55 protein-coding genes, 1 pseudogene and 1 riboswitch (1 of these 57 running past the window's edge) are annotated in these 57,671 nt (G+C 30.5%); of the genes and pseudogenes, 43 read left to right on the top strand and 13 right to left on the bottom strand.

Annotated features, from left to right (window positions below):
* The 7 genes and pseudogenes from I6U48_RS00415 to I6U48_RS00385 form a co-directional block, all read left to right on the top strand.
* A protein-coding gene (locus I6U48_RS00415; protein ID WP_218318421.1) for a cell wall-binding repeat-containing protein crosses the window boundary here: on the top strand, positions 1-1,085 show its 3' portion. The gene continues 334 nt to the left of window position 1, outside the view; 1,085 of the gene's 1,419 nt are visible here — the last part of the coding sequence; its start codon lies beyond the left edge, outside the window; the stop codon is at positions 1,083-1,085.
* Between the two features lie 467 nt (positions 1,086-1,552).
* Entirely contained in the window at positions 1,553-1,879 is a 327-nt protein-coding gene (locus I6U48_RS00410; protein ID WP_218318420.1) for an ArsR/SmtB family transcription factor, read from the top strand.
* 68 nt (positions 1,880-1,947) lie between these two features.
* Positions 1,948-2,601: pseudogene (locus I6U48_RS00405) on the top strand (ArsA-related P-loop ATPase); the annotation flags it as partial.
* A gap of 183 nt (positions 2,602-2,784) precedes the next feature.
* Positions 2,785-3,840 (top strand): ACR3 family arsenite efflux transporter, encoded by a 1,056-nt coding sequence (gene arsB / locus I6U48_RS00400; RefSeq protein ID WP_218318419.1) that lies wholly within the window; start codon positions 2,785-2,787, stop codon positions 3,838-3,840.
* 194 nt (positions 3,841-4,034) lie between these two features.
* Positions 4,035-5,684 (top strand): FAD-dependent oxidoreductase, encoded by a 1,650-nt coding sequence (locus tag I6U48_RS00395; protein ID WP_218318418.1) that lies wholly within the window; start codon positions 4,035-4,037, stop codon positions 5,682-5,684.
* 115 nt (positions 5,685-5,799) lie between these two features.
* A complete protein-coding gene (locus I6U48_RS00390) occupies positions 5,800-6,039 on the top strand; it encodes a thioredoxin family protein (RefSeq protein WP_218318417.1) in 240 nt (79 codons plus the stop codon).
* A 120-nt stretch (positions 6,040-6,159) separates the two neighbouring features.
* The gene (locus I6U48_RS00385) at positions 6,160-7,128 is read left to right on the top strand and encodes a permease (RefSeq protein WP_218318416.1); all 969 of its coding nucleotides are present in this window, start codon (positions 6,160-6,162) and stop codon (positions 7,126-7,128) included.
* 252 nt (positions 7,129-7,380) lie between these two features.
* Here I6U48_RS00385 and I6U48_RS00380 read toward each other — a convergent pair whose 3' ends face one another.
* The 6 genes from I6U48_RS00380 to I6U48_RS00355 are packed head-to-tail and all read right to left on the bottom strand — an operon-like array spanning position 7,381 to position 9,915.
* Entirely contained in the window at positions 7,381-7,569 is a 189-nt protein-coding gene (locus I6U48_RS00380) for a hypothetical protein (protein WP_218318415.1), read from the bottom strand.
* Positions 7,570-7,582: 13 nt separating this feature from the next.
* Positions 7,583-8,002: a putative zinc-binding protein gene (locus I6U48_RS00375; RefSeq protein ID WP_218318414.1), complete on the bottom strand. Its 420-nt coding sequence runs from the start codon at positions 8,000-8,002 to the stop codon at positions 7,583-7,585.
* 1 nt (position 8,003) lies between these two features.
* Positions 8,004-8,405: a putative zinc-binding protein gene (locus I6U48_RS00370; protein WP_218318413.1), complete on the bottom strand. Its 402-nt coding sequence runs from the start codon at positions 8,403-8,405 to the stop codon at positions 8,004-8,006.
* Positions 8,398-9,249: a putative zinc-binding protein gene (locus tag I6U48_RS00365; protein WP_218318412.1), complete on the bottom strand. Its 852-nt coding sequence runs from the start codon at positions 9,247-9,249 to the stop codon at positions 8,398-8,400. Before I6U48_RS00365 ends, I6U48_RS00370 begins: the two co-directional genes overlap by 8 nt.
* The gene (locus I6U48_RS00360; RefSeq protein WP_218318411.1) at positions 9,242-9,535 is read right to left on the bottom strand and encodes a 4Fe-4S dicluster domain-containing protein; all 294 of its coding nucleotides are present in this window, start codon (positions 9,533-9,535) and stop codon (positions 9,242-9,244) included. The genes I6U48_RS00365 and I6U48_RS00360 overlap by 8 nt, the downstream gene beginning before the upstream one ends.
* Before the next feature lie 2 nt (positions 9,536-9,537).
* Positions 9,538-9,915 (bottom strand): hypothetical protein, encoded by a 378-nt coding sequence (locus I6U48_RS00355; RefSeq protein WP_218318410.1) that lies wholly within the window; start codon positions 9,913-9,915, stop codon positions 9,538-9,540.
* A gap of 870 nt (positions 9,916-10,785) precedes the next feature.
* Between I6U48_RS00355 and I6U48_RS00350 the strand changes: the two genes are divergently transcribed.
* The 21 genes from I6U48_RS00350 to I6U48_RS00250 all read left to right on the top strand — a co-directional run bounded on the left by I6U48_RS00350 (position 10,786) and on the right by I6U48_RS00250 (position 28,700).
* The gene (locus I6U48_RS00350) at positions 10,786-11,994 is read left to right on the top strand and encodes an aspartate aminotransferase family protein (RefSeq protein WP_218318409.1); all 1,209 of its coding nucleotides are present in this window, start codon (positions 10,786-10,788) and stop codon (positions 11,992-11,994) included.
* A 315-nt stretch (positions 11,995-12,309) separates the two neighbouring features.
* Positions 12,310-12,618, top strand: a complete 309-nt coding sequence (locus I6U48_RS00345) for an ArsR/SmtB family transcription factor (RefSeq protein ID WP_218318408.1) — start codon at positions 12,310-12,312, stop codon at positions 12,616-12,618.
* Between the two features lie 368 nt (positions 12,619-12,986).
* Positions 12,987-13,859: a hydrogenase small subunit gene (locus tag I6U48_RS00340; protein WP_218318407.1), complete on the top strand. Its 873-nt coding sequence runs from the start codon at positions 12,987-12,989 to the stop codon at positions 13,857-13,859.
* A 9-nt stretch (positions 13,860-13,868) separates the two neighbouring features.
* Positions 13,869-15,284: a nickel-dependent hydrogenase large subunit gene (locus tag I6U48_RS00335; protein WP_218318406.1), complete on the top strand. Its 1,416-nt coding sequence runs from the start codon at positions 13,869-13,871 to the stop codon at positions 15,282-15,284.
* On the top strand, positions 15,281-15,733 hold the full coding sequence (locus tag I6U48_RS00330; RefSeq protein ID WP_218318405.1) for a hydrogenase maturation protease: 453 nt from the start codon (positions 15,281-15,283) through the stop codon (positions 15,731-15,733). The genes I6U48_RS00335 and I6U48_RS00330 overlap by 4 nt, the downstream gene beginning before the upstream one ends.
* Before the next feature lie 4 nt (positions 15,734-15,737).
* On the top strand, positions 15,738-16,163 hold the full coding sequence (locus I6U48_RS00325; RefSeq protein ID WP_218318404.1) for a cytochrome b5 domain-containing protein: 426 nt from the start codon (positions 15,738-15,740) through the stop codon (positions 16,161-16,163).
* A 101-nt stretch (positions 16,164-16,264) separates the two neighbouring features.
* Positions 16,265-16,486 carry a HypC/HybG/HupF family hydrogenase formation chaperone gene (locus I6U48_RS00320; RefSeq protein WP_218318403.1) on the top strand — a complete coding sequence of 74 codons (222 nt, stop codon included), beginning with the start codon at positions 16,265-16,267 and terminating at the stop codon, positions 16,484-16,486.
* A gap of 2 nt (positions 16,487-16,488) precedes the next feature.
* Positions 16,489-17,574 (top strand): hydrogenase formation protein HypD, encoded by a 1,086-nt coding sequence (gene hypD / locus I6U48_RS00315; protein ID WP_218318402.1) that lies wholly within the window; start codon positions 16,489-16,491, stop codon positions 17,572-17,574.
* A 98-nt stretch (positions 17,575-17,672) separates the two neighbouring features.
* Positions 17,673-18,173, top strand: a complete 501-nt coding sequence (locus tag I6U48_RS00310; protein ID WP_218318401.1) for a GNAT family N-acetyltransferase — start codon at positions 17,673-17,675, stop codon at positions 18,171-18,173.
* 279 nt (positions 18,174-18,452) lie between these two features.
* Positions 18,453-19,574, top strand: a complete 1,122-nt coding sequence (locus I6U48_RS00305) for a YibE/F family protein (RefSeq protein WP_246615139.1) — start codon at positions 18,453-18,455, stop codon at positions 19,572-19,574.
* 4 nt (positions 19,575-19,578) lie between these two features.
* Positions 19,579-20,346, top strand: coding sequence for a YibE/F family protein (locus I6U48_RS00300; RefSeq protein WP_218318399.1), 768 nt, complete (start codon positions 19,579-19,581; stop codon positions 20,344-20,346).
* A 383-nt stretch (positions 20,347-20,729) separates the two neighbouring features.
* Positions 20,730-21,413 carry a response regulator transcription factor gene (locus I6U48_RS00295; protein ID WP_218318398.1) on the top strand — a complete coding sequence of 228 codons (684 nt, stop codon included), beginning with the start codon at positions 20,730-20,732 and terminating at the stop codon, positions 21,411-21,413.
* On the top strand, positions 21,413-22,780 hold the full coding sequence (locus tag I6U48_RS00290) for a sensor histidine kinase (RefSeq protein ID WP_218318397.1): 1,368 nt from the start codon (positions 21,413-21,415) through the stop codon (positions 22,778-22,780). Before I6U48_RS00295 ends, I6U48_RS00290 begins: the two co-directional genes overlap by 1 nt.
* 120 nt (positions 22,781-22,900) lie before the next feature.
* The gene (locus I6U48_RS00285) at positions 22,901-23,053 is read left to right on the top strand and encodes a hypothetical protein (RefSeq protein WP_218318396.1); all 153 of its coding nucleotides are present in this window, start codon (positions 22,901-22,903) and stop codon (positions 23,051-23,053) included.
* 344 nt (positions 23,054-23,397) lie between these two features.
* Positions 23,398-24,444 (top strand): C40 family peptidase, encoded by a 1,047-nt coding sequence (locus I6U48_RS00280; protein ID WP_218318395.1) that lies wholly within the window; start codon positions 23,398-23,400, stop codon positions 24,442-24,444.
* Between the two features lie 112 nt (positions 24,445-24,556).
* Positions 24,557-24,790 carry an SHOCT domain-containing protein gene (locus I6U48_RS00275; RefSeq protein WP_218318394.1) on the top strand — a complete coding sequence of 78 codons (234 nt, stop codon included), beginning with the start codon at positions 24,557-24,559 and terminating at the stop codon, positions 24,788-24,790.
* Positions 24,791-24,926: 136 nt separating this feature from the next.
* Positions 24,927-25,622: a response regulator transcription factor gene (locus I6U48_RS00270; RefSeq protein ID WP_218318393.1), complete on the top strand. Its 696-nt coding sequence runs from the start codon at positions 24,927-24,929 to the stop codon at positions 25,620-25,622.
* Between the two features lie 56 nt (positions 25,623-25,678).
* Complete coding sequence (locus I6U48_RS00265; protein ID WP_218318392.1) at positions 25,679-27,103, top strand: sensor histidine kinase; 1,425 nt, start codon at positions 25,679-25,681, stop codon at positions 27,101-27,103.
* A gap of 357 nt (positions 27,104-27,460) precedes the next feature.
* A complete protein-coding gene (locus I6U48_RS00260; RefSeq protein WP_218318426.1) occupies positions 27,461-27,772 on the top strand; it encodes an MGMT family protein in 312 nt (103 codons plus the stop codon).
* Between the two features lie 32 nt (positions 27,773-27,804).
* The gene (locus I6U48_RS00255) at positions 27,805-28,167 is read left to right on the top strand and encodes a VOC family protein (RefSeq protein WP_218318391.1); all 363 of its coding nucleotides are present in this window, start codon (positions 27,805-27,807) and stop codon (positions 28,165-28,167) included.
* A gap of 308 nt (positions 28,168-28,475) precedes the next feature.
* Positions 28,476-28,700 (top strand): hypothetical protein, encoded by a 225-nt coding sequence (locus I6U48_RS00250; RefSeq protein WP_218318390.1) that lies wholly within the window; start codon positions 28,476-28,478, stop codon positions 28,698-28,700.
* 69 nt (positions 28,701-28,769) lie between these two features.
* Here the strand turns inward: I6U48_RS00250 and I6U48_RS00245 are convergent, their stop codons facing one another.
* Entirely contained in the window at positions 28,770-29,309 is a 540-nt protein-coding gene (locus I6U48_RS00245; RefSeq protein WP_218318389.1) for a TetR/AcrR family transcriptional regulator, read from the bottom strand.
* 201 nt (positions 29,310-29,510) lie between these two features.
* On the opposite strand from I6U48_RS00245, the gene ftsH reads away from it, so the two are divergent.
* The 3 genes from ftsH to I6U48_RS00230 all read left to right on the top strand — a co-directional run bounded on the left by ftsH (position 29,511) and on the right by I6U48_RS00230 (position 33,689).
* The gene (gene ftsH, locus I6U48_RS00240) at positions 29,511-31,331 is read left to right on the top strand and encodes an ATP-dependent zinc metalloprotease FtsH (protein WP_218318388.1); all 1,821 of its coding nucleotides are present in this window, start codon (positions 29,511-29,513) and stop codon (positions 31,329-31,331) included.
* 188 nt (positions 31,332-31,519) lie between these two features.
* Entirely contained in the window at positions 31,520-33,133 is a 1,614-nt protein-coding gene (locus tag I6U48_RS00235; RefSeq protein WP_218318387.1) for an L-lactate permease, read from the top strand.
* Between the two features lie 163 nt (positions 33,134-33,296).
* On the top strand, positions 33,297-33,689 hold the full coding sequence (locus I6U48_RS00230) for a hypothetical protein (RefSeq protein WP_218318386.1): 393 nt from the start codon (positions 33,297-33,299) through the stop codon (positions 33,687-33,689).
* A gap of 181 nt (positions 33,690-33,870) precedes the next feature.
* On the opposite strand, the gene I6U48_RS00225 is transcribed toward I6U48_RS00230, so the two are convergent.
* Complete coding sequence (locus I6U48_RS00225) at positions 33,871-34,788, bottom strand: cation diffusion facilitator family transporter (RefSeq protein ID WP_218318385.1); 918 nt, start codon at positions 34,786-34,788, stop codon at positions 33,871-33,873.
* 276 nt (positions 34,789-35,064) lie between these two features.
* On the opposite strand from I6U48_RS00225, the gene I6U48_RS00220 reads away from it, so the two are divergent.
* The 9 genes from I6U48_RS00220 to I6U48_RS00180 all read left to right on the top strand — a co-directional run bounded on the left by I6U48_RS00220 (position 35,065) and on the right by I6U48_RS00180 (position 46,160).
* Positions 35,065-35,343, top strand: coding sequence for a hypothetical protein (locus tag I6U48_RS00220; protein WP_218318384.1), 279 nt, complete (start codon positions 35,065-35,067; stop codon positions 35,341-35,343).
* A gap of 23 nt (positions 35,344-35,366) precedes the next feature.
* The gene (locus I6U48_RS00215; RefSeq protein ID WP_218318383.1) at positions 35,367-36,167 is read left to right on the top strand and encodes a hypothetical protein; all 801 of its coding nucleotides are present in this window, start codon (positions 35,367-35,369) and stop codon (positions 36,165-36,167) included.
* 120 nt (positions 36,168-36,287) lie between these two features.
* Positions 36,288-36,950, top strand: a complete 663-nt coding sequence (locus I6U48_RS00210) for a response regulator transcription factor (protein ID WP_218318382.1) — start codon at positions 36,288-36,290, stop codon at positions 36,948-36,950.
* A 16-nt stretch (positions 36,951-36,966) separates the two neighbouring features.
* On the top strand, positions 36,967-38,340 hold the full coding sequence (locus tag I6U48_RS00205; protein ID WP_218318381.1) for a HAMP domain-containing sensor histidine kinase: 1,374 nt from the start codon (positions 36,967-36,969) through the stop codon (positions 38,338-38,340).
* Between the two features lie 272 nt (positions 38,341-38,612).
* Positions 38,613-41,483: an HD domain-containing phosphohydrolase gene (locus tag I6U48_RS00200; RefSeq protein WP_218318425.1), complete on the top strand. Its 2,871-nt coding sequence runs from the start codon at positions 38,613-38,615 to the stop codon at positions 41,481-41,483.
* Between the two features lie 221 nt (positions 41,484-41,704).
* A complete protein-coding gene (locus I6U48_RS00195) occupies positions 41,705-42,649 on the top strand; it encodes a sensor histidine kinase (RefSeq protein ID WP_218318380.1) in 945 nt (314 codons plus the stop codon).
* A gap of 4 nt (positions 42,650-42,653) precedes the next feature.
* Positions 42,654-43,829 (top strand): response regulator, encoded by a 1,176-nt coding sequence (locus I6U48_RS00190; RefSeq protein WP_218318379.1) that lies wholly within the window; start codon positions 42,654-42,656, stop codon positions 43,827-43,829.
* A gap of 1 nt (position 43,830) precedes the next feature.
* On the top strand, positions 43,831-44,841 hold the full coding sequence (locus I6U48_RS00185) for a response regulator (RefSeq protein WP_218318378.1): 1,011 nt from the start codon (positions 43,831-43,833) through the stop codon (positions 44,839-44,841).
* A gap of 23 nt (positions 44,842-44,864) precedes the next feature.
* Complete coding sequence (locus I6U48_RS00180; RefSeq protein WP_218318377.1) at positions 44,865-46,160, top strand: hybrid sensor histidine kinase/response regulator; 1,296 nt, start codon at positions 44,865-44,867, stop codon at positions 46,158-46,160.
* Between the two features lie 92 nt (positions 46,161-46,252).
* On the opposite strand, the gene I6U48_RS00175 is transcribed toward I6U48_RS00180, so the two are convergent.
* Both I6U48_RS00175 and I6U48_RS00170 read right to left on the bottom strand, forming a co-directional pair.
* Positions 46,253-47,965: a methyl-accepting chemotaxis protein gene (locus tag I6U48_RS00175; protein ID WP_218318376.1), complete on the bottom strand. Its 1,713-nt coding sequence runs from the start codon at positions 47,963-47,965 to the stop codon at positions 46,253-46,255.
* 432 nt (positions 47,966-48,397) lie between these two features.
* Positions 48,398-49,417, bottom strand: coding sequence for an aldo/keto reductase (locus tag I6U48_RS00170; protein WP_218318375.1), 1,020 nt, complete (start codon positions 49,415-49,417; stop codon positions 48,398-48,400).
* Between the two features lie 155 nt (positions 49,418-49,572).
* A riboswitch (FMN riboswitch) is annotated at positions 49,573-49,686 on the top strand.
* Positions 49,687-50,008: 322 nt separating this feature from the next.
* Here I6U48_RS00170 and I6U48_RS00165 point away from each other — a divergent pair.
* Positions 50,009-51,541 carry an FGGY-family carbohydrate kinase gene (locus I6U48_RS00165; protein ID WP_218318374.1) on the top strand — a complete coding sequence of 511 codons (1,533 nt, stop codon included), beginning with the start codon at positions 50,009-50,011 and terminating at the stop codon, positions 51,539-51,541.
* Between the two features lie 133 nt (positions 51,542-51,674).
* On the opposite strand, the gene I6U48_RS00160 is transcribed toward I6U48_RS00165, so the two are convergent.
* Both I6U48_RS00160 and I6U48_RS30255 read right to left on the bottom strand, forming a co-directional pair.
* A complete protein-coding gene (locus I6U48_RS00160; RefSeq protein ID WP_218318373.1) occupies positions 51,675-52,004 on the bottom strand; it encodes an SDR family NAD(P)-dependent oxidoreductase in 330 nt (109 codons plus the stop codon).
* A gap of 163 nt (positions 52,005-52,167) precedes the next feature.
* A complete protein-coding gene (locus I6U48_RS30255; RefSeq protein ID WP_312890820.1) occupies positions 52,168-52,284 on the bottom strand; it encodes a winged helix DNA-binding protein in 117 nt (38 codons plus the stop codon).
* A 247-nt stretch (positions 52,285-52,531) separates the two neighbouring features.
* Here I6U48_RS30255 and I6U48_RS00155 point away from each other — a divergent pair, with 247 nt between their 5' ends.
* Positions 52,532-54,262, top strand: coding sequence for a methyl-accepting chemotaxis protein (locus tag I6U48_RS00155; protein ID WP_218318372.1), 1,731 nt, complete (start codon positions 52,532-52,534; stop codon positions 54,260-54,262).
* Positions 54,263-54,500: 238 nt separating this feature from the next.
* On the opposite strand, the gene I6U48_RS00150 is transcribed toward I6U48_RS00155, so the two are convergent.
* On the bottom strand, positions 54,501-56,597 hold the full coding sequence (locus I6U48_RS00150; protein WP_218318371.1) for a methyl-accepting chemotaxis protein: 2,097 nt from the start codon (positions 56,595-56,597) through the stop codon (positions 54,501-54,503).
* A 382-nt stretch (positions 56,598-56,979) separates the two neighbouring features.
* Here I6U48_RS00150 and I6U48_RS00145 point away from each other — a divergent pair, with 382 nt between their 5' ends.
* Positions 56,980-57,564 (top strand): 50S ribosomal protein L25, encoded by a 585-nt coding sequence (locus I6U48_RS00145; protein WP_218318370.1) that lies wholly within the window; start codon positions 56,980-56,982, stop codon positions 57,562-57,564.
* The last annotated feature ends 107 nt before the right edge of the window (positions 57,565-57,671 follow it).

Raw genomic sequence — 57,671 nt, 5'->3', positions numbered from 1 at the left:
CTATTATTGGTGGCACTGGTGTTGTTAGTTCTGATACTGAAAATAAAATTAAAGATATAGGATATAGCATTGACAGAATTCAAGGTGCAGATAGATATGAAACCAATAGAAAAGTTATAGAAAACTGTGAGATTGTAGAGGGAACGCCGGTAGTAATTACTTCAGGAGAGGGATTTGCTGACGCTTTATCTGCTAATAATATAGTTTCCAAGCTAGGATATCCAGTATTTATGACTTCAAAGGACAGCTTAGATCAAGAAAGCTTAGAATATATTAAGGAAATAAAACCTTCTAAGATTATAGTTGTCGGGGGGCCAGGTGTAGTATCGGATGGAGTTATTCAAACGTTATCTCAGCAAATTTCTAGCGTGAAAGAAGATAAATTTATAAATTTGGATAGATGGTTTGGTCTTGATAGATATCAGACGAGCAGTGTTGTTTTAGAGAATTTATATCATTCGGAGTATTCTCCACAAAAAGATTTAATAGTAGCTTCTGGCGAAAACTTCCCGGATGCTCTAGTTTCAAGTCCGCTTCAAAACAAGCTGAATGCTCCGTTAATATTATCTGAGAATAATGGAGGATCTAGCTACGAAGTTACAGGCTTTAATATAAACCCTACAAGTATAAATATATTTGGCGGTACAGGGGTCTTAAGTGATAACTCTATTGCTCAGCTAAAAAGCGATATTTCTAAGAATATGGATATGGACGAGGCAGCTAAAAAGTTTACTTATGATATAGCTAATAAAATATACAATTTAAAAGATAGTGTTTATAATGGAGACTACAGTGTCATAGAAAATCTTCTAGACAAAAATTCATCAAATTATAATGATTCTATTACTGCTTTGAATAATTTTAAAGATATGATAAGCCAATCCAATACTGTACAAGATACTTACCAAAAGAGTGTAAGTATAAACGTATTAGAAAATGATAGTTCAGGTAATATTATGGAAGCCAAATATCAAAATGATTATATTATAGATAGTAAATCAGTAAGAGTTATATATACATTCTTGGTAAATGAAAATAATTTAACAAATGTGCAAATAAGTAAACTGGAATTTATTAGAAACTAATTCGATAATTTAATTATATTGTTGATAAAACAAGTATAAATACTTATGCTTACAAAATATTATAAAATTGAATAAGAATGTTTATTCTAAAGTAATAATGGACATTATAATAAATTGGGGTGGATATGCAGAACTGTTTAATTACGACTATGATTCTGTGGAACTTTATTTGGAGTCAAAAGAAGTAGTTTGAAAAATTTCCATTATTTCTTGTTAAATAGATTTTAAGGCTCTGCTAATTTAGCAGGGCCTTAAACATTGGAGATGTTTAATTTGAATATAATAAATGCAGTTTAAGTTATTAAAATAAAAATATAGCATTTACTAATTATATACATATAATATTGTTATATAGAAAATCATATATATATTACTATATACATTAAATAACATTGAGGATATATTGACTATATACAGACAAATGTCTATACTATATATAGAAAGTTATCTATATAGGAGATGTTGTGATGAACAAAAGTTATGAAGTTAATGCTAAAATATTTAAAGCTTTATCAGATCCAAGCAGGCTAAAGATTCTTGATATGTTATCTTGTGGAGAAAAATGTGCTTGTGAGTTATTAGAATACTTTGATTTTACGCAGCCAACGCTGTCTCACCATATGAAGGTGTTAATGGAGTGTGGACTTGTAAAGTCTAGGAAAGAAGGTTTATGGAGCTATTATTGCTTAGATAATAGCAACTCTAATAGGTTAGTTTTATTTTTGATGAATATTCTTACTGATACAGATGATTGTATTTGTAAGAAAAAAAATAAATCCAATTGTGAAGGCTAATATTAAGTTTAATTAAAGGAGTGGTATATTGTGAAAAAAATGATTATTTTTGATCCAGCTATGTGTTAGCAGCACATTTAAAGGTTGTATTGGATGATAGCTATGGGATCACTTTGAGTCATATTGATGAAAAACAGGAATTGGCAAAGTATCAAGAAGAGGTATTAAGCAAAGCAAGAGAGACAATGAGTGAAGAGGATATAGAATATGTTGAAGAGGATTTAAGATCCCCTTGTACTCAGGAGATTGCTGTATTTAGAGCTTTTGCTGAAATAGTTGAGAGGTCTGAAAATGAAGTAGTTGTTATAGATACGGCCCCAACAGGGCATACGTTACTTTTACTAGATTCTACGCAAAGTTACCACAAAGAGATTCAACGTTCACAAGGTGATATACCGGAATCAGTTAAAAAGCTTTTGCCTAAACTTAGGAATGCTAATGAGACAGAGGTTATTATTGTAACTTTAGCTGAAACAACACCTGTGTATGAAGCCATGAGATTAGAAGAAGACTTAAAAAGAGCAGGGATAAATAGTAAGTGGTGGGTCATAAATTCCAGTTTGTTTGCAACTGATACAACTAATAATATCCTTAGGGCAAAAGCTAGCAATGAAACAACCTGGATAAATAAAGTGAATGAAATTTCTAAAGGAAACTTTGCAATTATTGAATGTAAATCAGAAGAAGTAAAAGGTGAAAAATTATTAGATTTGACTAAATAAGGCATAAGTTCACTACAAAATTAAAGGCTTTTGTAGTGGACTCTTATGCATTTACATTTTTACAAAATTATAAATAGGTATTAGAATAGGCAAAACCTTATAGGATTTAAGTGGACAAGAAACTATATTTGTGCAGGAGAATACTACATTTTAATAATTAAAAAATATTTAGGGGAGGTTATTATGAGTAATCAATCATCAAGATTATCATGGCTTGACCGTTATCTAACACTATGGATTTTTATTGCAATGGGTTTAGGAATATTTTTGGGATGGGCTTTTCCTGGTATATCTGATGCATTATCAAAGTTATCAGTAGGGACAACATCTATTCCGATAGCAATAGGACTTATAGTTATGATGTATCCACCACTTGCTAAGGTTAACTATAAAGAGATTGGAAAGGTTTTTCGTAATCCAAAAGTTTTAACTCTTTCTTTAGTTCAAAATTGGATCATAGGACCATTACTAATGTTTTCACTAGCAGTTATATTTCTTAGAAATTATCCATCTTTGATGATTGGATTAATCCTTATAGGACTTGCAAGATGTATTGCTATGGTTATTGTATGGAACAGTCTTGCAGATGGGGACAATGAATATGCGGCTGCATTAGTGGCATTTAACTCTATATTTCAAGTAGTATTTTATTCAATATTTGCTTATATATTCATTACTGTATTACCAAAAGTAATAGGATTACAGGGAATGCAAGTTCATGTTTCTATGGGGGAAGTAGCCTCTTCAGTAGTAATTTACTTAGGTATTCCGTTTATCGGTGGTATGCTTACAAGATTATTATTAGAACCTAAGAAAGGAAAAGAATGGTATACTAAAAAGTTTATACCTAAAATTAGCCCATTAGCATTAATGGCATTACTTTTTACGATTGTTATAATGTTCATGTTTAAAGGTAAATACATTATTGAGCTTCCTATGGATGTAGTACGTATAGCTATTCCATTAGTAATATACTTTATTATAATGTTTTCAGTTTCATTCTATGTAAGCTACAAATCAGGCGTTGACTATCACAAGACTGTAAGCTTATCATTTACAGCTGCAAGTAATAATTTTGAATTAGCAATAGCTGTAGCTGTAGCAATGTTTGGAATACAATCACAAGAGGCATTTACAGCAGTTATAGGACCACTTATTGAGGTACCTGTTATGATTGCACTTGTAAACGTAGCTTTAAGATGGGGTAGAAAATATTTTGGATTAAAACAAGAAAAATAGAAATTATGAGGTTAAGTTATTAAGGGGAGATATATAATGTTGATTGATTGGTTTTTGTCGATTTTGTTGATAGATATACCTGTAAGATTTTTCTATAGGTATAAAATCAATATTCTCGGCAAAAACCATGCTAATGAGAAATTTTATATTTGTAATCATTAGATATTAGTACAGGACTTGAGAGGAGAAAGTATATGAAAACTGTTATAATAGGCGCTGTAGCAGGTGGAACATCTGCTGCTGCAAAAGCAAGAAGAAATGCTGAAAATGCTGAAATAAAGATCTTTGATATGGATTATGATATATCTTACTCAGGATGTGGTTTACCTTATTACATAGGTGAAGAAATAGGGGATAGAGGTGACTTGACACCAAGAAATGCAGAGTTCTTTAAGAAAAAATATAATGTAGATGTGTTTAGAAGACATGAGGTTCTAAAAATAAATGCTGAAGATAAAGTTTTAACTATAAAGAATTTAGATACTAATGATATATTTAATGAAAGCTACGATAAACTTGTTATTGCAACAGGAGCAAAGCCAATAGTACCTAATATACTAGGAGCAGAAAAAAGTAATGTATTTTATTTAAGAAACGTTAAGCAGGCAGATAAAATAAAGGAGTACATTCAAACGCACAATCCTAAATCTGCAGTCATAGTAGGAACTGGTTTTATAGGACTAGAAATGACAGAAAACCTAGAGGACTTAGGAATTAAGGTTACTTTGGTAGAACGTTTAAGTCAGGTTACTCCGGGCTTAGATAAAGATATGTCCGTATATGTTGAAAGGTATTTAAAAAGTAAAGATATTAATATGGTTTTAGGTGATTCTGTAGTTGAGTTAAAAGGGGAAGCATTAGTTAAGCAAGTAGTTCTTCAAAGTGGTAAAGTTATAGATGCAGATTTTGTAATAATGTCTATTGGAGTAAAACCAAATGTAAAGCTTGCTGAAGAAGCTGGAATAGAGCTTGGATCTAATGGGTCGATAAAGGTAAATACAAAAATGATGACAAATATAGAAGATATATATGCATGTGGTGATTGTGCTGAAAGCTATTCAGTTATAACTAAAAAGCCTTCATACAGACCGTTAGGTTCAACAGCAAATAAAATGGGTAGAATAGCTGGAGATCAGCTTTCAGGAGGTAATCTTGAGTTTAGAGGTATTCTTGGTACAGGGATTTTTAAAATCTTTGACATGACTGTTGCTCAGACAGGTCTTACAGAAAGAGAAGCTATTGGTGAAGGATATGAGCCAGTTATATGTCATAATATTAAGCCGGATAAACCAGAATATTATCATGGAAAAGAGATGGTCATTAAAGCTATTGCAGATAAAAATACAGGAAAACTTCTTGGTGTTCAAATTGTTGGATACACTGGAGTGGATAAGAGAATAGATGTATTTATCACAGCAATAACTTTTGGAGCCAAGGTTGAAGACTTATTCCATTTAGATTTAGCTTATGCTCCCCCGTTTTCAACAACTAAAGATCCTGTAGCATATACAGGTATGATTTTAGATAATGCAATAAATAGAGGAAGAGAGCTTATAACACCTGATGAACTTAATAAGTTAATTAATAATGGAAACGATGTTACAGTAATAGATGCAAGAGTAAATAAACAATATGAGGAATCTCATGTAGATAGTGCAATAAACATTCCGCATGATCAGATAAGGAAAAAAGCTGATAAGCTGGATAAGGAAAAAATAGTTATAACATATTGTAATAAAGGCGTAACTGGAAATGCAGCACAGAATATATTAATAAACAAAGGATTTAAGAAAGTCTATAATATATCTGGAGGACATAAGAATTATAAAGAACAGATCAAGTAATACACCATGCCTAATAGAATGTATTTTATTGACATAAGTAAATTATTGATTTATAATATAATTAAATAATTAAATAGTTAAAATATAAAATAATATAAAAATTAGGAGGATAACTATGATAATTAAAATTTTAGGTTCAGGATGTTCTAATTGTAAAAAGCTTGAGGCTAATGCAAAGGAAGCTGTGGAAAAGGCCAATGTTGATGCAGAAATAGTAAAAGTTCAAGATATTAAAGATATAATGGCCTATGGGGTTATGAGAACTCCAGCAATTGTAGTAAATGAAAAAGTTAAAATGTATGGAAAAGTTTCATCGGTAGATGAAATAGTAAAATTTATTCAGGATGAGAGATAGGGCTTATCCTATTTCTTTTAATCATTATATTAGTAATTAATAATATAATTATATTGTTTGAATAAAGTTACATATATCTTTAATACTAAATTAATAAATGATTAAGAAGGAGTGATTTTTATGTTTACGTCAGTACAGATGTTTGCTGATTGGCTCATTTATAATATATTTGGAATTGCCAAAGATAGTAAGTCTGGCAGTGCCTTAAACTTTTTTGTATTTGATACTATAAAAATATTTATACTTCTGCTATTGATAATCTATGCAATAACCTTTATAAGAAGTTTCTTTCCACCGGAAAAAACAAGAAAAATACTTGCTAAAAATAAAGGAAGTGCATTTATAGGACATGTTCTTGCAGCACTACTTGGAATTGTAACACCATTTTGTTCTTGTTCAGCAGTTCCACTTTTTATAGGTTTTGTAGAAGCGGGAGTACCTCTGGGAGTAACATTTTCATATTTAATTGCAGCGCCAATGGTAAATGAGGTTGCACTAGGATTATTATATGGACTGTTTGGATGGAAAATAGCTCTTATATATGTAGTGTCTGGTGAAATTATAGCAATAGTAAGTGGAATGATTATTGGAAAATTAAAACTTGAGAAGTATGTTGAAGGTTATGTTTATGAAATGAATATTGGTGCTGATATAGATTTGCCAGATCCAACAATGAAAGAAAGATTAATAGATTCATGGAATTTTACAAAGGATTTAATTAAGAAAATATGGATATATGTAGTTATAGGTATTGCAATAGGCGGGGCAATTCACGGTTGGATTCCAGCAGGAGCATTAGCAAAATATGCAGGAAAGGATAACCCATTTGCGGTATTTGTTGCAGCAGCAATAGGAATACCTCTTTACTCAAATGCTGCTGGAGTAATTCCACTTGTTAGCGAACTTACAAGAGCAGGGGTTGCTATGGGAACAGCACTTTCATTTATGATGGCAGTTACTGCGTTAAGTGTACCAGAAATGATTCTTTTAAGAAGAGTATTAAAACCAAAGTTGCTAGCAGTATTTATAACAATTGTTGGATTAGGAATAGTATTTACAGGGTATTTGTTTAATTTTATAATAGCATAATTTATATATTTAATGATAATATCCGTTATTGGAGGGAGATTAAGTGGAAAGCTCGCTAATAAACTAGGTCAAAAGAAAGTTATAAGAACAGGTCTTTTATTAGCTGCAATTGCGGATATAATTATAATATATGGACTTGCATTACTTGTAACACTTTTCTTAAGTTTCTTATTAATAAAAGATATATAAAAAAATAATTGCTGTATGTCTGTATGCATACAGCAATTATCATATATAGGCAATGTTTAAAAATTAAAGAACATTGGTTCCTTTATTAAAATCACTTTCATCCTTTGAAGGAATCAGAGATAGTTGCTCAGATTGATGCCAGCTACCTTTTAAATTATTTTTTTCAATAAAAAGATCCATTAGATGTTTTGTCTCAAAGTCTTTAAATTGAAATTCGCCTTCTTCATCCATAAATTTTAGTCTATAAATCATTTCTAAACCTCCATTATTTGTTTTCTCCTTTTTCATATAATATCTTATCAAATTTCTTGCATATTTCATCTGCAACTTTGTCAACCATCTGGTAATGCTCGTTCTTTAAATCTTTAGAAGATACAACCTTGCTTAAAGCAGCATGTTCTCCTAATATATCAGAAACAACTAAAGTGTCACTTACTTTTCCACTGTACTTTTCGGTAGCTCTTTTAGCGCAGCACTTGCTGCATCCATCTACTGTAATTACAGGATAAGCTTTTGCGAAGGAGCGTTCCCCTTCGCCACCAGCTAGATATAAAGGTAGGCAGAGAGTAACAGTTTTACCAACACGAAGTTTTTCCATCATTTTTCTTGTAGCCAATCTTGAAATAGTACCACCAAGACATTCTTCTCCACTACAGGATAATACTCCAATTTTTGTATCAGCCATATTATTCAGCCTCCTTTAGTATTTCATCAGCTTTTAAACAAACTTTTTCACATAACTCATCGACTATTTTCCATCCATCTTCTGTAAGAGCTGTGCCAGTTCCGGCATCTAAGCCTTTGTGATTTCTCATTTCATCAACAGTTCTATATTGAGCCTTTACTATTCCACCAGCAATAGCAACATTTTTAGCAGCGCAAAGTTTAGGACATCCATCTATAGTTATACAGGAATATCCTTCTATTTTTTCTTTAGCATCAGCATCACCTGTTACTATATGACCAAGACAAACTATTTCAGTTTCATTAGGTTTTAACTCATTTGTAATTTTTAGAGCACTTTCTCTTGACATAAGACCAAATACTTTACCTATACCACTGCATGGTATAACTTTTATTTTAGACATGAAATTCATCTACCTTTCTTTTAAATATTTCAAAATATTTATCAAAGTCATAAAGAAGTTCTTTATCACCATCAAAATCACTTAATTCTATTTCGGCAATCCATCCTTTTTCATAAGGATTTTCGTTTATAAGTTCAGGTGAGTCCAATAAGTTTTCATTTACTGCAGTAATTGTACCACTTACAGGACATACTACTTCAAATACAGCTTTACTTGACTCTATAAGACCTGCTTCTTCAAATTGCTCTATTTTATCTCCTATATCAGGAGGTGTAAAGAACATTATATCAGACAGACTTTGCTGAACGTAGTCGGCAACTCCGATTCTTGCTTTATTGCCTATAACATACACCCAACAATCGTTTTCATTAAATAAAAAGCCTTCTTTTGGAACTCTAAAGGTAAACTTATCTTTTTTATAAGATTCATATTCAAAGCTTTCAGGGTAATCGATAGAATTGATTTTTTCTACCTTTTCTTCTTCTTTTGTTAGTTTATCAGTAATAATATCCACAAGTTTTAATTCATTTTTACCAAATCTTAAACTATTTGAAATGTTAATGTTATTTGCTTTTGCTTCATCACTTATATTAATTTTTTGAGAAACCTTTAAGCTTTTTTCAGAGGCAAGTTTACTGGCACATCTAGTACCACAGCCATCAAGTATAAGAAGAGGTTTTTCTTCAGCAATTTTGTTATATTTTGTATCAGCTACTCTGTATAAAACTGGGCAAATAATTTCACTATCTGTAGCTTCTGTAAGTCTTACAGCTACTTCTTTAGAAATACATCCAGCGCATTTATCAAGACCATTACATGGAAGGATAGCATAGGATTTACTCATTGCCTTCCATCTCCTTTCTTATGGCTTTTATTTTCTTTGTGGTTTCTCCTTTATTAGGAAATTCTAGTGCATCAACACCACAAGTTTTTCCACAAGCACGGCAGAAAACAACGCAGTTATCAGGGTTTTTTACAATAAGCTTTTTATCTTCCTTTTCTCTAACTTCAAAAACGTTGTGAGGGCAGAATTTCACACATTCCATGCAGTAGTCGCACTTATCATAATCTATTGTTGGAGCCCAATCAATTTTTTCCCTTGGCACTCCCATAAAGGTTGATTCACTCATATTTATTCCTCCTCAATGCCTAATTCTTTTAATGCATTTTCAACAATTGTAATGGCTTTTTCATTAGTCATATCTCTTATGTCCAGCATAACTGCATCCTTTTCAATATCAAGGCCAGCATCTTTAAAAGCTTGTTTAAATAGTTTTCTCTGCATATTTGGAGCACAGGCACCAATTATTACTTTTCTGTGAGCCTTTAAGAAATCAGCGAGGAATCTATCTCCATCTTCCTCACAAAGTTGTGGGTGAATAAATCCATATTCTACAGGTAATTCTATTCTAACCTGATTAATAAAATCCCATATATCCATTGCCTGAAATCCTGGACATTTTCCTGTACATACACACATAATAAAGCCTGGTAATTCTTTTTCTTCCATAATTAAAATCCTCCTCAATATCGTTTTATTTCTATTTCTTTAGCATCAAAAATCGGTTTTATAAATGGAATTTTAGGAAGCATAAAAATATAAGCAGCCTGTTTTATAATTAAGCTATTTAGTATATAAATTTTAACTCCATCGTATTCATATTCATCATAAAGCTCATCTTTTCGAAAATCCTTTACAATCTCAACCTTGAGATTTACGACAGTTGTCGTTTTTCCAGATCAACAAGTTACACTGTTAGTATGATCCCTGACTAAAAAGCTGCCTTGAACTTTTTTAGCATATTTAAATGCCTTTTCTTGAATAGTTATCATGTGCAGTACCTCCTTATAATCATTGGATGACTATAATTTCTTGTTTTAAAATGAAATAACAATTTAATTAAATAGTTATATAATTATAATACTACTCCAAATTTTCACAGTCAACATGAAATTTCAATAAAAATAAATTGATACTACATAGATTATATTCGTATTCAGCTAAAAAGAACTGCTTTCTTACAAATTGAAATATAAATAAAAAATATATACTATCAAACTAAATACAACCCATAAAAGATTTTATCTAATTAGAAAAAGGTATAAAAGTTAATTATAGAACTCCTAGTTTAATCTAGGAGTTCTATGTTTGCATAAATATTCATAAGTGTCATTGGTGTTACTCTCTTAATATATTGTATTTTAGCGGAATTTTATATATATCTCTCACGGGTTAAATGAATTTTAAGTATATTTAAAAAAACAACTTGATAATTATGCATAATATAGTATAATTATAAAAAAGGTTATTGGTACATTATGAAATTATTAGTACTAATTCCATCTTAAATTACCTCCTAAAAACAAATTTTGAAAGGTGATGATATTTGTGGAATCCAAATTAAAAAACACAACTGAGCTTATTAATGAAGCAAATAAGTCTATTCTATTTACTACTATGCGTCCTGATATTGTAATGGAACGTGGAGAAGGTATGTATTTGTGGGATACTGAAGGAAAATCTTATCTTGACTTTATGGGTGGCTGGGCTGTCACATCCTTAGGACACTGTCCAAGTGTTCTCAAGGAAGCATTGATAAATCAATGTAATACATTAATAAATGCGAGTCCTGCATATTATAATAGACCAATGATTGAGTTAGCTAAGATTCTCACGGATAACTCTTGTTTTGACAGAGTATTTTTTGCCAGCAGTGGTTCCGAAGCTAATGAAGGTGCTATAAAACTCGCAAGAAAATATGGTGCTAAATTTCTAAACGGTGCCTATGAAATAATAACAGCAGTTAATAGTTTCCATGGCAGAACTCTTGCTACAATGTCTGCAACTGGCAAAAAAGTTTGGGCAGATTTGTATGAACCAAAAGTTCCTGGTTTTAAGCATATTCCAATAAATGACTTAGATGCTATTAAGAATTCTATAACTTCAAACACATGTGCAATCATGTTTGAACCTATACAAGGAGAAGGTGGGGTTAACGAACTTGATAAAGACTATATAAAGACTTTGAGTGGTATATGTAAAGAAAAAGGAATTCTATTAATTGTTGATGAAGTTCAAACGGGCCTTGGTAGAACTGGAAAATTGTTTGCTTATCAGCATTATCAAATTGAACCTGATATAATGACACTAGCTAAAGGAATAGGAGGAGGCTATCCTCTATCCGCATTATTGGCCAAAGAGTCACTTAATATATTTGAGCCTGGTGACCAAGGAGGTACCTATTCCTCTCAACCTCTTGGTATGGCTGCAGGACTCGCTGTAGTCAGTGAGATTATCAATAAAAATCTATCGCTTAATGCCAAAGTCCAGGGAGAATATATTATAAAGAAATTAAATGCAATAAAGAGCAAGTATGGATTAAAAAATATAAGAGGAAAGGGCTTGCTTCTAGCTTTTGATTTTCCAGAAGATAAAGGAAAAGAGATTGCTCACAAGTGTTTAGATAAAGGTCTTTTGTTAAATTCGCCAAGGCCATCTACTATTCGTTTGATGCCACCTTTAATAGTTACTAATGAGGATACTGATCTTATGATTAATATTCTTTCGGATGTATTAGATACAATATAATTAGATTAGTGAAAAACTCTCAATGTTAATTTGGGAGTTTTTATTTGAATATATCAAACTTGCTTGAATGGCAACTTATGTAAGGACGTATATATACCTTAATTCTTTAGAAGTTACATATTCAAAACGAAATTTTCCATAGGAGCTACTTATAACACTATTCCTTGTTTTTATAGTTAACATTGAAATTTTTATAAAAATAGCCTATACTATATAAAGTATATTAGTATTTAATTAAAAACAATTATTTTTATAGATTAATGTAATGATATGAATATAACATATAATATGTTGAATATATAAGGAGGAAGAACTTTGAATCAAGACGATTTAGCCGTAAAAGTATTTAAAGCCCTTGGTCATCCAGTAAGATTTAAGATAATGAAATTTTTATGTGATGGACCTAAATGTGTATGTAAACTGAATGAGGAATTTGAATATAGCCAGGCGAATTTATCTCAGCACTTAAGGATTTTAAAAGATGCTGGATTAGTTAAGAGCGAAAAGGTAGGATTAGAAGTTCATTATAGATTATATAATGACGATGTTAAAAGTATTATTGAAAGTGTTGGAAAGTATATCTTAGATTATGTGAATAATATTAAGGAAACAGGTTTAGTATAAAATAAAAAACTATACATCAATTATGAAAAATAATAGATTGCATGTATTTAGTTAGTATATATACTATATACTAAAAGAATTTGTCTAGAAACAACCAATCTTTGGCAAGTTCTTTTTTGCGTTCATTTAAATACATATATTCATAAGGAAACTAAAATAGAAGTGATTTTATATTTGGTCTGATGATTTAACTGAGAAAAAGGCTAGCTTATTATATGAACTAAATGAAACAAGAAATTATAAATTTTAATGCATATATTGAAGATTCTATTTATATAATTTTTAAAGGTAAATAAATTTTCTACAAAATTATAAAGACAATTATGTTGCTATGAAATAATCATTAATAAACCGGAGGGATTGAGGTCTTGCAAAAACTACAATGTCCTTTAATAGAAGTAAAGAATACGACATCAAGAAGACTCACTCAAGAGGCAATAGAACTAATTAATAGTAATAGAGCTATTAGACTAAATGCAATGTGGCTTGAAGTTACAGGTTGTTCTGGAAATATTATATCTTTTCTTAATAGTGAAAACCCAGATCTAACTTATATACTAACTCAGTTGGTGAATTTAACTTACAATAACACACTTATGGGAGCAGAAGGTCAGTTTGCTTTTGAACAATTCCTAGAAACATTAAATACTGAATTTATACTTTTAGTTGATGGTGCAGTTTCAACCAAAGAAAATGGCTATTATAATATTATCGCTAATTACAAAGGTAAACCAATTACTGCTTTAGAGGCAATAAAAGCTGCAGGAGAAAAGGCGAAATATGTGATTACGGTGGGCACATGTGCTTCTTACGGTGGAGTCTCTTCTGCAAAGCCTAATCCTTCGGGATGTAAAAGTGTGAAGGAAGTTATAAATAGAGATGTAATAAGGCTCCCTGGTTGTCCGTGTCATCCTGATTGGGTAGTTGGAACTGTAGCTCATTTAGTAGGTTATGGCATGCCTGAAGTGGATAACGAAGGAAGACCTCTTTTATTTTATGGGGTAACTATTCATGACAATTGTATAAGAAGAGGATTTTTTGATAAAGGAATATTTGCAGAAAAGTTTGGGGACGAAGGGTGCATGTTTAAACTAGGCTGTAGAGGTCCTGTTACAAAAACAGATTGTCCAAGAAGACAATGGAACGATCATGTTAACTGGCCTATAGGAGTTAATACTAATTGCATTGGGTGTGCACAGTCATATTTTCCTGATGGCATGGAACCTTTTGTAAGATATTAGGAGGAATGAATGAGTAGAATTATTAAAATTGATCCTGTAACTAGAATAAGTGGATTTTTAGAGATAAAAGTAGAAGTAGAGCAAAATACTATAGTAAATGCAGAGAGCAGTGGTTTGCTATATAGAGGCTTTGAAAAAATGCTTAAAGGTAGAGCACCTTTAGATGCTACATATTTTACAGAAAGAATATGTGGTATATGTTCAACCTCTCATGCTATGGCTTCATCACTAGCTCTAGAGGATGTTCTAAAATTGGAGGTAGCTATAAATGATTCTTATATTCGTGATTTAATTCACGGCTTTGAATTTTTACACAATCATATGAGACAGTTTTACTATTTTACAGTACCTAGTTTTGTTAAAATGCCTGATATTAAACCGCTGTCGCCTCAGGGGTATGATGATTTTAGGATTCCCGAAGCATTGAGTAAAAAAGTTATAGAGGATTATATAGAAAATGTTAAATATAGCAGATTAGCACAGGAAGGATTGGCTGTACTAGCTGGAAAAGCACCGCATGGCCATGGCATTTTTGCTGGAGGAGTCACTGTGAATATCGATTCTTACAAATTAGTGGAAATTAAGTCAATTATATCAGAGCTTAAAAAGTTTATTAACAATTCCATGATAAGTGATATGGACATTATTGCTAGGTATTATCCTGATTACTTTCAAAAAGGAATATCTTATCCTAACTTTATGAGCTATGGAATTTTTGATAGATATTCTGATCCTGAGATAAGTTATGTAGGCCCATCAGTTATGATAGCTGGGAAAAAATATACTCTTGATCCTAATAAGATTACAGAAAGTATTAAACATGCATGGTATGTAAGTAATGAAGATGTGGAAATACCAGGAGAAGGTAATGCTGAAGAAGTAGATATAAAAAAAGCAGGTGCCTATACTTTTATAAAAGCACCTCGTTATGGTGGTATGCCTATGGAGGTAGGACCTTTAGCAAGACTAATGCTTGTAGGGGAATATACTAGAGGAAACTCCTGTATGGATAGAAATGTAGCTAGAGTAATGGAAACAAAAAAAATAGTTCAAATAATGGAGAATTTAACGGAAAGAATTCAATTAAAAAGAAATAATCAAAAGGTGTATAATATTCCAGATAAAGCCTTAGGAATAGGTTTAATCGACACCATTAGAGGTGCATTAGGTCATTGGCTACAAATAGAAAATAAGGTTATAAAATATTATGATATTATTACACCTACAATGTGGAATTTATCACCTAAGGACAATAAAGGTCTACATGGAGCCTTAGAAAAAGCATTGATAGACTCTAAAATAAATGATATAAACCAGCCAGTGGAGATAGGAAGAATAGCTAGATCCTTTGATCCATGCGTATCCTGTGCTACACACATAGCAGGGAATAACCAAGAATCTATGAGAATCGAGATTTTAGTATGAAGGTTAAAGTTATAGCTATAGGAAATATTTTAATGGGTGATGATGGTATAGGTATTGTTGTTGCAGAAAAAATAAAGCGTGAACTAGAAAAAGACAACATAGAAGTTATAATAGGAGAAACTGATTTTAATTATTGTGATTCTATGATAGAGAAAGGGGATTATATAGTTATTCTAGATGGAGCCTATTATGGTAAAAAGCCAGGATCAATAACCCTTTGTCCTATTAGAGAATATAAATCTTTAAAAAAAGAATATAGCCAGCATAGTTTTGGACTGCTGGATTTAATAAGCATGAATTATAAAAATGTAGAAGGCTATATTGTTGGAATTGAAATAAGTAACGTGGATTTTAATTTAGGTTTAAGTGAGATTTTATTAAATAACTTCCATATGATTTGTGAAAAAACCATAAATATAATGAAGACTATTTTGAAAAATAGGGAGTAAAGCAATGAATAATAAATGTGATTTGTCACAAGAACTCTATCGTATTCAAATTAAAATATTCCATTACAGACAATTGACAATCTTCAGCTTATGTCCATATCAAAGAAATTATTATTTAAATTTATTGCTAAGAGAGATGGAAGTTTTAAAAAACATTAAAGAAAGATGCACTAGTAATCGGGAAAGTTCAGAAAAGCAAAAAGAATTTACTATAGAAGAACTGGCAAAATACAATGGAGCAGGTGAACTGCCAGCCTATGTTGCTGTTAACGGAGTTGTATATGATGTTAGTATGAATACAACTTGGGCTGGCGGAACTCATTTTGGCTTATACGCTGGAAAAGATTTAACAAAACAGTTTTCAAGTTGTCATTTAGGTACACCAATAGTTCTAAGTAATCTTCCTAAAGTAGGAATACTAAAAAAATGAGGATTTAGAAATGCTTGACAAAACTAGATTTACTAGATGTTAAAATGTTTTTCACTATTTAAGTATTGCAGATGCCATTATTGAGAAAGGGGAAAGGGCAGATGTGTATTGCCATACCAGCTAAAGTTATAAATATTAATGGAGACTATGCTTTTGTGGATATCATGGGGGTAGAAAGCAGCATAAATATACAGCTTATAGAGAAAGTTAACGTAGGAGACTATGTCTTAGTTCATGCAGGATGTGGTATACAAAAAATTGATATAAATTATTTTAATTATCTTCAAGAGGTACTTAAAGAAACACTTAAAAGTGAGGATTAGTTATGAATAGCAAAAGTTTAATATCTAAGTTAATTAAAGATATACAAGCATCATCAGTAGAGGGTTTAAACATTATGGAAGTATGCGGTACTCATACTCAGGCTATATCAAAACTAGGGATAAGAGAATTAGTTTTCCCTAAAATAAATTTGTTATCTGGACCAGGATGTCCGGTATGTGTTACGCCAATTTCATATATAGATGCAGCAATAGAGCTTTTAAATAAAGAAAATGTTATTTTGGCAACCTTCGGAGATTTGATGCGAGTGAGGGGAACTAGCGAAAACTTAATCAATCAGAGGGAGAAAGGAAAAAAGATTCAAATTATATATTCACCATTAGACGTTTTGAAAATCGCAAAAGATAATAGAAATGCAGAAGTAGTATTTTTAGCTGTTGGTTTTGAAACCACAGCACCGTTAGTTGCTTTATCCATAGAAACAGCTAAAAAGAATAATATCAACAATGTTTCTTTTTTTACAAGCTTAAAATCAATGAAACCAGTTATGGATAGGATATTAAAGGATAAACATCATCAAATAGGTGGGATAATTTGTCCGGGGCATGTTGCAGTTGTTAAAGGAGCTGAGTACTTTAGATTTATATCAGAAGAATATAATATTCCGGCAGTGGTTGCAGGTTTTGAGGCATTAGATATATTAGGAGCCATACATTTTTTAGTACATCAGCATAACGGTAAAAAAAGAAGCTTCGAAAATTTATATAAAAGATGTGTAACGCCACAGGGAAACTTATTTGCAAATAAGCTAATGGAACAAGTTTTTTCACTATATAGTTCAGAGTGGAGAAGCATAGGTAACATAGAAAAGTCTGCATTTTACATTAAAGATAAGTATGAGGACTATGACAGCTTAAAAAAATTTGATATTGAGATAAAAGGTAATACAAATGATCAAAACTGTATTTGTAGTGAGATACTATTAGGACGAAAATTACCTAACCTATGTAGATTGTTTGGAACTTCATGTAAGCCTGAATCGCCTATAGGACCTTGTATGGTATCCTCTGAAGGGTCCTGTGCTGTATTTTATAAATATCAAAAGATACGTAACTATATCACTTACTGAAAAAGGTAATAAGCTTTATGAAGGCATTGAAGAGGAAATAAATTTATAGTTCGAAAAAATTTACAATACAATAATAATGAGTAAAGGAGTACGTAAAGATGAATTATGAGATTGGGGTAATGATAAAAGAAGATTGGGAAGAAGTGGCAAGAATTTATTTGGAAGGAATTAATACTGGTAAAGCTACGTTTCAGTCAGATATTCCTGCTTGGGAAAATTGGAATAACAGTCATATAACTTCATGCAGGTTAGTAGCTCGCTTAGGAAATAAGATATTAGGATGGGCAGCATTGAGTCCAACTTCCAGTAGATGTGTTTATGCAGGTGTTGCAGAAGTGAGCATATATATAGGAGAAGAATATAGAGGAAAGGGCATAGGAAAAGCACTCTTAACAAATTTAGTTAAGCTATCTGAAGAAGATGGATTTTGGACATTACAATCTGGAATTATAAGAGAAAATGCTGCAAGTATAGCGCTGCATAAAGCATGTGGGTTTAGAGAATTAGGCATAAGAGAAAAAGTTGCAAAAATGAGTAATGGTAAATGGCATGATGTAGTTTTAATGGAACGTAGAAGTAAGGTAGTTGGAGTTAACTAATTAATATAAAGAAAGGGATAACCATGAAGTCATGAGCACAGTGATCATAATAATATAAGTGCAGTAAAGAGTAGTCTTATACACATAAATGAGATGGTTGAGTTTTCAAAACATAGAATAGATATAAAAGTTTGTCACTGCGGGAACTTAGGGCATATCCTAAGTTCTAATCATGTGGAGGAAATAGGAAATGTATGTTATAATAAGCCTAAAATGAAAAGGAACAAGGGAATTATGTCAAAAATTTTATTGTACAAACACAAATTGATGTCATTATTTATGAATATTAAAAATAATAAGCGAAATAAATTTATTTTTATCGCTGTAATGTTGTTAATTATTGCTTCAATTCTTAGCTGTTATTCTATGTCTGCAAATGAAAGGTTTTATAATAAAACTATAGCAAAAATAACATCAATAACGGAAGTGAATTCCAAGATGGAAGATATGAATGGAAAAGAGGAGCAAATAAAAAAGCAAAATATTAAAGCAATTATTATGAATGGAGTTCACAAAGGAAAAGAAATTCAGCTTCAGAATACTACATCCTATTCTCAGGTAAATGATTTGAACTTAAAAGTAAATGATGAAGTTTTCATATCAATTCAGGAAAATGAAAATAAGGGAATAATATCTTCTAAAATACTTGATCTTAAACGAGATAGGTATATTGCATATATTACAATTTTGTTTATGTTGTTAATTTTGCTAATAGGCGGGCTCAAAGGCTTCAGATCTTTAGCCAGTGTAATAATTAACATTATAATTTTTTCTATTATAATACAAATGTTTTTACATGGGTTTAATTTAATGTTAATTTCCATAATAGCCAGTATTTTGTTTGCCATTTTGTCTATATCAATTGTATGCGGAGTAAACAAAAAAATGATTTCTGCAGCTATAGCCACATTTGCAGGGACTTTTATATCCATGCTAGTTGCAGTTGCAGTAATAAAATTAAATAATTGGAATGGCGTTCATTTTGAGGAAATGGAATTTCTTACACACCCCCCAGAACAAATATTTATCATTGAAATATTGATTGGTACTTTGGGAGCAATAATGGATATTGCTATTTCTATTTCTTCATCTATAAATGAAATTTACGATAAAAATCCTGATATTGAGAAAAATGTCCTCATTAATTCAGGAAGAGAGATTGGAAAAGATATTATGGGAACTATGGCAAATACTTTAGTTTTTGCTTATATTAGCGGAAGTATTCCAGTTATACTTCTTCTACTTAGAAATGGTTACCCTATTTCTTTCATAATTAATATTAATCTTTCGCTTGAAATTATTAGAGCACTTACTGGGAGTATAGGAATTGTTTTAAGTATTCCTATTGCAATTTACATATCTGTTATGCTTTTAAAAAAACGCAGAATTGGAGAAGTTTAAAATTATGAATGTATCTTGGATGCTGTTAATTATTTTGTTTGTTTTAATGGTTATATTTGGAGGCAAAAGAGGATTGAGATCATTTTTTACCTTATTAATGAACTTTGTAATTTTGTTTATTATGTTTATATTTATAGATATCAGATTTGATCCAATTAAAGTAACGATGATTGGCTGCATTATCATAACCTATATTAGTTTAATTTATATTAATGGCTTTAATATAAAGACAATCTCGTCTTTAATATCAGTTACTGTAGTTGTGCTATTAACAATGCTTATAACCTATAAAATAGGAAATGATGCAAGAATACAGGGATTTGGTCCAGAGCAATCTGAAACTCTTACAGGCCTTTCTATTTATGTTCAGTTGAATTTTGGAAAGATAGTTATTTGTCAAGTTCTAATTGGGTTATTAGGTGCAATTATTGATGTATCAATATCCATATCCTCGTCAATGTTTGAGATATATAAAAGTGATTTGTCTGAAACAAAACGCAGCATATTTAAATCAGGAATGAATATTGGTAAAGATATTTTAGGTACAATGACAAATACATTGCTCTTTGCATACATAGGTGGATTTATGACATTAATAATATATTTTAGTGAACTTAATTATTCGGTAGGAGATGTATTGAATGCAAAAGTGTTTTGTTCAGAAGTATTTCAAATTCTATGCGGTGGAATAGGAATTATACTTATTATACCTGTTACTGCATTTATAACGTCAACAATTTTATCTTCTAAAATTGTCTGGAAGCAAGATTAATCATATTTTACGATTCTGAGCGGTGATAAAAATGGGGATGTTGTATTTAGGCAAAGACGACCGAGAGTAGAATTATGCTCCGAGAGAGGTTATCAAGCTTTAGCACTATAAAAATTTTTATAGGTTACTTTAGCTTTGATAACCTCTCTGCGTATAATTCTACCTATTCCAGCGACAAAAGGTGAAAAGGTTCGAATAATTGGCAAAAATCCAGACAATTTTATAAAGTTTCTTAGTAACAAACTTTAAAGTGTATCTAATTTAGAAGAACACTATAAAGTTTATATAACAGTATAATCTACATATAATCTTTATAAAATTTAGTTATTATAAGAATTAATAAAAGAATTAGTTTTTTACAATATAAAATTGAGGTGAGTAACATGAATAAAATTTTAATAGTAGAAGATGAGGAAAAGGTATCTAATATTCAAAAGGCATATTTAGAAAAGGAAGGTTATGAAGTATATACCTCAATAACTGGGCTAAAAGCCTTAGAACTCTTTGATTCAATGGAGTTTAGTTTGGTAATACTTGATTTAATGTTGCCAGATATTCAAGGAGAGGAAATATGCAAAATTATAAGAGATAAGTCTGATGTGCATGTATTTATGGTTACAGCTAAATCTTCATTAGAAGACAGAATAGAGGGCCTAAATATAGGTGCAGATGAGTATTTAGTTAAACCTTTTAGTCCAAGGGAATTAGTTGCTAGAGTTAATGCTTTATTTAGACGGTTAGGAGCAAACGAAAGTCTAGTTTTATCTTTAGATAATGAAAATATACAAATATACAAAGACAGTAGAATTATAAAAGTTAGAGGACAAGAAATATCCCTTACGCCTAATGAATTTGATATTTTATATGTACTTGCAATAAATAAAGGAAAAGTTCTTAGTAGAGAACAATTAATTGATAGGGTATTTGGTATGGATTTTGATGGATTTGACAGGACTGTAGATGTTCATATAAAAAATATTAGAAAGAAAATAGAAGAAGACAGCAAAAATCCTAAATATATTTTGACAGTTACAAGGTTAGGATATAAGTTTGGTGATGAGAGTTGATGTATAGTATTAGACGAAAGTTAAGTATTATAATTTTAGTTTGCTCTATATTAGCAGCACTTCTAACTGCTATTTTTGTAAATACTACAATAAGTAATAAGTTTAGTGAATACATGGTAAATAACCAAAATAAAAGAAATGATAGAATAGTGCAGTATTTTCAAGAGGTTTATAAAAGAGATAAAAAATGGACAGTAGATTCAGGAAGTGAAATGAAGCATGAGGCATATATGAGTAATTATTGTATAACTCTCTTAGATTCAAGTAAAAGGTTGGTTTGGATGATGGATCCAAATGATATTAAAGAAAAAGAGCATTTTAAAGCTTTAGATAATAAAAGTGGAGTTTTTACCACGAATAATTTCCCAATTAACTACAATGGAAGCGTTGTTGGTTATGTACAGATAGGCCAATATTCCTCAGTATTGCTATCTGCTGAAGATGTGAATTTTAAGTTATCCATTAATAAAGGAATTATTGCTAGTATTTTTTTAAGTCTTCTTATTGTAATAATTATCAGTCTGTATATTTCAAAACAGTTTTCAGTACCTATTAGAGAAGTATCAAATGTATCAGTAAAACTATCTAATGGAGATTATAATTCTAGAACTAATGTGGATACAAATATATTGGAGATTGAAAAACTTAGAAGCAGTATAAATTCCTTAGGAGAGAAACTTAATCATCAGGATTTGTTAAGAAAAAGACTAGTCTCTGATATTTCCCATGAAATAAGGACTCCACTAAATATTCTTCAAAATAACTTAGAAGCTATGATTGATGGAATCATTCCAGTAAATACAGAACAATTGATGGGATTAAATGATGAGGTGATTAGGTTTGGAAAACTTTTAAATAACCTAAATACTCTAAAGAAGTTTGAAGAAGAGACAGTTTCTATTGATAAAGAGAAAGTATTATTAGATCAGCTGTTATCTTTGGTATGTGATGATTTTTCAATCGCATTAAAAGAAAAGAATATAGATTTAGTATTTAATATAAAACCGGATAAAAACTATGGTGTAATTGGTGATGAAAGTAAATTAAAACAGGTATTTATTAATCTTTTATCTAATGCAGTAAAATTCTCAAATTATGGTGGAAAGGTTTGGATAAATTTAACTAAAGATAAAGAGGATATTATTGTCAGTATAAGAGATACTGGAATTGGAATTAGTAAAGAAGATTTACCTTTTATATTTGAAAGACTTTATAGAGGAGATAAGAGCAGAAATAAAATAGAGGGAAGTGGAATTGGATTAACTATAGTAAAGGATATTTTAACTTTACATTCAGCTTCTATTGAAGCTCAAAGTGAAGTAGGTAAAGGGTCCATATTTACTATACGATTTAAAGATTTTGATTAAAATCTTATTGTTTAGTAGTAATCATATAGTACTCTTCATATTTTGAATAAAGTTAAGAATTTAGAGAAAAATAAAATTTAGAAGCATCAATATAAAAAATAATTAGGGAGGAAGTCGTAAATGTCAGATAGAGATAAAGATGAAATAGAATCTAAAAAAAATAAAATCTTAAATAAATTAGAACATGGAGTAAATGAATCTGGAAGTTGTGATTATCCTAATATACAAAGATCTAGTTTAACTTCTAAGGAGAAAGAGTTGTCAGATGAGTAAGGTTTACTTTAAAATAATTAAAACTTGAAGAATTATGAGTTATATAAAAAACAAAAATCTGAGATGTCATACTACATTTCAGATTTTTTATTTTACTTGTGGTTTGATATAAATAATTATGGAATCTATAAAAGTCTACATAAAATCTACATAAAATTCTTGTATAATGTAAAATAATGTATGTTTTGATAAATTGGAATAAATTGTGACATTCCAAATCTTTGGGTATTTTGGTAAAATACCTAATATGAGATTATGTCAATTCAATGAAATGTATTATTTGGCATAAATGTATTAATTTACATATTAGTACTAAATAAACCTTAAAGTTAGGAGAGATAACATTGAATAAAAAATTAAAGCAGCTTTTAATGATATTAGCATTTACAGTAACAATGAATGGTGTGGTTTTTGCACAACCGACATCAAATAACAACATTTCATATTCAAAGGTTCAAGAGCTTGAAAGAAACATAGAAAATTTGGACAACCAAATAGAAGATGTAATGGACAAAATCAATGATAATAAAAAACAAATTCAAATAAAAGAAAAGGATATTAAGAATTCAGAAAATGAATTAAAGACAGCTGAAAATGACATAAAAAAGGAACAAGAACTATTTAGTAAGAGAATGAGAGTACTTTACATAAATGGATCTACTGGATACTTAGGTATGCTTCTAGATTCTAATGGAATTGAAGACTTTATTTCGAAAGTCGATATGGTTAGCAGAATTATAAGTTTTGATAACAAAATCATTTCAAATTATGAGATAAAGCAAAAGAATATTGCTGATAAAACGAATAAATTAAAAGCAGAAAATCAAAAATTATTAGCCTTGAAATCAGAAAATGAAAGAAAATTAAATGAACTTAATAAAAATAAAGACGATCAGAAAAAGTTAATTGTACAGGCTAAAGAACAACAAAGACAATATGCAGCAGTTGAACAAGCTTCAGTAAGTGTAGCTGTGAAGCAAGTTACTAACATAAGGTATGCAGCACCTAAGATAACTCTATCAAGGGGAGGCTCACCTATAAGTAATGATAATGTTGTAGCATACGCTTCAAATTTTCTAGGAACACCATATTTATGGGGAGGAACTACACCAAGTGGGTTTGATTGTTCCGGTTTTACTCAATATGTATATAGCCACTTTGGAATTTCTGTAGGGAGAACTACATATGATCAGATAAAAGATGGAGTAGGTGTATCAAGAGATCAATTACAGCTAGGAGACTTGGTTTTCTTTGGCAAAGGTGGTAACCCTACACATATGGGAATATACGTAGGTAACGGTGCGATGATACATGCTCCTCATACTGGAGATGTAGTTAAGATTTCACCAATTGATAGAAGAGATTATATAACAGCTCGTAGAGTTAAATAATCAGTAAAATATTTTAGAAAATGAATTTCTCCATAATTTCTCCACAGTTACAATTTATAATTAACTCAAATAAAAGATTAAAAAATTAATGTTTATAGGAGGAGGAATTATTATGTTTTGTAGATTTGGAAGTTCAGGTTTTGGATTTAACTCATGGATGCCTATGATGATGGGTTTTAGAATATTAGTATTCATAGTTTTAATAGTACTTGGATTTAAACTTATAAAAAGTTATACAACAAACTCTAGTGGGTCTTTAAAAATACTTGATGAAAAGTTTGCTAGTGGAGAAATTAGCGAAGAAGAATATACTAAGAGAAGAACTATTATAACACAGAAAAGATAGATAACTTAATTCAAAAAGAGCTAACTGAGCCACCCTTTAGTTTTTAAAACTAGAGGGTGCATTTATATTTATTGATAATAAATATATAACATATGATAAAATTAAAAAAAGATTCTATGATAAAGAGGTGTTAACGATGAGTGATAAAAAGACAATATTAGTAGTGGATGATGAACCTAAGATTGTTGAAGTAGTAGAAGCTTATTTAAAAAAAGAAGGCTTTGAGGTGCTAACTGCTGAAGATGGTGAGAAAGCATTAAAATTATTTAAGAGTGAAGTAATACATTTAGTGGTTCTAGATTTAATGCTGCCTAAGATATCAGGAGAAGAGATTTGTAATAAAATAAGAGCAGCATCAGATATACCTATAATTATGTTAACAGCAAAATCAGAAGAAGACGATAAAATTGAAGGTTTGGCTATTGGAGCAGATGATTATTTGACTAAGCCTTTTAGTGTTCGTGAGTTAGTTGGAAGAGTAAAGGCCTTAATTAGAAGGTCGTACAGAGAGTCCAGTCCTCTTGCTGATTATTTGATTTTTAATAATGGTGATTTAGAGGTAGATGTAAATAAAATGAAAGTAAAAAAAGCTGGTGTGAACATAAACTTAACTACTAATGAATTTAAAATACTGTTAGCATTATTAACGAATCCAGGTCAAGTGTTTTCAAGGGAACACTTAGTGCAAAAAGCTTTTGGAGTAGAATATGAAGGTTTTGACAGGACAATTGATAGTCATATAAAAAATATAAGACAAAAAATAGAGGATAACCATAAAGACCCTAAATATATTATTACTGTATACGGTATGGGGTATAAATTTGTAAATTAACAAGAGTCATAATAATTTAAAATATTCTAGGTTTATAATAAGTGGGGTGGACTAAAGTGAAAATGTCCTTGATGAAAAAGTTATCTGTAGGTTTTCTTCTCACTGTAGTAGGTGCCATATTAATAGCAGGCTTTATTTCAAATTATATGGTGGGAAAAAAGTTCAATAATTATTTAGTAGATGAGCACAAAGATAAAGTGAATAAAATCGTAGTTACTGCTCAGGATTTATATAATGATAAAACTGGATTTACGAATTCCAATAAAGACGAATTACTACGATATGCAGTATTAGAAGAACTTTATATACAAGTTAAAGATATAAATGGGAATATAATATTTGATTCAGGTAATTCTCATCTTCAGCATAAAAACATGATGGAATCAATGATGGGAAACATGATGCAAAATGGAATGGGTAAGTATTCTAATATGAGTGTAGGAGAATACAAAGAAGAGACACATCCTTTAGTAAAAGATAAAAAAAATATTGGTACAATAGTTGTTGGATATTTTGGAACCTCATATCTAAGTCAAGGAGCACTGACTTTTAAAATGACATTGAATCATTCTTTTATACTTTCAGGTTTCATTGCATTAATGTTTGGATTAGGAATAAGCTTTATTTTAGCTAAACAGATTACGAAACCATTAGTTAAAATAACTAAAACTGCTAATGAAATGAGAAAAGGGAATTTAGCTGTTCGCTCGGATATTAAAAGTAAAACTAAGGAAATAGAAGAATTATCTGCTTCAATAAATTATTTAGCAGAAACTTTGCAAAATCAGGAAATGCTTAGAAAAAGAATGACTTCTGATATGGCACATGAAATTAGAACTCCCCTTACTACGCTTAAAACTCATATAGAAGCATTATTAGATGGAATATGGGAACCAACAGAAGAAAGGCTTCAGGGTTTTTATGATGAAATAGAAAGATTAACAAGCTTAGTAGATAATCTACGTAATTTAGCAAAATTAGAGCAAGCAGATTCAAAACTGAATAAGACAAAATTTAACTTATCAAGTGAATTAGAAAAAACCATATCAAGCTTTGAACCTTTATATTCAAAAAATAGTCATACTATTATGTCTAATATTGATAAAAATGTATGGGTGTATATGGATAAAGATAAGTTGAAGCAGATAATGCATAACTTATTATCAAATGGTTACAAATATTTAAAACCTCAGGGGAAAGTAGTAGTAGAGCTTAAGAAAGAAAAGGAGGGCATTTGTATTAAAGTTCAAGATAATGGAATAGGTATTCCAGAAAAAGATATACCTTATATTTTTGAGAGGTTTTATAGAACTGATTTATCCCGAAATAAAAATACAGGTGGCTCAGGAATAGGGCTGACTATTACTAAAAGTTTAGTAGAGTCCCATGGTGGAAAAATAAGTGTGGAAAGCAAAGAAGAAGAGGGGAGCATATTTACAGTACAATTTCCCAAATGGATAATTTGTGAAATTGGTAAGTAGGAGTAGTAACTGCTGCGTAGACGCAAATCTTCTCGAATTTATTAAATATACATGAGTCAGAGTTCTTCTTTTTAATTAAAAAACAGTGTCATAGATGGAACTAAAAGAGATAAGTTTGTATTAAACATATTAACTAGTGTAAGTATTAGATAATCTTAGGATTATTTCCACTTATCAGGTTGAATTGGTATATTACTTATTATAAAATGGATATTAATAAATGTAAATTCAAATTTTGAATATGGTAATTATGTAGATAAAGCTAGTTCACAAAAAGAATGGTTAAAAGCAAATTTAATTTACTTAATAATATTGAAGATTAAAGATTAAACTAATTTAAGGAAGGAGGAAAATGATATTGAAGGTTTTTTTTTAGAGGTCTATGAAATGGTGTCACAGATACCAGAGGGCAAGGTAGCTACCTATGGACAGATAGCTTTGCTATTAGGTGAACCGAGAAGTGCGAGAATTGTAGGTTGGGCTATGAGATCAGCACCAGGAGATCTTAACTTACCCTGCCATAGAGTTGTTAACAGGCTGGGAGAGATGTCGCCAGAATATGTTTTTGGTTCATCGGAACTTCAAAGGACTATATTAGCTTCAGAAGGAGTTACTTTCAAGGAAAATGGATGTGTAGACCTGAGAAAACATTTGTGGAGTGGAACTTAATTAATAAAATTAATTTAGGGAGGATTTAAATTATGAAATTTTGCTGGTGTACATTAATGGTTAAAAGCATGGAGGAATCTTTAAAGTTTTATAAAGAAATAGTCGGTCTTGAGGTAGAAAGAACATTTAATGCAGGACCAGGAGGAGAAATAGCATTTTTAGGAGATGGGGAAACAAAGGTTGAGCTTATATGTAATGAGGCTTCAAAGGAAGCAAGCTTTGGAAAAGACATTTCCCTTGGTTTTGAAGTGGAGTCAGTGGATGAAATGATGAATTTTGTTAAAGAAAAAGGAGTTGATATACATAGTGGACCATTTCAGCCAAACCCACATGTTAAGTTCTTCTATGTATTAGATCCAAATGGATTAAAAATTCAGTTTGTAGAGAATATTTAATAACAATATTTGTTCATAGGTTTGGTACTATAGTATATACTTTTAATAAACAGAGAATAAGTTTTTCAGAAAATAGATTGTTACAAAAAATATCAACAAAATTTATAAGTAGAAAATCGCTAATCAGATAAATTGCTTAGCGATTTTTTGTATTTATAAGTTAAAATATTTAATGTGAAGTGGACAGGATTCAATATGATAGTATTGAAATACAGTTTTCAGATAAAGTAGAACAGGGATTAAGTATACTCAACTTTACTATAGGATGACCTTAAAAATTATCAAAAAAGATCAGGAAGATAGGTAAAATGTTAAAGGTATTAATATTAGATGGTGATGCATTAAATAGAACAGACTTAAATACAAATATTTCCTGGGAAAAAGAGAGGTATGAAACATATGGAGAAGCGCTTAATGACTTAAATGCAATAAAATATGTAGCAAAGATAGTAAAGTTTACTGTAAATCAACGTTGCTTTGATCAAAAGCAAAAATATTGTTTAATTCTATTCATATTAGATTTAATAAATTAAAATTAAGAGGCAGATATAAGAGTAATTTTATTATTATATCTGCCTCAATAAATTATCGAAAAATAGAAATCAATAGCATTCCTTTGATAAGTTGACGAGTCTTTCCATAAGCTCAGCTTTTGTATTCTCTGGAAACACTTCCAGTCCTAAAAGGTTAGAAAATGCTATACCATCACATGCAAAACTTATTATCAGTGCCATAATTGGATCTTTACAGTCATTGATTTTCTCAATCCATTCTTTACGTTTTTCTAGGACAGGATGAAGAAGGTCTTGCTTTGAGGCAACTGCAGCAAGAAGACAGTACATAGTGTTTGTATCAAGTTTACATTGATTGAATTGCTCATAAATAAAAGATACCAGCCAGTTACAAGGAGAAGCTTCGGATAGAGTTTTCTCTCTTTCAGAAACTCTAGACTGGAATAAAGTAATGTAATTTTCTATAAGTGCTTTGATTAATTTGTCCTTGCTTGGATAGTGATGCAGCAGTCCACCTTTGCTTATGCCAGCTGCTTTTGCAACTTCATCTAAGGTGAAGCAATTCAGGCCTTTTTCTGCAATAACTTTATTTGCTACATTTAGGATTCTTTCCTTACTTGAACTATTCATAATATTAACTTCTCCTTTCAAAAAAATTAACAATTTTCACTCTTTAATAAGAGTATAAATTATGTTATAGTATAATAACAATAGATACCGACCAGACGGTAAGTTAATCTTATCAAAGTAAAAAATGCTTGTCAAGGAAACGATTGGGGTAATAAGTATGAATAGGATAGAAGTAATAATTAAGTTTTAAGGAGGAAGATTATGTTGCAAAAGAAAAAGCGTTTAGCAAGTTATATTGTGGCCACTTTAATTGTTACACTGCTAATAAATGTGGCTGTAACCTGGATTTTTAAGTCTGCTTCTCAAGAAATAGACTATGGTACGTTTCTTACGATGGTTCAAAACAAACAGATAGAATCAGTAGAGATTGAAGATGATAGAATTTTAATAACTCCAAAAGACACTCAGAATTCTTCATCTAGTGATAAGAAAATTTACTATACTGGTACTTTAAATGATCCACAACTAGTTGAAAAACTTCATTCAGCTGGAGTAAAATTTTCAACACCGGTTAAAAATATGCAATCTCCTATTTTAACCTTTATACTCTCATGGATATTACCTTTTGCTATGTTCTATTTTCTAGGTGGATTCTTAATGAAATCTTTAGGCAAGAAAATGGGAGGCGGCGCTATGTCCTTTGGGAAGAGTAACGCAAAGGTATATATTGAGAAAAAGACTGGAATTACTTTCAATGATGTAGCCGGCCAAGAAGAGGCAAAGGAGTCACTTAATGAAATTGTAGACTTTCTCCATAAGCCATCAAAATATACTGAGATTGGAGCAAAGCTACCTAAGGGAGCATTATTAGTTGGGCCTCCTGGAACTGGAAAGACCTTGCTTGCTAAAGCAGTAGCAGGAGAAGCAAATGTACCATTCTTTTCTTTATCCGGTTCAGATTTTGTTGAGATGTTTGTGGGGGTTGGTGCTTCAAGAGTTAGGGATTTGTTTCAACAAGCGGAGAAAAATGCTCCTTGTATTGTGTTCATTGATGAAATAGATGCAATAGGAAAAAGTCGTGATAGCAAGCTTGGTGGAAATGATGAGCGTGAACAAACCTTAAACCAACTACTTGCGGAAATGGATGGATTTGATTCATCAAAAGGTGTTGTTATACTTGCGGCAACTAATAGACCAGAGATACTAGATAAAGCTCTTTTACGACCTGGAAGATTTGACCGAAGAGTTATTGTGGATAAACCCGATCTTAAAGGTAGGGAAGAGATACTTAAAGTTCATGGAAAAAATGTTAAGCTTGACAGCAGAGTGAATTTTGGAGAAATAGCATTAGCTACTGCAGGTGCTGTTGGAGCGGACCTTGCTAATATGGTAAATGAAGCAGCTTTAAGAGCTGTAAGAATGGGCAGAGACATAGTTAGACAGGAGGATTTATTTGAAGCTGTGGAGACTGTTATAGCAGGTAAGGAGAAGAAAGACAGAATTATGACAGAAGAGGAAAAGAGCTTAGTCGCCTTTCACGAGGTAGGTCATGCTCTCGCAGCTGCCTTGCAAAAGCAAACACAGCCAGTGCATAAAATTACGATTATTCCAAGAACAATGGGAGCACTAGGCTATACAATGCAAATGCCAGAGAAAGAAAAATTTCTTATTTCTAAGGATGAATTAGTAGAGCAAATAGTAGTTCTTTTAGCTGGTAGAGCAGCTGAAGAGATTGTCTTTAAAAAAGTAACTACAGGAGCTTCAAATGACATTGAAAGAGCTACTGGAATTGCAAGACAGATGGTAACTATATATGGTATGTCAGATAAATTTGGCATGATGGGTTTGGAATCCATACAAAATAGATATCTAGACGGAAGACCAGTCCAGACTTGCTCTACTGAAACTTCAGCAGAAATTGATAAAGAAGTTCTTCAAATTATAAATAGCTGCTATGAAAAATCATTAAGTATTTTAAAGGATAATATGGAAGCACTTTGCAAGATTTCATCACATCTTCTTCATAAAGAGACTATAATGGGTGATGAATTTATGGAAATATTAAACTCCATACCTAGATAATTTAGACATAATAACTATATATATTTGAAATAAAAAGTTACAAAACCCAGTAGAAATTATTTGCTTTCTACTGGGTTTATTATGTTAGTTGCTATTTCTTGATTTTATAAGTCAGAACTTTGACATTTACATATTAGGATAACTATGGTATTACATAGATATATGTAAGTCTATAAGGTGGTGTTTATATGAATTTACCAATAAGTATAACGATGTGGATATTAGCGCTGTTCCCCATACTGATTCTTCTTATTTTGATGATTAAGTTTCAATGGGGCGCACCTAAGGCGGCTCCAATTGGACTCATTATTACTATAATAAATAGTATTATATTTTTTAAAGCAGGAATGGTTGTTATAAGCACAGAATTATTAAAAGCTATGTGGAATGCATTTACAATTATAATTATTATATTTACGGCTATTTTGATGTATGAAGTCACTAATGAAGCGAAGGCCTTTAAAGTTCTAAAAAATAGCATGGAGAAGATTGCACCAAATGAACTTCTTAGAATTATAGGAATTGGAGTTGTTTTTGCAAGCTTTCTTCAAGGAGTAACAGGTTTCGGAGTGCCAGTTGCTGTTACAGCTCCTCTATTAGTTGGTATAGGTGTTAAGCCTATGTGGGCAGTTATAATCCCCTTATTAGGACACAGCTGGGCTGGTACTTTTGGTACTCTTGCAATTGCTTGGTTATCTCTTATTATGCAAACAGGAATAAAAGATATACTGTTAATAAAGCAAACTGCTTTTTTTGCTTGTAGTTTTATATGGATTTTAAATATTACTGCAATTACAGTAATATGTTGGTTTTATGGTGGAAAAAAAGCTGTCAGAAAAGGCTTTTTAGCAATATTGATTATTTCAACAGTTCAAGGTGGTGGACAACTTTTATTTTGTCAGATAAATCAAGTACTAGCCTGCTTTATTCCTAGTTGTATTGCACTTGCTGCTTTCTTACTCTTAAGTAGAAGTAGATATTACAAAAAACATTGGGAGATAGAAAATAGTAAAATAATGAGCAGGAATTTAAGTAGAAAAGAAATGGTCTTTAGTGTTAAGGAAAATATGAATATTCATCAAGCATTTATACCATATTATGTTATGACAGTAATAACCTTAGTAGTGCTTCTAATTCCTAAAATAAATAGTTTTTTAGGACATTGGAGCATAGCGTTAAACTTTAATGAAACTAGAACTGGTTATGGTGTTGTAAATCTAGGAGTGGAGTCGTACTTACCTATAAAGCCTTTAACGAATGCAGGAACATTTCTATTTATTTCAGCTGTATGTGGATTTGTATATTATTTAAGCAAGGGGTATCTTACAGGAGAATCTGGTAAATCTATTTTGAAAAGAGCTGTAAAAAAGACAATACCTTCAAGTATGGCAGTAATGTCACTAATAATGATGTCTAAAGTTATGGGAGGAACAGGTCAGACCACAGTGCTTTCATTAGGTATTGCTAAAGTTCTTGGTTCCTATTATTCTATAATAGATCCTTTCATAGGACTTTTGGGTTCTTTTATGACAGGCAGTAATATGTCATCTAATATAATTTTTGGAGACTTTCAATTAACAACCTCAAAAATTCTTAATTTAAAAGCTTCAGCAATCTTAGGTGCTCATACTGCTGGAGGTGCTATTGGAACTGCGATATCTCCCGGAAACATTGTTCTAGGAACGACTACTGCAGGAGTTCTTGGAAAGGAGGGAACTGTATTAAGAAAAATACTGCCTATTGCTCTAATTTTAACATTAATTTTTGGATTAATTCTCTATGGTGCTCAAATTGCATTCTGATAAAGAGTACTAAGTAACGTATAATAAGTTTACTTAAAATTAATATAATGTTTATTGAAAACATATACTATATATGATAATCTATATCTACATAAAGAATATACCTATAAGTCGTGCAGTTCTATATAACAATTTTTAGCAATGATGATGGAGGAGGATTTTATTGAATTTTAGAAATTACTTATATAAAATTTCATACTATTTAAGAGATTCTTATGGCTTTGATAATTTTTCTAAGTGTTTGTTCATTTTAGGATTTATACTTTCTATCAGCAAATATACTATCATAGCTGGATACGCTATACTTATTTATGGAACTTGGAGAATACTGTCAAAGAACAAATATAAAAGACAGAGAGAATTATTAGCATTTGAAAATTGTTTTTTCACTATAAAACGCAGTTTCTATAGATGTAAATCATCTATTATAGGATTTCGTCAATATAAAATATTTAAATGCCCAAAGTGTTCTCAGAAACTGAGGGTTCCTAGAAAGAAAGGAAAGGTAGTTATTACCTGTAAGAAATGTGGAAATGAGTTTAGAGGAAAGGCTTAATATAGAAAACAAACACGGACGAAAGTAGACTTATGCTCCGGGAGATGTTTCCAAGCTTCAGTATGACAAAAAGTTTTATATGTGGCTTTCAGCTTTGGAAACACCTCTCTAAGTATAAGTCTATTGTCTGGTATGGGTATCTATATATAAATAATAGGTTAGTTTAATTAATCATAAATTATTATACTGGTTCTATATGTATTATTAAATGAATATTTAAATCTTCGGAAATTTCTTTTTCTGCTTTATCTATAATTCTGTGGATTTCTTCCAATGAAACATCTCTAGGTACTTCCGCATGAATAGAAGCTAAAATTTTTCGTGGACCGTAGTTATGAATTACTAAATCATGTACGCCTTCAATGAAGTCATACTCTTTAACTTTAAGAGCTATGTTTTCTACCAATTGAGGATCTGGAGCTTCTCCAAGTAGGGGATTGAGAGTGTCTTTTATTAATATGTAGCCTGAATATAAGATAAACATTGAAACTAATAAACCTATATACCCATCTACGACCAAGTTAGTGTATCTTGATAAAATTAATGAAAAGATTATGCAGGCACATATAATTACATCTACAAAGGCCTCAATTGAAGATGCCTGAAGTGCAGAGGAATTAATTGATTTTGCTATAGTTTTATTAAATTTACTTATCCATATTTTTATCACTATGGAAAATAACAAAACAGCTAGATAAACCCATTGAAATTCAGTTTTAACAGGATTTATTATTCTCTTATAGGATGATTTAACAAATTCAATGCCTATGAATAAAACAATAAATGAAATTAATAGTCCAGATATATATTCGACTCGTCCATGACCAAAAGGATGTTCCTTATCTGCAGGTTTTGATGCAAGCTTAAATCCGACAATGGTAATAACAGAAGAAGTTGCATCCGATAAGTTATTCATAGCATCTGCAATAAGGGAGATACTATTAGATACTCTTCCAATTACAAGCTTTGATCCAGCTAATATTATATTGATTAAAATTCCCATGGTGCCACCTAAGTACCCATATTTATCTCTAACTTTAGGATTCTCTACATTTTTATAATCTTTTATAAATCTACTAATTAGAAGTTCTGATAGCATACTTAAATACCTCGTATAATCTAAATTTGTCAATTCTAGTATTACCTTTTTTACATGAAAATATAAGCAATTATTTTTTCAGCCTATCTTATTTATAAATCTATATTTTCCTTGACTTTTAGACCTTTAAAGGAATTTATACGTGAATAATTTTATCTGATACATTTGTGAGCTCATCACAAATCTTCATATTCACACAATTTCACATAATTATTTAGTATTTCCACCATAAAGTTTATATATAATTAAAATATAATTTAAACCGAGGTGATGATATTGAAAAAAAGATTTGCTTTGAAATTAGTAGGCGTGATGATTATATCAGTATTGATATTTGCTGGTTTGTCAGTTAGCGGAAAAATCACAAAACAAAAATTCAGTAATGTAACGTCTGTTAACACTATTACAACTAAAGATGTAAAAAGTATTACAGATAACGATTTAATAAATTCTTCAGCAGAGGATACTCCTACTCAACTAGATTCAGTAGAGGATCAAACAAAGCAGCTTACTCCAAGTGAAACTAATTTATTATTAAATGATGATATAAAGTAATTAATTTTAAGGAGGATAAAGAAATGAAAAAATTTATGTCAATTTTAATCACACTTTCTTTAATTGGAGGATCAACTACATTAGCATTTGCAGCAGGAACTGATACAAGTACTACTGGTCAAACTACAACAACTACTCAAAGCTCAAGTCTTACACCAGAGCAAAAGCAAGCTAGAGATGCATTTTTAAATGTACATTCTGATTATATGAATCAACTTACAACATTAAGGCAGCAAACAAAAGATGCTGAAAATGCCAATAATACAGTGGCTAAACAAATAAGGGATAAGCTTAAATCAAAAACAACGTTAAATTCAGATGATGTGGCTAAATTAAAAGATTTGGCTAGTCAAAGAAAAGCCTTAGTAGATCAAGCAAAACAATTACATCAGCAGATGACTACTTTAAAAAGCCAATACAAAGATGCTAAGACTGCCAAAGATACAGATAAAATGAGCAATATTAAACAACAAATACAGGATTTAAACAGTCAATTAAAAGACATAAAAGTTAAAGATGATGCAATTAAGACACAGATTTCACCTTTAAAGGATCAGATCAAGGCATCGAGGGATGCTAATAAACAATTGACAAATAACGTAAAAAGTCAACTTCAGCAGGCTGAGACAATACATCAAACTATAAAAACTCAGGAAACTGAAAAAGCACAGTTATGGAATACTTACAAAGAAAACATCAAAAATAAGGATTATGCAGCAGCTGAGACCACTTTTAAAGCTATACTTGATAAAAAGTCAGCTATTTTAGAAAATATAAAGCAAAGAGGTACAATACTAACACAAATACTCGATTCCTTAAATTAAAATAATATAATATACCTTTACTTCAGTATACACCATTGATATCCTATAGATAGCAGGGTGTATACTGTTGTTTATTTTGTGTTTTAGAATAAAAGAACTCAGATGGAGGAGATTTAAAAAATGAGCTACCAAATATATTTAGTTGAGGATGAGGAAAACTTAAACCATATACTTAAATCTTATCTCGAAAAGGAAGAATTTCAGGTCACTGCCTTTTTAAATGGTGAATCTGCCAGAGGGAGTATAGATAATGAACCTGACTTATGGGTATTAGATATTATGCTGCCTGACATAGATGGGTTTCAGCTATTAAAAGAAATAAAAGAAAAAGATAAGAATGTTCCTATCATTTTTATATCTGCTAGAGATAAAGATATTGACAGAATTATTGGTCTTGAAATGGGCAGTGATGACTATATTTCAAAACCATTTATGCCAAGAGAATTGGTTATAAGAGTACAAAAATTATTGAGGAGAGTTTATAATAACTCTAAAGGTGAGAATATCATTGAACTAGAGGATTATACTATTGATATAGAAAAAAGAATCGTAAGGCTTAAGGATGATGAAATAGCCATGACTTCAAGAGAGTTTGACTTGCTGGTACTACTTATAAATAAAAAAGGCGGTGCTATTACAAGAGAACATATATTAAATGAGCTATGGGGAGATGACTATTTTGGAAGTGATAGAGTTGTTGACGATTTAGTTAGAAGACTAAGAAAGAAATTACCAGAATTAAAGATAGAAACTATATATGGTCATGGATACAGACTATCCTGATAGAAAGGGTATATTTATGAGAAGACTAAAAGATTGGCCGCTGGCTTTTCAGATATGGATGGTATTTACCTCAGTAATCTTAATTGTATTTATTTTGTTGGCTTTATACTTTTCTATAACAATAAAAAGCTTTTTTACTAATGAGACCTATAAAACTATTGAAACAGCTCAGGAAGGTTTAATTCAAAGATCTTTAAGTAAAGCTAATCCAAAGGAAGAAGCTGGTCTAGAGGCATCAAGCAATGATATTCGGGAAGTTAAACATGTAAGATTGAGTTATTCCAATGACACAGAAAATTTGACGAAAATTGAAAAACTTATACCTGATGAGGAAGCTGCAAAAGGGTTTTTAGAAAAGCTAAAGAACCAGGCTGAAAAGCAGTCAAGTGGTACTAAAAAGTATGCGGAAAAGGTAGGCTCTAGTAGAATACTATATTTAGTAAAGGTAAGTGGTAAAAATAAAAAGGGGAATTTTATTGTATCTTATATGTGGGATTCCTATAGGAATTCATTAGCCGCTAATTTGCTCAAAAGGGTATTTTCTGTAATGGTTATTGCACTTATTATAAGTCTCATAGCAGCAAAATATTTAGCTCAAAGACTTGTAATTCCTCTGAAAGAACTAGAAAATAGAGTAAGAAAGATAGGGAAAAGACAGTGGCATGAGAACATAAATATAGATAGGAAAGACGAAATAGGAGAACTCTCTAGATCTATTGAAGAAATGAGAAAAGAACTGGTTAGGCAAGATGAATATGAACAAACAATGCTGCAGCAATCCTCTCATGATCTAAAAACACCACTGATGGTAATTAGGAGCTATGTGAAGGCTGTAGAAGATGGTATCTACCCGAAAGGAGATTTAGAAAGTACTATGAAAGTTATTGATTTTGAAGCTGAAAGAATGCAAAAGAGAATTAAAAATTTGCTGTACTTAACAAAAATTAAGTACATGGCTAAGCATAAAAATGAATTTGAAAAAGTATATATAAAGGATACATTGGAGAAAGTAATCAATAGCTTTATATATAACGAAAGAAATATTAAGTTTGAATTGGATATTAATGATATAGAGGTAATAGGTAATGAAGATCAATGGATTGTAGTACTGGAAAATATAATTGATAATGAAATGAGATATGCAAAAAGTGTTATAAGGATAAATACATATGAAGATGACAAGCAGCAATATATAGTTATATACAATGATGGTGAAAAGATTCCTGAGGATAAAATTGAAGACATATTTGAAGCTTTTAGTAAAGATAAAGGAGGAAACTTTGGGCTTGGTTTGGATATTGTAAAAAGGATAGTAACAATGTATAAAGGTAATATAAAAGCTGAGAATGAAGAGAATGGTGTATCATTTATAATAAGTTTAAGAAAGTAAATTACATAAAATTGAACTTAAAATATTTGAAACTTAATTTTTATTATAAATCATGATGAACTTAAAATTGATGACATATATTATGCAATTGTAAGAAGTCCTGGAGAGATTACCATGGGCTTTTTTTCAATTTATTCATGAAAAAGAATAAAATAGGAATTATATAAAGGAAATTTATATTTTTTGTAGAATAGAGTAAAAACATAACCCCTTTTTAATTTAACAGCAAAATAGAAAATAATTGTAAGCATCTATAATAAGGAGGGAGTACGATTAGAAAAATATATAAGGGCTTTTTTATAGCGTTTGTTGTAATACTAACTTTTTTATTAGGAAATAATTCTTCAAAGACAGTATCTGCTGATAATAAAGAAAGTGTAAATTATAATAAGGAAACTATTTACAATGCGGCAAGTAATTATGAAAAAAAAGAAGATAGAACAATAATAATAGGTGATGATAAAAATTATCCACCCTATAGCTTTATAGATGAAAATGGTAATCCAAGTGGCTTTGATATAGAACTTGCTAAGGCCGCAGCAGAGGCTATGGGATTTAAGGTTAAGTTTAAACTAGGTGTTTGGAGTGACGTTAGAAATGAGCTTGAAAATGGACAAATAGATGCCATATCGGGTATGTTCTATTCTAAGGAGAGAGAAAAGAATTATTCCTTTACAGCAAAGTATACAAAAACTAATGCTGATGTATTTACAAGAAAAGATAAAAGTGTAAAGGACATAAGTGAATTAAAAGGAAGAACAGTAGTAGTTGAAACGGATGAGATATCTGGAGAATATCTTAAAAATGAGAATCTTGATATTAAGTTTATTGAAGTTGATTCATCTGAAGAAGCTCTTAAACTTGTAGCAGCTAAAAAATATGACTATGCAGTAGTTTCTACTTTATTAGGTAATTATTATATAAAAAAAGATAAGTTTTCAAATCTGAAGGGGAATGGATTAGCTATTAATTCAGATGATTACTGTTTTGCTGTAAAAAAGGGAAATGATGATTTATTATTTACTCTTAATGGTGGTTTACAAATCCTTAAGGCTACAGGAAAATATGATGAGATATATAATAAGTGGTTAGGGATTTATGAAGAAAAAACCTTCTATCAGCAATTAATAGAGCATGCTTGGTTAATAGCAGCAGCAGCATTAAGTATAATTTTATTATTACTATGGAATACAACTCTTAAAAGAAGGGTTGTTGTACGTACTAGGGAACTATCAGAAGCAAATGAGGCTTTGAATAAAAGCAAAGAGGAATTATTAGCATCAAATGAAGAAATAGAGGCTTCCTATAATGAATTAGTTGCAATAGAAGAAGAGCTTAGAAGTCAATATGAAATGCTAATTGAAAGTGAAGAAAATTTAAAGAAAAGTGAAGAACGAAACAGAGCGATAGTAATGGCCATTCCAGATATAATCTTTGTTATAGATGAAAATGCAGTTTTCAAAGATTGTCAAACAAAAGATAATTCTGTGCTAATAGTGCCTAAAAGTGAGTTTATAGGGAAAACTCTTTGGGATGTGCTTCCTCATGAAATAGCTGAAATTGGTTTTGAGAAAATTAAGTCTGCTCTTGAAAATGATTCTTTGGAAAGCTTTCAATATGAGATTGATACGCCAGCAGGCATAAAATATTATGAACTTAGAGTAGTTAAATGTAGGGAAAAAGAGACTATTGCAATAAGCAGGGATATAACTTTAAGACACATTGCAGAAAAAGAGCTGGAAGAAGAGAAAGAATTGCTAAAGACGACTTTATTATCTGTTGGAGATGGAGTTATAGTTACCGATATATATGGCGATGTTATAATTTTAAACAAAGCCGCAGAAACACTAATAGGCCTTAAAGAGCAAGAAACAAAATTAATGAAATTTGAAGATGCATTCAATATTGTAGATGAAGTAACTAAGGAAAAGTGCGACAATCCTGTTAAAAAGGCATTGAAAAGTATGACATCACAGGAAGCAACTGAATATAAAATATTAATTACAAAGGACTGTAAGGAAAAAATGATTTCCTATAATGTTTCTCTTATAAAAGATAATTTTGGGTATATTAAAGGTACGGTTTTAGTGCTTAGGGATGTTACAGTTGAAAGAAAAAATCAAAAAAAAATTGAGTTTCTAAGCTATAATGATCAACTTACAGGTTTATATAATAGAAGATTTTTTGAAGAAGAACTTAAAAGACTAGATAACAAGGAGAATCTTCCATTTACTATAGTTATGGCTGATGTTAACGGACTAAAGCTAATAAATGACTCTTTTGGACATGCTGTTGGAGATGAATTGTTGAAAAAGGTTGCGGCGGTAATGTTAAATGGTTGTGGCAATAAAGGAGTAGTATCACGAATAGGAGGAGATGAGTTTGTAATATTACTACCAAAAACCAATATCTTTGAAGCAGATGAACTCCTTAAGTATATTTCAGCATTATCTTCAAAAGAGCAGGTAGCATCAATAAGTCTTTCAATTTCTTTTGGATTTGATACAAAGTGTTATGACGATGAGAATATATTTGAAGTATTAAAAAAAGCAGAGGATTCCATGTATAAAAAAAAGCTTTTTGAAGGTCCAAGTATGAGAGGAAAAACAATTGGTGCTATTGTAAATACACTGCATGAAAAAAATAAAAGAGAGGAACAGCACTCTCATAGGGTGTCTGAATACTGTGATTGCTTAGGAAAGGCTATGAATCTGCCAGATGGTGAAATACAGGAATTGAGAACTGTAGGGTTATTACATGATATAGGTAAAATAGCTATAGAGGAGAATATTTTAAATAAACCAGGCAAGCTTACTGATGAAGAGTGGGAGGCAATCAAGCGTCATCCAGAAATAGGATACAGAATTTTAAGTTCTGTTAATGATATGGCAGAACTGGCAGAATATGTTTTGGCACATCATGAAAGATGGGATGGAACGGGTTATCCAAAGGGGCTTAAAGGAGAAGAAATTCCACTAAAATCAAGAATAATTGCAATAGCTGATGCTTTTGATGCTATGATCAGTGAGAGAGCTTATAGAAGTGCTTTACCTAAAGAGGTTGCTGTAGAAGAAATTATTAAAAATGCAGGTATTCAATTTGATCCTGAACTTGTAAAGGTATTTATTGAAAAGGTAGTGTAATTATTGATGACACCTTTACATTTCTTTATAGAGTAAAGTGAAAATTCGAAATTGATTTATATTAAAACATGAAGTATAAATTATGATTTATTCACGCTTTTTAATTAATAATTTTGTAATTTTATTGGAAAAATTATAGAATTATGTTATAATTAATCATTTAAATAATTTAAGAAAATAAATCTGTAAGCAGAAATTTGAAGACAGGAGGTTATATATTAATGGCTAATGATTGTAATGAATTGTTCGAAAAAAATGTAAACCTTGAAAATATGTTACTAGAAGAAAATGATAAATTAAAAGAGACTATTAAAAATCTTGAAACAATCAAAGAGAAGATTATAGAAGAAGATAAATTAGCAAGTATTGGACAATTATCTGCAGGTATTGCTCATGAAATTAATAATCCTTTAGGTTTTGTATTAAGTAATTTTGAAACTTTAAAAAAATATATGTACAAGTTTAGAGTTGCTCTTTTATCTTATAGGGATTTTAAAAACAGTGTACTTAATTCAGAAGCTAAAGAGTGTTTAGAGAGAAATGAATTAATAAAAAATTTGGAGGATGACAAAAGCTTAGATTTTATTATGGAAGACTTAGACGAGTTGTTTAATGATACAGAAGATGGATTAGAGAGAGTCAGGAAAATTGTAATGGCTTTAAGGTCCTTTGCTAGACAGGATCAAGATGGTACTTTTGATGAATATGATATTAATGCTGGAATGGAAACGGCTCTTTTAATAGCAAGAAATGAAGTAAAATATAATTCAGAAATAGAAAAGGATCTTGGAGAAGTTCCTTTAATAGAGGCTAATTCTGGACAAATTAATCAAGTTTTTTTAAATGTAATAATTAATGCTTCTTATGCTATAAAGGAGAAGGGCATGGATAAAATGGGCCTAATAAAAATAAAGACCTATTGTGACAAGGAATATGTTTACTGTTTAATAGAAGACAATGGCGTAGGAATATCAGAAGAAAATATCGGAAATGTATTTAATCCATTTTTTACAACAAAACCTTTAGGAGTTGGTACAGGTCTAGGATTAAGCATATCCTATGATATTATCAAAAATAAGCATAAAGGTGATATTAAAATAGAAAGTAAAAAGAATCAGTATACCATTATAGAAATTAAATTGCCTATTACACAGCAAAGGGGATAGGAATATGGGAAAGTCTATTTTATTTGTTGATGATGAGAGACAAATATTAAGATCAATTAATAGAATGTTTATTGATAGTGATTATAAGATTTTTTTTGCAGGAAGTGGAAAAGAAGCCTTGAAAACTTTATCTGAAAATTCAGTGGATATAGTTGTTAGTGATATGAAAATGCCTGAAATGGATGGCTATGAGCTGCTTAAGAGAGTAAAAAATCTTTATCCATCTATAATAAGAGTAATACTAAGTGGATATTCAGATGAAGATATTATATATAAAGCCATTCATAGCAATATTGTAAAGATGTATATGCTCAAGCCTTGGAAAGGAGATGAACTTAAAGAAACTATAGCAGAGATTTTCAAAACACAGGAAATTTTAAACAGTAAAAATCTCTTAACTGTTATAAACACTATTGAGAATTTACCTACACTGCCAGATACTTATATAAAATTAAATAGGGCAATAGAAAATAATCTTAATATAGATGAAATTACAAAAATAATAGAGAATGATCAAGCTATATCAACTGAAATATTGCATATAGTAAACTCAGCCTTCTTTGGTATAAAAACGGCATCCATAAAAACTGCTTTAATGAACATAGGCTTATCTAATGTCAAAAATGTGATACTGATTTCAGACATTTTTACTAATTGCAGCCATATTGGAAGTGATAGAGAGATGCTTTGGAGACATTCAAGTTTATGTAATAAATTATTTGTGAAGATGTATAAAAGATTGCGAAAGGAGAAAATACTAGAAAACTATTCTTCAGCAGGTTTGCTTCATGACATAGGAAAGATTATATTAGTTCAAAGTTATCCTGAAAAGTATGCAGAGTTTATTAAACTAAGTAAACTAAAAAAAGATACTCCTGATTATGAGATAGAAAAAGAGATCTTTGGTATTACTCATAATGAATTAGGGGCTTATCTTCTAAATTGGTGGGAAATTCCTCAACCTATTGTAGAAGTGGCTTTATATCATGATGAACCATTTAAAAGCAATGACATCAACAAAGAATTAGTTGCCATGGTGCACCTTGCTGATTGCTTTGCCTGGAGGTTATTGGGAGAAGAATATCATGTTAGGCTAGATAGAAATGTATTTAATTTCTTAGAATTTACTGAAGAGTCCTGCCAAAAGTTTGCTGATGAGGTAATGATGGAGGGTGAATAAAATGAAGAAAAACAAGGTTTTATTTGTAGATGATGAAATACAGGTATTAAATTCGATAAAAAGAAGTACTTTAGAAGAAGATTTTGAAACTTTTATAGCAGCAAATGGTGAAAAAGCTTTAGAGTTAATGGAACAGAATGAATTTTGTGTAGTAGTATCTGATATGAAGATGCCTGGAATGGATGGATTAACTTTATTAAAGAAAATAAAAGAAAGACACCCCGATGTCATTAGAATGGTTTTATCAGGATATAATCAAGTGAGTCAGATTCTTTCTACAATAAATCAGGTAGGAGTAACAAAATTTATTATTAAACCTTGGTCAGTAGATGAAGAGTTCCTGCCAGCAATAAGAGAAGGCATACAGTATTATAACTTCAAAAAAGAAGGTGAAGAGCTAAAAAAGACTTTAGTGAGTAGGAACAATGCATATCAAAATATATTGAAGGTTAACAATGACATAATAAATAACATTCAAAAGGATATAAATAATGTAAGCGTTTTATACGATAATATACAAAATCTTAATAAGGCACTCTTGCTTAAGAGTAATACCGGAAATGATATAACTTCTAAAGTAAAGGGCTTTAATGAAATAGCGGATAATATATTTCATGGCTTTTTAAATACTCAACCTACAAAAATTGAAGAATTTACTTTAACTAAACTAATAGATGAATGTAGTGTTAAATTAAATAAAAGAATAGAATTTGTAAATATAGAAAAAGATACAACCTTTAGGGGAAATTATAGATTAATATTATTAATAATTTCAGAGTTAAGTGCACAAATAATCAAGGACAGTGAAGATAGTAAGCTGTTAGTAGATATTTATAAATCAGATATAGATAGGTTAATACTAAAAATAGATAAATCAAAAAATAGCTTTATAAATCAAGGTGACAGTAATACGAGGTTAATTGTTCATTTACTAAATGTTATTAATAGCTTCTTTAATGGCAATATCGATTTAGAAAATGAATGTATTTCCTTAAATTTTAAATGTGTTTAAAATTAATAAGGGAGAGGATAAGTTTGGATATACTAATTGTGGATGATAGTAAATTAAACCTTAATATTGCTCAAGATATGCTTATTGAAAATCATATTCAGTGTAGTATTGTTCTAGCTAATTCTGGTGAGGAAGCTATTAGTATTTTAGATAAAATGCATATAGATATTGTTCTTTTGGATATTGTTATGCCAGGATTATCTGGTGTAGAAGTACTGAAGATAATAAAAAGCAGTGATAAATATAAAAACACTAATGTCATAATGCTAACTTCTTTAAGGGACAAGAGTATTCTAAAGCAGTGTTTTGAGCTTGGAGCAAGTGATTTTATAAATAAACCTATTGATTCTACTGAGTTTATTGCTAGAATAAAAGCCTCTATTAGGGAAATATTTTATAAGGAGTCCCTAGAAGGTGCTTTCAAAATGGTTTCCTCTAAAAATAAAAAATTATCAGAAGCAAATAAAACTTTGAGGGAAACTCAATTTTATATAACTCAAAAGGAAAAAATAGTTGCAGTAGGAGAGCTTGCAGCTGGTATAGCCCATGAACTCAATACGCCTCTGGGGTATGTTTCCAGCAATTTTGAGGTTTTTAAAAAGGATATTGAAAAAGTTAAGGATATTATTACAATGTACCATGATTTAATTTCACAAATGAATGCTTTAGGTATAGAAAATGGAGATATTAAAAATGCTGTTGATAAAATAAAAAATGAAGAGAAATCAGTTCATCTTGATTTTGTCCTAGAGGATTTGGATGGATTAATTGACGAATCTAAAGATGGAGTAGATAAAGCAGCGGAAATTGTTAGAGTTCTTAGAAATTTTGCCGAAATAGAATTTGAACCCAATATAAAGCTTAATGACCTAAATAGTATTATTGAAGAAGTTTTATTAATAACAAGTAGTGAATATAAGGGCAAGATAACTGTAGAAAAAAATTTTAAGGATATCCCAATGGTAAGCTGCAGTCGTGGTATGATTTCACAGGTCTTAATAAATATAATGACAAATGCTTTTCAATTTGTTAAAATAAGTTATTTAGAGAAAGGTGGAAAAGTAACCATAGAAACCTCTAATGATGATAAATATGTTATATGTCGCGTTGTCGATAATGGACCTGGTATAAGACCTGAGATAATGAATAGAATTTTTAATCCATTTTTTACTACGAAAGATGTTGGAGAAGGTACAGGGCTGGGGTTAAGTGTTGCCTATGACATTGTAGTAAATAAGCATAATGGTCAATTGGTAGTGGAGAATAATAAACCATCTGGTGCAATTTTCACAGTAAAACTACCTTTTGACTACGATTAGTAATTGAGACAAGCATCGTTTATATATAAGTTAAAAGCGTGAAGGGAAAGAATATACTTCACGCTTTTTATTTATTGCATATGTTAGAGCTGCTAAACAACGAATTTATTTATAATATTTGCAACTTTTTGTGAAAGTTCAGCCTGATTTTGTGAGGATTGAGCTATATCTTCAATTGCTTTAGTAACTTCATTCACACTTCCAAGTATCTCGTCAGAACCAGATGCTGATTGCTCTGCAGTGGAAGCTGCATCGTCAATTGCTGCACTTACTTGTGAAATTATCTCTTTTATTTGTTTTAAAGAGTCACTTATATCATTTGACATATCATTTACAAATTCAGCATCTTTTTCATATTGAATTCCTGTATCTATAAGCAGCTGGTAATCAGGTGTAACTACAGTTGCTATGTAATTAAGTATTTCATTACCACTTTTAGATATATTGTTAAAGGCTTTTTCTATCTCAAGTACCATTTTATTTATATTCTCAACGGATTTTGAGGATTCTTCTGATAATTTTCTAACTTCATCTGCTACAACAGCAAAACCTCTACCTTGTTCTCCTGCTCTTGCTGCTTCAATAGCTGCATTGAGTGCAAGAAGATTTGTCTGCTCTGCTATACTTGCAATAGATGCAGCCATAATTTTAACTTCAGAAACAACTTTACCATCTTCAATTGCCTTTAGAATATTTTTTCTCTTTTCATCATATATGACAGTACTTTCATTTAAACTTTTAGAAGCCTTTTCTTTTATGTTAATTGCACGCTTTTTAATTTCTTCTGAAGACTCTGTAGCTTCATTGGCTTTATTAGAAAGTCTAGTTATGCTTCCGCTTATTTCTTGAGTTGATGCACTTATTTCTTCTGTAACACTGCTTAAATTTTGAGAGCTTTTAGCTATTTGATCCGTTGATTCATTTACTGAAGACATCATTGAAGCAATTTCTTCTGAAGTTGCAGATAATTCCTGACTTGAAGAATTCATATGTTCAGTACTGGATATTATTTCTTTTATCAAAGCCTTTATGCTATCGTTTGCATCATTAAGCTTTTGAGCTATAAAGCCTATTTCATCTTTACTTTCAAGTTTTATTGGTTTATTTAGAATCCCATTACTTAGGTCTTCACTGAATTTCAAAATCTTATTAATCTCTTTCATTGAAGAATTAGTAATTTTGGTACCTAATAATGTTGATATAATGAAACTTATTAGAGCAACAGAAATCATGATTAAAAGAGAGTTCTTATAGATCATATGACTTGATGCATTACTATCATCTGCCTGTTTTACAGTAATGTTAACTAGCTTTTCAATTGTTGTAGTTAATTTACTTCTATAAGATGCGGATTCTTTATTCAATTCCATTGCCTCATCATATTTACTTTGAGACATAAGAGTTAATATGTTATCAGAAATTTTTCTCCAATCCTTTAAATCATTGTCTAATTCGCCTACTAATCTTTTTTCCTCAGAAGTTAAGTTGGATTTTTTATATTCATTTAAAAGTTCATTATTTCTATCCCTATACTTATTGCTAATATCTATTACTGATTGGGTTTTAGTACTATCCCTGCTTTCTACAAGATTTATTATTTCAAGCCTCAAATGCATTGTATTTGCATCAAATTCATCCAGATTTTTCAGTGTTTTTAAATCATAATTATATAATTCATTTGATACTGCATTCATCCTTCTCATACCAATTCCACCAATTATACCTGTAACCAAAACAAATAGTGCAGCAAATAAAAATCCCGATAATAATTTTTGCTTCATTTTTAAATTACCAAACAATTTCATAATATCCCTCCTAAAAAAGTAAGTGTTCATTTTATATATAATATTTAGTATAAGTTATTAATTGATATTAATTATTGACTATTTTTAATTTATATTATACAACATTATCTAGAAGAAAAAAAGCATAATTATGATAATTTAAATTTTGCATTTTGCTTTAGATATGTTTTCTATTAAATATAAATATATTATACTTTGAATTTAGATATTTGGGCATTTAAATCATCTATTTTGTGTGACAGTAAAACAGTATTTATGTAAAAAATACAAATTTTCAATATTTTTCAAATGTAAAACTTTAATTATATGAAGCTGAATTTTTCATTGATTCATTTAATTCTGGAAAGCTTTATTTTGGGATATTAATATGAGATTAGACTGTCTTTTTTCAAAGACAGCCTAAAAATATAGAAGAGATTAATATATATTTTATTATTTATGTTTAGCATAAAACTCTTCATAGTTTTTGAGTTCTTTCTTTAAAAGATTTGGGGTATCTAGCTTATAAGGACAATGACTTTTACATTGACCACATTCCATACAATCATTTATAAGGTTCATTTTTTCTTTAAATTCATCGCTAAGGAAAGGCTTAAAAGGAGATCTTCCAAGCAAAAGCGTTATTCTAGCGGAAGTCGGAATTTCAATTCCAGCGGGACAAGGCATACAATATCCGCAGCCGCGGCAGAAATCTCCTGCTAGTTCAGTACGATCCTTGTTAATAATGTCCCACATAGCTTCGTCTAATAGTGGTGGATTTTTTTCTAAGGAAAGAAACTCATCTAGTTCAGATTCTCTTTGAATACCCCATATTGGTACTACGTTATCAAATTGCCTTAAAAAAGTAAATGTAGAAGCAACATTAGTTATAAGGCCACCAGATAATGCTTTCATGGCAATAACCCCAATATCTCTCTTTTTACATTCTTTAATAAGCTTTAAGTCAGTATCTGCAGATAAAGAGCTTAAAGGAAATTGTATAGTATCATACAAACCTGAGTCTGCGGCATTTAGAGCATTACTTATTTTATGATTTGTAATACCTATAAATCGAATTAATCCTTTTTTCTTTGCCTCTAAAAGTCCACTATATATGCTTTCTGGATCTTTAGAATTAGGCAGCTCATCTGGATTATGAAGTTGAAATATGTCTATGTAATCTGTTTTTAAATTTTTAAGGCTTGTTTGTAAACTGTCTAATAGGGATTTTTTATCTTTAGCATGACTTTTTGTTGCTATAATAATATCTTTTCTTACTTCAGAAAGAGCATAGCCTATTTTTTCTTCACTATCAGTGTACATTCGTGCAGTATCGAAAAAGTTTATTCCATTTTCATAAGCCTTAAGTAAAATTTTTTTAGATTCTTCAAAGGAGACTCTTTGAATAGGTAAAGCGCCGAAGCCGCTTCTGGATACCATTAAATTTGTTCTTCCTAGTTTGATTTTATCCATTAATAATCACCTCTAATGTATTTTGATTTATGACATTGTATTTAGAATACTATTATTTAATTATATATTAAAAACAATTGATTATAAAGTGCAAGTGCGTTGTAAAGGTTGACAAAGAAAAATTACAATGCTATATTAATGATAAAGTTATATAAAGTATCCTTCGGGGTTGGGTGAAATTCCCTATCGGCGGTACAGCCCGCAAGCCATAAGGCAGATTCGGTTAGATTCCGAAGCCGACAGTATAGTCTGGATGAAAGAAGGTGAATGAACAATGTATATATCTTTAAATCAGATAATATGTTTATTCTGTTTACAATCCCCTAGGAAAACCTAGGGGTTATTTTGCTAAAAAACTGTAGAGAAATACGGCCGACAATTAGCTTATTCTCTGGCATATAAGTTAAATGTCTGGTACAAGTATCTATAATATCAACTTTCACGCCGTTAAATATTTTTTTAGTAGTCTAAAGATAAGCTCTAAAGATGTTTTATATAATTTTAATTGATTAAATAGTAGATAAAAATAGCAGAGCAAAGAAAGAGGTGAATTTTAGTGGGGGACTAATAAGCCCTTGCTAAGAGCAGAGGATGAAACATTATTATCTTGGTTTTGATGCAGGCACTCAGAGTGTAAAGGTGGCTGTGTATGATAAAAATATGAAATGTGTAGCAAAATCATCAAATCACACAACTTTAAAATATCCGAATCCAGGATGGGTTGAGATGGATGCGGATGAATATCTTTCTCTTACAAAGCTTGGGATAAAACAGTGTATAGAACAGTTGAAAAATAAAGGAATTGATTCAAGCTTAATTAGAGCAATTATGGGAGATGGAATTATTTGTGGGATTGTCGGTATAGACAAGAATGGAAAGGCAATTACACCTTATATAAATTATCTAGATTCAAGAACACAGAATGATGTTGAACATCTTGAAAAATTGGATCTTGATATTTGGGGAAGAGAAACAGGTAATGCTGATCCGAGCTGTATGTTTCCAGCATTACATGCAAGATGGATTTTAGCAAATAGCGAGGAGTTTCAGAAAAGAGGGAAAAAGTTTGTTCATAATGCTCCTTATATTCTGATGAATCTTGCAGGTTTAGAGAGCGATGATGCCTTTATTGACTGGGGAGCGATGTCTGGATGGGGGCTTGGATATCGCATATATGAAAAGAAATGGTCTAATGAACAGCTTGATATCTTATGTATAGATAAAAGTTATATGCCTAAAATTATAAAGCCCTGGGATATTATTGGTACCTTATCAGAAGATGCTGCCAAAGAAACAGGATGCCCTGCTGGTATACCAATTTGTGCAGGTGCAGGTGACACAATGCAATCAATGCTAGGAAGTGGAATACTTGAAGCAAACAAGGCTGTAGATGTTGCTGGAACCTGTGCTATGTTCTGCGTTTCTACAAATGGAATTATTCCAGAGCTTAGTCGAAAAGGAAGTGGGTTAATTTTTAATAGTGGTACTTTAGAAAATACATATTTTTATTGGGGATTTGTTAGAACTGGAGGCTTGGCGCTGCGTTGGTTTAAGGATAATCTTTGTCAAAAATCTGATGACGACAGCTATTATAAGCTGTTAAGCAAAAAAGCAGAAAAGGTTGAACCAGGATGCAATGAAGTGGTCTTTTTGCCATACTTAACTGGTGGATATGGCGAATTTTCAAAGGTGAAAGGTTGTTTTTTGAATATGACTTTAGATACAGATCAGTTCGTTTTATGGAGAGCTGTTCTAGAGGCCATTGCCTATGATTATATGGAGATTACCAATGACTATCGAAATGCTGGTATTGAAATAAACAGAATAACTATAACTGAAGGTGGCAGTAGAGATCACCTGTGGAATCAGATTAAAGCAGATGTTATGCAAAGTGAAGCGGTTACACTAGAAGTTTCAGGAGGTGCTGTACTGACTAATTGTATTATAGCTGCATATGCAATTGATGATATAAAGGACTTAAAAAAAGCACTTATCAGCAATTTGAAAATTATTAATACCTATAGTCAGAATGTCAACAATTCAAGAATATATCAGGAACAGTATGAACTTCGAAAAGATATCTTAAATTATGTATCTTGTAACTTTAGGGAAAAATCTAATTAGCAATAAGTATAAGCTAGGATATTGCAATTGCATTATATTACTTTTGAATTTCAGCAAGAAGGATAAAAAAGGTGTGGGAAACACACCTTTTATTTTACTCTATATCTTTCAGGAAGCATATTAATGAGCCAAGCTAGAATACGTCATCTTCTAGAAATATATATTTTTCTTTTTCCTTGTCCCAATTAAGTTCATAATTTGGTCTCACAATGCCTGAGCAGATGACAATTAAATCTAAACCACCCATTTCATCTATAAGTTCTTTTAAAAGTTCAATTGCTTCATTAGTTTTACAAACGTCAATTACTTTTATGAAGGTATTAGTTGTTATAGATCGGCGAAGCTTCATAAGGCGATCTTTTCTTCTCCCAGTTAGTCCAACTGCATATCCATTTTTAGCTAATTTTTTAGCTGTTTCTCTTCCTATACCTGATGTGGCACCTATAACAATAGCTCTGTTCATCTCTGCGCCTCCAATCATTCTATTCCTTTACATATTTTATTTAACAACTCAATTAGTGTATCTCTTTCACTATCCTCATTTAATTCCCCAAGCACTTTTTGCCATAACTCTTTTTAAGCAGCTTCGTGTAGTGAACTTATTTTAATGCTCTCCTGTGTCAATTCTAGTTCATAAGAACGTCGATTTTTTTGCTTATGACACGTTTAACTAAGTTACGTTTTTCAAGCCTGTCAATTGTGCTGGTAAGAGTGCTTCCCGGTAAATCTAGATATTGACTAATTTCCTTGAAATCTAATTAATCAAGACTTAAAGTACATGTGCATCTTAACTTTTTTAAAAAATACACCAAAAGCATATTTTCGCTTATTAAAAGTATAGAAAACAAAGAAAATAAGTGATAAAATATTAAATAAAATGCTTTTAAATTATTAAATTGTTAAATTATTTGACAAATGATAAATTTAATTTATTTATCTTTGCTTAAATAAAGAAATGTACGCAAAGAACAAAATTAGGAGAGTGAAATTATGTTCAAAAAAATGAGAGTTGTATACAAGTTGTTATTATTAGTTATTATTTTTATTTTAGGATTTTCGGTTTTTGGGGTCTATTCAAGTAAGATTATCACTGATATAAAAATTAGTGGAAAAATTTACAAACAAATAATTACAGGAAAAGATCTTGTTGCAGATATTCTTCCACCTCCAGAATATATAATAGAGTCGCATCTTACAACGTTAGAATTATTAAACGAAAATGACAATAATAAAATTGAAAGATTGATTAAATATGAAGGAAAATTAGAAGAAAATTACAATGGACGTCATCAAGTTTGGGTTAATGATTTACCCGAAGATAGTATGAAAAAAATAATGATAGAAGATTCATATAAACCAGCTAAAGAATATTTTGAAATTTTCAATAACGAATTCGTTCCATGTATAAGAAATGGAGAAAAGAAAAAAGCAAAATATATAGTAGATAACAAATTGGAAAAATTATATACTGAACATAGAAAAAACATTGATAAAGTTGTAGAATCTGCCAATATTAAAAACTTAGACATTGAAAAAAATACTAATAATATAATTAAACATGATCTTATTATGTTGAGTTTAATGGCTTTTTTTATCATTATAGTCATAGTAGTTCTTTGCATCTTTATTATAAAAAATATTACTAACTCTTTAGCATTTTTAAGAAATCATATACAAAGAATTGCATCTGGTGATCTTAGCAATACTGTACCTGATAAATGGTTAACTTTAAAAGATGAACTAGGAGATATAATAAGAGCAACTAGTGAAATGCAATATTCTATAAAGAAAATCATACAAGCTATTGTAGAAGAAACACAATACGTAAACAATTCAGTGTTAGTTTCAAATAATAGTATCGAAGAGCTTGCTTGTGAACTAGAGGAAGCTTCTTCTTCTGTAGAACAATTGTCAGCAGGAATAGAGGAAACTGCTTCGGCAACTTGTGAAATAAATTCTACTTCAGAAGAAATAAAATTTGCAGTGGAAGTTATATCAGGCAAAGCTCAGGAAGGAGCGTTATCTGCATATGAAATAAGCAAGAAAGCTTTAAATTTAAAGCACAGTTCGATCAAGCTTCAGAATGAAGCAAAGGAAAACCATGTTAAAGTTAAAGTTTCGATGGACAAAGCTCTGGAGAAGATAAAAGAGGTAGAAAAAATTAAGGCTTTAACAAGTGCAATTTTAAGAATATCTTCACAAACTAACCTTTTGGCATTAAATGCTGCAATTGAATCGGCTAGAGCTGGAGAAGCAGGAAGAGGCTTTTCTGTAGTTGCAGAGCAGATAAAAAAATTGGCCGAGGATTCTGGAGCAACTGTAAGCGAGATGCAGAATATAGTAGATGGTGTATTTGAAGCTGTAAATGATCTTGTAAATACTTCTAAGCAAACTTTAAATTATATAGAAATAAAAGTTATGGATAGCTATAAAGAGTCAGCTATTTTAGGAGAAAATTATGAGAAAGATGCCGCGTATATAAAATGTTTAGTTACTGATCTAAGTTCTACCTCTGAAGAATTATTAGCATCAGTAAAAACTGTATCAGAGTCAATCAATGAAATTTCTAAGAGTAACAATGAAGGGGCAGATGGAGCAAGCAACATAGCGCATAGAGTAGCAAATATAAGAGATGTAGCAAAAAATGTAAAAAATGAAGCTGATAATGTGAAAAAGAGTACAGAACATCTAAAAGATCTTGTCTTAAAATTCAAAATTTAAAATGATAAAGTGAATACAAATTTATCTATACAAAGACTATTAATAGTATATTACGAATTTCTAATCTTATTATATATTTAGTAATCTTGGAAAAAATTTAATTAGGAATAAAGATAGACTAAAAGATTTACACATGAACTATATTGTTTTAAAAAGTAGACCTGGAAGGCAAAGCCTTCCAAGCCAGAATGCACAGTAAAAAAATACATAAAAACTTCTAGAATTTTAAAGTTAGAATTTATGATGTAGAATCTAATTTAAACATTTCCACTATTTCATCCATTTTAACGGCTAATTCATTAAGCTCTTTAGCTGTGCCTGAAATAGAGTTCATAGCATTAGTTTGTTCTTTAACCATTGCAGCTACTTCTTCAGCAGAACTAGCAGATTCCTCTGATATAGCAGATATCTTTTCAATGGAAACTATAGCTTTTTCCTTATTTTCATCTACATTCTTAATATTCTCTGATAAATTACTTATATGTTCTAAGCTATTTTGTATAGAATCCATTATTAGATCAAAAGAGTTCTCTGTTTCAACTATTGAGGTATTAGCTTTATCTACAGCATCTATACCGGTGTCCATAGTATTCTTTGCAAAACTTATTTCTTGCTGTATTTCATTTACAATACCAGCTATTTCCTTTGTGTAATCTGTGCTTTGTTCTGCTAAATGGCGTATCTCCTCGGCTACTACAGCAAAACCTTTACCATATTCACCAGCTCTAGCTGCTTCAATAGCTGCGTTAAGTGCCAGCAAATTTGTTTGCTCTGCAACACTATTAATAGTACTTACTATATTATCTATAGAACCAGATTTACTATCGAGATTATCAATAATAGTAGATAGTTTATTTGTTACATCACTATTTATTTTAAATTTCTCTGTAAGAGTATCTAAGGATCGAGAGCCATTACTACTCATTTGTTTAACGTTGCTATGAGATTCTTTTACCGAGCTAGAACTTTGTAGAGCAATTTGTATATCCTCAGCTAAACTTTTAATTTTCTCTAAGCTATCCTGAGAAAATTCAGCATGTTCTGTTGTGCTGCTTGCTAGATCTGACATTGCATCAGAAACATTGCTTATATATGTTAAAGTATCATTAGTATTCGTTGACAGACTTTCAGAGTACTTAAAAATCTGGCTAGAGCTATTTTGTAAATTAAGAACAACATTAATTAGATTTCGTTTTAAATTGAGTACAGCATTAATCATAATACCTAACTCATCCTTGCTTTTAGAGAATTTCTCTGCCTTTTTATCTATACTTGAAGAAAGATCAAATTGTGATATAGCATTTATAAGTTCTGTAGCGGTTTTAATTGGTTCTGAAATTTTTCGGCCTAGATATAATGCTGCAATTATGGATAAAACTATCCCTGCTATAATGATAGCAGAAATTGTTATCATTAGCTTATTCATACCGCTAAGGACCTCAGATATAGGAGGTGCAACAGTTAAAATCCATCCATTTGAAAGTTTTGTATAAGCTAGAAGTTTGTATTGTCCATTTTTGCTCTTATATTTAATAAATCCATCCTTTTTTCCATTTATTTGATCATAAATATTTTTATAGCCACCATTGTTAACTGTAGCTAAGTTGTCTTTATATGTAAAATCAGGGTGTACTAAATAATCGTACTTTTCATTGTATAGCGAAGCGTAACCTGTGTCATATACTTTAATACTATTTATTAAACTCTTAATGTAATTAAGTTTTAAATCTACACCAACTACACCGACAAGTACATTGTTTTTGAATATAGGTCTTGAATATGTAATTACATCTGAGTTAATAATAAATGAAGTATGTGGAATGGACCAAGTTCCATTTTTATTTTTTATGCTTTCATAGTACCATTGCATATTTTTATTTTTAGAATCATATTTTTCTTTTGTTAACTCTGGCTGTATTTCAAAGCTACCAGTGCCTTTAACATCAGTAAAATTTACATCAGCAGCCATACCAGTTAAGTCTGGATTCAGAAGAAAATAGATAGATGAATATGATTTAGAACCTACTGAATAATTTTTTATGGTTGATACTAATGAATTTTTGTAATTATCCACGTATTTTGAATCAGATTTTAATTGCTCCGTATCAAAGGTATTCAGAACATTAGAATATAAATAGTTTACGTCATTTTCTGAAGATTTAAGTTTTTCGTTTAAATCTCCAGCTATGCTTTTGGACATATATACAAGCTTGTCCATAGCCTCTTTATTTATGAATATTCTTCCTGAAATTATTGAAACGGTTCCTAAAATTGAAGATAAGGTAATGCAGCAAATTATAATAGTTATTATGATCTTAGTACTTATTTTTTTCATATTAGCAATCCTTTCAAAAGTTATAAATTTTTTGTATTATTACATACCAAGCACTATTTTACCATTTGATTAGCAAGTCGTCAAAAATTACATAAATATAGTAATATATAAGCTTATGAATTAAAATCTAACTAAGATAAGAGTGCTGTGAATGGGAAAAAGTGTTATAATATAGTTGTATGTTTAAATCACTAACGTTACCGCATAAGTAGAGAACACAACAATTTGATTTGGTGCGAACCACTTACTCTTCTAGTAATAGAAGCGGAGCTTAAAGTAGTTTAATTTGTTATTGATAAAACTGCTTAAAAAACTCTTACGGATGCTAGCGATTGGACAAAATTAAGAATGGCTTAATTAATGCCAAGAGGAGTGATTTATTTTGGAACCTATAGTTTTAAATGCTGTTAAAAGAACAGTAAAGAGTAAAAAAATTAGAAAAGAGGGTTTTATACCAGGTGTAGTTTATGGTGATAATGTTGCTGAAGCGGATTCAGTAACATTTGAAGAAACGACTTTAAAGAAGATTCTTGATAAACACGGTTCAAATGTAAAATTATGGATTAAGTGCGAGAATAATAAGAAATTTGGATTTATAAAAGAAATTCAGAGACATCCAGTTTCAAATAAGATTATCCACTTAGATGTACAACTTGTTTCCAAGGATCATGAAGTAAAATTACAAATTCCTATTATATTTAAAGGAGAAGTAGCTTTAGGAAAAAGACAGCTACGACTTCAGATGCATAAATCAGAAGTAGATGTTTTATCAAAGATAAGCTTAGTGCCTGAAGTCTTAAATGTTGATGTATCACAAAAAAATTTGGGAGATATAATTACTTCAGAGGATTTTGATTTGGACAAGCAAATAAAAATACATGAGAAAGAAAATGAAGTATATGCAACTATAACTAAATTAGCAACTAAAGAAATAAAAGAGCCTGCTGAAGAAGAGGCAAAAGAATAATTTTATTATATAATTATTAAATCGAGTGCCGTATTAGAGAAATCTGATGCGGTTTTCAATTTCATCTAAATATTTTAATTTTAAATAATATAGATACCCATACCAGA

The organism is Clostridium thailandense, assembly GCF_019207025.1.
Classification (GTDB): Bacteria; Bacillota; Clostridia; order Clostridiales; family Clostridiaceae; genus Clostridium_AM; species Clostridium_AM thailandense.
Note: the sequence above shows the minus strand (reverse complement) of the source record. Positions and strands in the feature narration are given on the sequence as shown.

Bases quoted from the DNA above. Each gene is read 5' to 3' on its own strand.
- I6U48_RS00410 (WP_218318420.1), top strand. From the start codon at position 1,553: ATGAACAAAAGTTATGAAGTTAATGCTAAAATATTTAAAGCTTTATCA.
- arsB (WP_218318419.1), top strand. From the start codon at position 2,785: ATGAGTAATCAATCATCAAGATTATCATGGCTTGACCGTTATCTAACA.
- I6U48_RS00395 (WP_218318418.1), top strand. From the start codon at position 4,035: ATGAAAACTGTTATAATAGGCGCTGTAGCAGGTGGAACATCTGCTGCT.
- I6U48_RS00390 (WP_218318417.1), top strand. From the start codon at position 5,800: ATGATAATTAAAATTTTAGGTTCAGGATGTTCTAATTGTAAAAAGCTT.
- I6U48_RS00385 (WP_218318416.1), top strand. From the start codon at position 6,160: ATGTTTACGTCAGTACAGATGTTTGCTGATTGGCTCATTTATAATATA.
- I6U48_RS00380 (WP_218318415.1), bottom strand. From the start codon at position 7,569: ATGATTTATAGACTAAAATTTATGGATGAAGAAGGCGAATTTCAATTT.
- I6U48_RS00375 (WP_218318414.1), bottom strand. From the start codon at position 8,002: ATGGCTGATACAAAAATTGGAGTATTATCCTGTAGTGGAGAAGAATGT.
- I6U48_RS00370 (WP_218318413.1), bottom strand. From the start codon at position 8,405: ATGTCTAAAATAAAAGTTATACCATGCAGTGGTATAGGTAAAGTATTT.
- I6U48_RS00365 (WP_218318412.1), bottom strand. From the start codon at position 9,249: ATGAGTAAATCCTATGCTATCCTTCCATGTAATGGTCTTGATAAATGC.
- I6U48_RS00360 (WP_218318411.1), bottom strand. From the start codon at position 9,535: ATGAGTGAATCAACCTTTATGGGAGTGCCAAGGGAAAAAATTGATTGG.
- I6U48_RS00355 (WP_218318410.1), bottom strand. From the start codon at position 9,915: ATGGAAGAAAAAGAATTACCAGGCTTTATTATGTGTGTATGTACAGGA.
- I6U48_RS00350 (WP_218318409.1), top strand. From the start codon at position 10,786: ATGATATTTGTGGAATCCAAATTAAAAAACACAACTGAGCTTATTAAT.
- I6U48_RS00335 (WP_218318406.1), top strand. From the start codon at position 13,869: ATGAGTAGAATTATTAAAATTGATCCTGTAACTAGAATAAGTGGATTT.
- I6U48_RS00330 (WP_218318405.1), top strand. From the start codon at position 15,281: ATGAAGGTTAAAGTTATAGCTATAGGAAATATTTTAATGGGTGATGAT.
- I6U48_RS00325 (WP_218318404.1), top strand. From the start codon at position 15,738: ATGAATAATAAATGTGATTTGTCACAAGAACTCTATCGTATTCAAATT.
- I6U48_RS00320 (WP_218318403.1), top strand. From the start codon at position 16,265: ATGTGTATTGCCATACCAGCTAAAGTTATAAATATTAATGGAGACTAT.
- hypD (WP_218318402.1), top strand. From the start codon at position 16,489: ATGAATAGCAAAAGTTTAATATCTAAGTTAATTAAAGATATACAAGCA.
- I6U48_RS00310 (WP_218318401.1), top strand. From the start codon at position 17,673: ATGAATTATGAGATTGGGGTAATGATAAAAGAAGATTGGGAAGAAGTG.
- I6U48_RS00305 (WP_246615139.1), top strand. From the start codon at position 18,453: ATGAATATTAAAAATAATAAGCGAAATAAATTTATTTTTATCGCTGTA.
- I6U48_RS00300 (WP_218318399.1), top strand. From the start codon at position 19,579: ATGAATGTATCTTGGATGCTGTTAATTATTTTGTTTGTTTTAATGGTT.
- I6U48_RS00295 (WP_218318398.1), top strand. From the start codon at position 20,730: ATGAATAAAATTTTAATAGTAGAAGATGAGGAAAAGGTATCTAATATT.
- I6U48_RS00290 (WP_218318397.1), top strand. From the start codon at position 21,413: ATGTATAGTATTAGACGAAAGTTAAGTATTATAATTTTAGTTTGCTCT.
- I6U48_RS00285 (WP_218318396.1), top strand. From the start codon at position 22,901: ATGTCAGATAGAGATAAAGATGAAATAGAATCTAAAAAAAATAAAATC.
- I6U48_RS00275 (WP_218318394.1), top strand. From the start codon at position 24,557: ATGTTTTGTAGATTTGGAAGTTCAGGTTTTGGATTTAACTCATGGATG.
- I6U48_RS00270 (WP_218318393.1), top strand. From the start codon at position 24,927: ATGAGTGATAAAAAGACAATATTAGTAGTGGATGATGAACCTAAGATT.
- I6U48_RS00255 (WP_218318391.1), top strand. From the start codon at position 27,805: ATGAAATTTTGCTGGTGTACATTAATGGTTAAAAGCATGGAGGAATCT.
- I6U48_RS00250 (WP_218318390.1), top strand. From the start codon at position 28,476: ATGTTAAAGGTATTAATATTAGATGGTGATGCATTAAATAGAACAGAC.
- I6U48_RS00245 (WP_218318389.1), bottom strand. From the start codon at position 29,309: ATGAATAGTTCAAGTAAGGAAAGAATCCTAAATGTAGCAAATAAAGTT.
- ftsH (WP_218318388.1), top strand. From the start codon at position 29,511: ATGTTGCAAAAGAAAAAGCGTTTAGCAAGTTATATTGTGGCCACTTTA.
- I6U48_RS00235 (WP_218318387.1), top strand. From the start codon at position 31,520: ATGAATTTACCAATAAGTATAACGATGTGGATATTAGCGCTGTTCCCC.
- I6U48_RS00225 (WP_218318385.1), bottom strand. From the start codon at position 34,788: ATGCTATCAGAACTTCTAATTAGTAGATTTATAAAAGATTATAAAAAT.
- I6U48_RS00215 (WP_218318383.1), top strand. From the start codon at position 35,367: ATGAAAAAATTTATGTCAATTTTAATCACACTTTCTTTAATTGGAGGA.
- I6U48_RS00210 (WP_218318382.1), top strand. From the start codon at position 36,288: ATGAGCTACCAAATATATTTAGTTGAGGATGAGGAAAACTTAAACCAT.
- I6U48_RS00205 (WP_218318381.1), top strand. From the start codon at position 36,967: ATGAGAAGACTAAAAGATTGGCCGCTGGCTTTTCAGATATGGATGGTA.
- I6U48_RS00195 (WP_218318380.1), top strand. From the start codon at position 41,705: ATGGCTAATGATTGTAATGAATTGTTCGAAAAAAATGTAAACCTTGAA.
- I6U48_RS00190 (WP_218318379.1), top strand. From the start codon at position 42,654: ATGGGAAAGTCTATTTTATTTGTTGATGATGAGAGACAAATATTAAGA.
- I6U48_RS00185 (WP_218318378.1), top strand. From the start codon at position 43,831: ATGAAGAAAAACAAGGTTTTATTTGTAGATGATGAAATACAGGTATTA.
- I6U48_RS00175 (WP_218318376.1), bottom strand. From the start codon at position 47,965: ATGAAATTGTTTGGTAATTTAAAAATGAAGCAAAAATTATTATCGGGA.
- I6U48_RS00170 (WP_218318375.1), bottom strand. From the start codon at position 49,417: ATGGATAAAATCAAACTAGGAAGAACAAATTTAATGGTATCCAGAAGC.
- I6U48_RS00165 (WP_218318374.1), top strand. From the start codon at position 50,009: ATGAAACATTATTATCTTGGTTTTGATGCAGGCACTCAGAGTGTAAAG.
- I6U48_RS00160 (WP_218318373.1), bottom strand. From the start codon at position 52,004: ATGAACAGAGCTATTGTTATAGGTGCCACATCAGGTATAGGAAGAGAA.
- I6U48_RS00155 (WP_218318372.1), top strand. From the start codon at position 52,532: ATGTTCAAAAAAATGAGAGTTGTATACAAGTTGTTATTATTAGTTATT.
- I6U48_RS00150 (WP_218318371.1), bottom strand. From the start codon at position 56,597: ATGAAAAAAATAAGTACTAAGATCATAATAACTATTATAATTTGCTGC.